Below are 57,671 nucleotides of genomic sequence, written 5' to 3' on the forward strand. Positions count from 1 at the left end.
CGGAATAAACGGGGCGTTGTTTGATCAAAATGAGTGGCAAAGGTAAGCCCTTTCATTTTCGCTTTGGGTTCAATGATTTTTTTTATATCTTCAATTAAGTTGTGCAAATCAAAAGTATACTGTTCTAGATCTACTTTTTCTGCTTCAATCTTGGAAAAGTCTAATACGTCATTCATGATCGAAAGAAGAAGGTTGGCCGAATCGCGGATAATATTTACATAGCTACGTTCTTCTTTCTCATCAATCATATCGCCTAGTAGCTCAGTCATACCAATAATACCGTGCAAGGGTGTCCGAATTTCATGACTCATCGTAGCAAGAAAAGCACTCTTGGCCTGGCTTGCTAACTCTGCTTTCTCTTTCGCTTCTCGCAGCTCTACTTCTGCATTTTTCCGCTCTGTAATGTCTCGAGAAACAGAAATGACTTCATGAATTTGCCTTGTGTCAGGATTGCAAATGGCCTGATTGGTCGTTTCGAACCAGATATATTGACCATCTTTTTTCCGGATTCGATACTGCAGTGTATACGTTTCTCTTCCAGGCGTTCCCACGGAAAAAAGCTCACGACCCTGCTCTTCTAAATCACAAGGGTGAAAAAACTCATAGACCGAGTGCCCTAGCAATTCCTTGGGCTCGTAGCCTAACAAAGGCTTGGCAGCAGGTGAAGCATAAAGAAAGGTGCCTTCTATAGAATGTCGGGAAATAAGGTCTGATGAATGCTCGGCCAATAAATGATATCGCTCTTCGCTCGTTTCTAGCTTTTTGGCCATTCTACGCTGTAAAGTGATCAATTCGTTATTCAATCTTGTTAATTCATCATAAAGCTCTTTATCTCGAAGAGCTTGCACCGTCGCTTGTAAAGAAAGATTTTTTAAGGCTTTGCGCAGCGCTGTTGTCTGCTCATTGTTGATTTTCATCATTTCGCCATAAAAGCGAATAATGCCTGATCGTGATTGACTTCCTACAATCAAAAAACGCCCTTCTGTAGAACCACCAGCTAAGTAGACAAGCGTAGGGCTGTTGTTTACATTAATATAAAACTCCCAGTCAAAAACAGCACTTTGTAAACGAAGCATGGCTAAAAAATTTTCTGCCTTATCTACACTATCTTCAGAAACAAGATAGCGAAAATGCATTCCTTCTTCTACATTCAGTCCCAACTCATCACGAATCACACGTAATATGATTCCATCATAATCACAAAGAACAGAGATGCCAGCGCTTTCTTCTTGCATCATTCAAGGAGAAACCTCCCTTCCCTCACCACGCTTACGTGGAGCAGGCAAACGGCTACAAAAGATTTTGTAACCTCTCTCCAACTATAACCGCTTCATTGGCATCTCTTGCATAACCGTCAGCTCCCACATTTTTCCATAAACCAGGCGCGATGTTAAAAGGATAACCGCCCACAATAATCTTCACATTGTTACAACTTTTCTCAGCTCGCACTGCTTCAATCACCCTGGTTATATTCGTGACGTGATAGGTCATCGTAGCTGACAACGCTAAGAGATGGGCGTTCCATTCTTTGATCGCTGAAATAATCCCAGCTGTAGGCGTACTGGCCCCTAGATAATAAGTATCCCAACCTTCCATCTCAAAAAAGTCAGCTACCATCCGAATGCCCATTTCATGAAGATCACCACCTACCGATGTAGCAACGAGTCGATATCCATTTTTGGGAACACTGAAGATATGAGGATAGAGCTGTGACATGATTAATTGCGTTGCCGCTGTACAGTAATGTTCTTGCGCCACCGATATGCGATTGATCTGCCAGAGACGTCCTATCTCATACTGCGTTCGCTGAAATACATGCATATAAATATCTTTAATCGCCGCGCCTTGATGAACTGCTTTATCTATTAACTCTTTTGCTTTTTCCCGTTCCCCCTCTAATAAAGCTTGTAAATAGGCAGTGGCGAGGTCGTTCCACACCTGACTGTCCTGGCTGTTACTTCCATCAGCAAAAGGTACCACCTGCAAGGGCATCGTAGGCAACTGCTGCTGGGCTATCTCTATATAGGGAGTCACAATGGCATCCGCTTTATCCGGTAAATAGTCTCTCAGTACCGTTAAAGTCTGGCCTAAGTGAACTCGCAAGTCCTCTTGAGAAACACCGATTCCATCTAACAAAACTTTAAGCCAAGCGATATGATCAAGAAAGAGCAGCGGTTGACCAGCACGGATCGCTTCAGATAGATAGGCCAGATGGCTTTCAAAATCCTGCATAGCCCTGTCCTTATCCAATTGACGAAACTTTTTGCTTAATTCATTAGATAAAGAAAGTTGTCGCTCATAAAGTTTACGAGCTAGAATAGCTCGTTGTGCATCGATCGCTTTGCTCACACTACCGTTAAGATCAGTCATCTATTGCGCCTCCTTCCCTGCTCACTTTTTGCGAAGTTCCTTTATCACTTGTTCCTTTAAGTACGATATTTCCATAAAAAGAACGAGAATCCTGCTTCTCCTTACATTGCTTTTTCAATATATCTGCGTTAGAATTTTTTATATTGGAAAGGTACGAATAACATGAAAGAATCAGTGCCAATCGGCTAAGAGGATGAGATATTTTCATGGAAAGAATCGGTATTATAGACCTTGGTTCTAACTCAGTCCGCTTAATGGTCGCACAGCTGTTGGAAGATGGTTCCTACAAGCTAATTGATGAAGCCAAAGAAGGTGTACGACTAAGCCAGGGAATGGGCCCTGAAAAGACACTAAAAGGACCTGCCATTCAACGAACCATCGATGTGCTTCGCCTTTTTCAACATCTTTGTCGAGCCCATGGCGTGTCAAAAATCATTGCTGTCGCTACCGCAGCAGTGCGTCAAGCAGTAAATCAAGAAGAGTTTCTACAGGCGGTCCGTACGGGGACAGGCCTTGATTTCACCGTTTTATCGGGTTACGAAGAAGCGAAAACGGTATATCACGGTGTAATCAACACAGTTGACGTCGCGGAAGGTTTAATCGTTGACATTGGTGGTGGTTCTACAGAGCTCATCCTAATCGAGAACCGCCGAATTCGTCATGCACTCAGCCTTCCTTTCGGTGCTGTCACGTTAACAGAAAGCTTTCTTGATACCAACAAGCCTTCGGAAGAAGAGCTGAAGAAAATGGAAAGCTATCTGCGACAACAATTGGACGAGGTAGAGTGGTTGCGTCAGTCTAGACCCATCCCACTGATCGGCCTCGGCGGCACCATACGTAACTTATCCAAAATGGATCGAAAGCGAAAACATTACAGTTTTGACGTAACTCATAACTATCGAATGACTTGCAAAGATATACAAGAGATTTATCGCTTCTTAAAAACAACGAACTTGGAGCGACGCAAAAAAATTGTAGGTCTTTCTAAAGACCGCGCTGATATCATCGTAGCCGGTGTAGCCATTATCGATAGCTTGGAGCACTATCTTGCTGGCCCAGACGTAATTGTTTGTGGTTCTGGTCTTCGCGATGGACTGCTTTATCAGCATTTATTACGTCATCAAGAAGAACCGCTAGTAGATAACGTACTTGCTCACAGTGTTGAAAATTTGATGAAATACTATCATATAGAAAGTCATCACAGCCGTCACGTGGCCAAGCTAACCCTGGCTATGTTCGATCAGTTGGCTACGCTGCACGATATGGGGCCCGAGGAGCGAAAAATCTTAGAAGTGGCTTCCCTTCTTCATGATGTAGGCATTGTTGTTAATTTCTATGATCATTACAAACATAGCTTCTATCTCATTGCCAACTCTAGAATCAATGGTCTTACCCATCGGGAAATTTTGTTAACCGCTTTGACTGCAGCATCCCATGCCAAAGCCATACGGGGACCCTGGCTCGATTACAAAGATATTTTATCAAAAAAAGACTGGGACATCGTTAAGAAGCTTTCCACCTTGCTACGAATTGCGGAAGCTCTAGAACGTAGCGAATCAGCAATTATTCAGGATCTTCGCTGTCACCATTATGTAGACGCCGTACACGTTATAGCAATCACTTCTTATCCTGCAGACCTTGAAATCTGTCATGCTCATAAAGTGGCTGATGATTTCAAACGTGTTTTTGGTCTTAAAATGATCGTTTCTGCTCAACCACCTCTAGGATTATAATATGGAAAGACCGGCCCAAAAAATGAGCCGGTCTTTTTCTTATCGTATAGAACAATTGTCGAAGAGCATCACTTTCTCAGATGCTCTTTTCATAAAATAGTTTTGGCTTTCGAATGGCTCTTCTCCGTAAGTTGCGATTTCATAAGTGCCGTCCGGATTCATACGGCGCGCTTTCACATTGTCTCTGAGCATAATCTCTAAAGCTTCTTTCAACCGGTGGCGCAGTTTTTCATCTCTCACAGGAAAAAGGAGTTCAATTCGTCGTTCCAAATTGCGATGCATCCAGTCAGCACTTGAAAGATAGGCCTCTTCTTCTCCACCGTTTTGAAAGTAAAAGATGCGATGATGCTCCAAGAACCTACCCACAATGCTAATCACTCGAATATTATCACTAACACCTGGAAGGCCGGGACGAAGGCAACATATCCCCCGTACAATGAGATCAATTTTTACACCAGCACAAGAAGCTTTGTAGAGACATTGAATCATTCTTTCATCATTAAGTGAATTCATCTTGGCAATAATTCGCCCAGGCTTTTCTGATGTACTTACAGAAATCTCCCGTTCAATCAACTCTTCAAAACGCTTGCGCATACCTAAAGGAGCGACGGCCAATTGGCGCCACCGCGCAGGAATGGAATAGCCCGTCACTTCATTGTAAAAATCAGTGGCATCAGCACCAAATTCTTCGGCCGACGTAAAGAGACCATAGTCTGTATAGAATCGGGCTGTCATGTCGTTATAATTTCCTGTTCCAAGGTGAACATAACGACGAATACGTCCCTCTTCTTGCCGCACTACTAAGGTGATTTTGGAGTGAGTTTTTAAGTTTACCAGTCCATAAATAACGTGACAGCCTGCTTTTTCTAGTTTCTTGGCCCAGGCAATGTTTTTTTCTTCATCAAAACGTGCTTTCAATTCCACCAGTACCGTTACTTGTTTGCCATTGCGCACGGCTTCAGCAAGGGCTCGAATAATCGGTGAGTCACCACTAACTCGATAAAGCGTCTGCTTAATCGCCAACACTTGTGGATCTCGGGCCGCTCGTGTTACAAAGTCAACGACACAATTGAACGACTCATAGGGATGATGAACAAGAATATCTTTTTTCGCAATGGCTTCAAATATATCTTTTTCTCCAAGTAAGTCTTCCGGGACTTGTGGTTTCATGGGTTTGTAGCGAAGATGATCGTAGCCCTTTAGGTCATATAAGGTCATCAATGCTGTCAGATCAAGGGGTCCTGCTATGAGATAAATATCTTTCTCATCCAGTTCGAGCTCTTCTTGTAAATATTGCTTTAATATAGGACTTACAGAAGCTTCTACTTCCAGACGAACCTCGGCGCCCCACTTTCGCTTCTGCAACTCTTTTTCAATGGCCAACAAAAGGTCTTCTGCACCTTCTTCGTCTACAGATAAGTCGGCATTTCTGGTAATGCGAAAAGAAACGGCATCAACAAAGGTGTTACCACGAAAAAGCACTGGCAAATGATTTTTAATCACTTCTTCCAAAGCCAAAAAAGCGTGTCCTTGCTCTACTGGAATGGAGATAAATCGAGGCAAAACAGAGGTACTTGCACAACACCAAAAAGAAGGCGTTTGCAAATCAGCGGTTGATGAGGCTCTAACAGAACAGCCACGTTAAGACTTTTGTTCGCAAGAAGAGGAAAAGGGCGGCTCTGATCAACAGCCATAGGCGTTAATACGGGATATACAATATGTTCAAAGTACTCTTCTATAAAAGCTTGTTGGGTAGCATCCAGTTGGTCATAAGAAAGAATGTGGATCCCCTCTTTATGCAACTGTGGCAACAACTGCTCTGTTAGCTCTTCGTATTGTTCTCCTACGAGACGATGAACTCGCTCAGAAATCAATTGTAGTTGCTCTAGCGGTGTCAAGCCAGCGGCATCTTTTTTGCGAAAACCGGCTTCCACTTGATCTTGTACGCCTGCTACACGCACCATAAAAAACTCATCGAGGTTGGAGCTCACAATAGCAAGAAACTTAAAGCGTTCCAACAAAGGATTGTTGTGATTGAGTGCTTCCTCCAATACTCGATGGTTAAACTCAAGCCAACTTAATTCCCGATTAATATAATAATCGGGAGATAAGAATGACTCCGTTTCCTCACATAATTCTATTTTCTTTTTTTCTTCTACTTCAATCGATTGAAGTCTACCACTGTACATAACCTGTTACACTCCTTATGCTACTTCCCAAGAGGTTACAAGTTCCATTCTATATTTTTTTAAGTGGAAAAACTAAAAATTCATCATTTTTTTCCACAAAGTTTACTTAATTTACAAAAATCTATTCGTAATCTTCTTTCCAAATTCCTTCTTTCCTTCGTTGCCAGAGTTATGAACAGGTGATACCATCATAACTACATGAATTGAAAAGATATCAAAGACGAGGAGTCGATATAGCGATGAACATATTGATATATGGCCTCGGTGCACTAGGAACAGTCTATGCTACCTTACTGCAAAAGAAAGGTCATCAAGTGACAGCCTTGGTACGTCCTACTGTCGCAGAATTATTACGACAAGAAGGCCTTACAGTCACAGGAATTTGGGGTGATCATAAGATATATCTTCAGTCAATCATAACAGATCTTACCGCACTTTCGGAAAAGCCAGATCTTGTCATTGTAACGGTCAAGTCTTTTGATACGGAAGAGACGGCACGACGAATTGCTCCTCTTCTCTCTAACAACAGCTACGTGCTTCTAGCCCAAAATGGTTATGGTAACTATGAAGCAGCCTTGTCTTATATTCCAGCGGAACAATTGATTCTCGGGCGTGTCATTTTTGGTGCTGAAACAATTGGTCCTGGTCAATCTAAAGTAACTGTCATTGCTGACGACGTCGTTATTGGCTCACCTGATCACGTGATTCCTTTGCAGATCCTTGAAGATATGGCTCAAACGTTTTGTGAAGCCTCTATTCCCACAAGAGCTTCTACTGAAGTGATGAAATATATCTGGAGTAAAATTATTTATAATGGCGCTTTAAATTCATTGGGAGCCATTCTAGAAGTTAACTATGGGACCTTAGCAGCATCAGAGCCTTGTCGTCAAATTATGAATAAGATGATCGCAGAAATCTTTCAACTCTTAGAAGCAATGGGGCAACCTGTACTATGGCCCAACGCCGAAGCCTATCGCAAGGTTTTCTATGAGCAGCTTGTTCCTGTTACAGCCTCTCATCATCCTTCTATGTTACAGGATATTCAACGAGGGCGAAGAACAGAAATCGATGCCCTCAACGGCGCTATAGTGGGCTTAGGGAAAAAGCATGGTATTCAAACACCGGTAAACGAAGTGATTGCCACTTTGGTAAAAGCAAAAGAAAGCTTGAGAGCATAATACCGTTGAATAAGCATAACCACGAACTAGGAGGGCGACACAGCCATGCAAATCGCTCTGACAAAAATTGAAGAGGCCCTCAACAAAAGTCAGACTGACGATCCAGTTCTGATTCAAGAAATTATCGCCAAGGGGCGCGAGAAAAAAGGCTTACATTTGGAAGAAGTAGCGTTTCTTTTAAACCTAAAGGATCCTGCTATGCTCGATGGGCTTTATCAAGCAGCAGCGGCCGTAAAAGATGAAATCTATGGAAAACGGATTGTCCTTTTTGCGCCTCTCTATACGAGCAATTATTGTATTAATAACTGCCTCTATTGCGGCTTTCGCCAGGCCAACGAGGCCTTACCACGTCGTCGCCTTTCTCTACAAGAAGTGCAGCAAGAAGCGCGCTTTCTAGCAGCGGCAGGACATCATCGCTTGTTACTCGTTACAGGAGAAGCGCCTTCAGACTCTTCCGCACCGACCATTGCTGCTACAGTGGAAGCAATCTATCAAGCTGTCGACATTCGTCGTATTAATGTTAATTGTGCCCCCTTATCGATAGAAGGATTTCGAATCTTAAAAGAAGCGCAAATTGGAACGTACCAACTTTTTCAAGAAACATACCATCCAGAACAATATAAAGCCATGCATCCTTCGGGACCAAAAAGCGATTATCAGGATCGAGTGACTGCCATCCATAGAGCTATCGAAGGAGGGCTTGACGATGTAGGGCTCGGTGTTCTTTATGGGCTCTATGATTATCGCTTCGAAACACTAGCCCTTCTTGAGCACGCCCGTCTTCTAGAAGAGCAATATAATCTAGGTCCTCATACCATCTCAGTACCTCGATTAAAAAAAGCGCCCGGCATGGCCCTCACAACCATTCCTGCAGAAGTAGACGATGAAAGCTTCAAAAAAATCATCGCTATCCTACGTCTTGCCCTTCCCTATACAGGCATTATCTTATCAACACGGGAACCCGTAACACTGCGTACAGAACTACTTCATCTCGGCGTCTCTCAGATGAGTGCAGGTTCATCAACTCATCCCGGTGGATACAGTGACCATGTAGAACAGCACAACGGCAAGGAAAAAACAGAAGAGCCAGGTGCTTCTACAGACACGCTGGGAACGATAGGAAGTCAATTCTACCTAGAAGACCACCGACCTTTACAGGAAGTCGTTCATTCCATTATGGAAGAAGGCTTTATCCCTAGCTTTTGCACCGCCTGTTATCGCAGTGAGAGAACAGGGGAAGCTTTTATGGCTTTGGCAAAATCAGGCGCCATTCATAAAATGTGTAATCCCAATGCATTGCTTACGCTAGAAGAGTTTCTAATCGATTTTGGTGATGAAGAAACGAAAAAGTTGGGTCGTCAGCGCATTACGGAAGAAATCGAAAAGCTACCGCCTTCTCAGGCCACTCGGATCAAGCAGCACTTGCAAGAGCTACGGAGTGGAAAACGGGATCTGTACGTGTAGTGTTAACAGCCCTATCGAAAGGAGGTCTTTCATGTCTTTGCTGAACCAATTTCTTACCACTGTTTCTACCGAGGAACGGTGGTTGCTCATCTTTCCTTCTATGCAACAAACTTTGCAAGCACAACATCTTATGGAGCGTTCAGGGCTTCAAGGTGACTTTATTCCTACGCCCAAGGGATTTGGACCCGTCTGTACGACAGCCATTGTATTCTCCGGTTTGTTGGCACCGGAAGTAAAAGAGCTTTTAGAGACGCATCAGCTTCAACCAACCTATCTAGAGCCTTGGCGTCGTCTCCCACCAGGTCCTGCTTGGGAAGAAGCTTTACAGGCCATAGAGACGCCTGCTTATGGTGATCTGCTTTTGCAATGTCGAGAACGAGAAGATTGGGCTGTTGATGATGTAACGACTCTTCTATCACCACCGACGGCGCAAGATAAGATTGCATTGCGTCTCGCTGCCGAGGCGGCGCGGCAAGAAACGCTTGGAGATGTTGTTGATGTTCGAGGGGCTGTAGAGTTTGGCAATGAATGTCGTAAAGATTGCTTCTACTGCGGCCTGCGTAAAAGCAATCGTCATCTTACCCGTTATCGCCTCAGTGAAGAGCAAACGATGCAAGCCATTGAAGATCTCTACAACATGGGCATTCGTACGATCATATTACAATCGGGTGAAGAAGATGAAAGGGCCACCGCTTCCATTGTCGACTTGATCAGAACTATCAAAAGTCGCTTTGGGCTGCGTATCACATTGAGTCTGGGCGAACGGTCTTTGGCCGATTATCATGCCTTTCGTCAGGCTGGCGCCAACAACTATTTGCTGCGCATTGAAACGACCGATCCTGAACTTTTTCGTCGAGTCCATCCTGATGATGATCTGGAAGAACGGATGCAACACCTTATCTGGCTTCGCGAAGCAGGTTTTTTACTTGGTACGGGTGGTCTTGTTGGACTTCCCGGCCAAAGCATTTCTTCGCTAGCCCAAGATATTCTCTACTGGCGTAAGCTTGGTGCCAATATGATTGGAATAGGACCCTTTTTGCCAGCTGCTCATACACCTTTTTCACAGCTTGAACCAGGTGATTTAGATCTAACGTTGCGTGTCTACGCAGTGACCCGATTGCTTTGTGGTCGTACCTTTATTCCTTCCACGACGGCTCTAGCTAGCCTTCATCCGGAGGGACAAAAGCTCGGGTTACAGTGGGGCGCTAACTCTATTATGCTCACCCACACACCGGAAGAAGTGCGGGCTCATTATCATCTTTATCAAAACAAAGCCAAGGTTGATCTGGACTTTGCCTGTCAGTCCATTCTTGATGCGGGTCGGCAGATTCCGCCTTACTTGCGTTGGACGCAGAAAGAGGAGAGATACTGAGCGTTAGGGAAAGGAGCTTATACTATGAGTCTTCAAGAAACACCTCGTGGGGAACGACTTCATATTGCTTTGCTAGGACGCCGCAACAGTGGTAAATCTAGCTTGATCAACGCCTTATCGAACCAAGAGGCTGCCATCGTATCGCCCCAAGCTGGAACGACAACAGACCCTGTATATCGAGCCATGGAAATTCTTCCTCTTGGTCCTGTTGTTTTGATTGATACCCCGGGCTACGATGATGAAGGAGAGCTTGGTGCTCTTCGAATAAAGAAAACTTACGAGGTATTTGCCAAAACCGACATCGCTTTGCTCGTCTTAGAAGCCACAACAGGCTGGACAGAAATCGATAAGCAGTGGTTGCAAAGGCTGCAAAAAACAGCAATCCCGCTTGTAATCATCTGGAATAAAGCAGATCTGTTATCAGAAGAAGCCAAAGAGTCTTTTCCTGCCCTACATAGCAGGGATGAAAACATAGAATCTCCAGTCCCTTCTGAAATTGTCAGCGCAATAACAGGCCAAGGCCTTTCAAAGCTCGTCGATCAACTCATCAAAGTGGCAGAAAAAAAAGAGGAAAGCCCTCTTATTATTGCTGATCTAATTCAACCTGGTGATGTTGTCATTCTTGTCGTGCCTATCGATGATTCAGCACCAAAAGGTCGCATTATTTTGCCGCAAGTACAAACCTTACGAGAACTGCTCGATCACCAGGCTGTAACAATGGTCGTCCAACCAGAAAAGCTACAAGAAACCCTCTCTACAATGACGAGACCGCCCGCATTGGTCGTCACGGATTCACAAGCTTTTAACCAGGTGAAAGAGCTTTTACCACCGCAAATAGCACTGACTAGCTTCTCCATTTTAATGGCTCGCTACAAAGGTGACCTAGAAGTCCTCAACGCAGGGCTTCAAAAAGTAAAAGAGTTACAACCGGGAGAATCGGTCTTAATAATTGAAGCCTGTACCCACCGCCGTCAGCACAAGGATATTGGCACTGTCCAGATTCCCAGACTATTAGACAAGAGAGCAGGCGGCCCCTTGCACTATACCTTTGCTTCCGGCCAGACCATTCCAGAAGACCTATCACCCTATCAATTGATTGTGCACTGCGGTGCCTGTATGATCAACCGAAAGCAAATGCTCTCTAGAATTCAAAGAGCCCAACTTGCAAAAATCCCCATTGTTAACTACGGCGTTTTACTCGCTCACTTTGCAGGCATTCATGAGAGAGCCTTAGAACCTCTGCAAAAACTATAAAAAAGAGACCATCTCTTTGTTACTAAGAGATGGTCTCTTTTGTTTCCTGTTACGTTGAAGTTACTTCGTGCAGGGGCCAGGGCATCACGCTTTCCTCCGCTCTGGACTGGTCCCACGCTGTTACCGCCAGCAAGCTGGCGACAGCTGAGGTCCCAAGTCCCGCTGCGGAAAGCGTGATGCCCAGTCCCAGAGGGTTTTTGCTGATTGTTACTCCCATTGGCATTGCTTTGCGTAACTTCTGCTATGTTTAATCAACTACCTATTGTATTTGCAATGCAATAGGCCAAAACTCAGTCACAACCAGCAAAATGTATCTGGGGCAGGCGTTATGACTTCCTGGAGAGAGGACTTCAGACCTCAGCCATCGGCAGCTTGCTGCCGCCTATGGCGTGGGATGAGTCCGTTCGGAAGGAAATCATAACGCCTGACCCCACCACAAATTATCTAACCAGTCATGCCCGGTTGGCACAACCAACGATGAAAATTGCATGGCAAACGAAACGTCCCCGCGACACGCATTTTCGAGTTAACCAACCATGCCCGGTCGAACCTACCTATACGTAAACTGATCCATCATAGCCTTCAACGTATCCCCTTGGTCAGAAAGCAAAGAAGCCATAGACGAAAGCTGCTCAATACCAGCTGTTAATTCTTCCGAAGAAGCCGATACTTCCTCTGTTGCAGCAGAAGCTTCTTCTGTAATCGCAGAGATATTTTGCATATCTTTATTCAATCGCTCCACAGAATCCATAATCTCTTTGGAGCGAATCGTCATCTGAGAAATCTCCGAAACCATGTCTACCATGGCTACTTTGATTTGATCGAAAAGCACTTGCGTCTCATCAACAGAAACAGACTGTTCTTGAACAATATGCTCTACTTCGCCAACCTGGTGTACAGCTTCCCCTATACTGGAAGTAATTGTTTCAATTAAAAGTCTAATTTCTTCTGTTGCCCGAGAAGATTCTTCGGCCAATTTTCTCACTTCTTCAGCCACAACAGCAAAGCCTCTTCCACTTTCACCGGCTCTGGCCGCTTCAATGGCTGCGTTAAAAGCCAACAAGGTAGTCTGATTGGCAATACCAGAGATGGTTTGCACGATTTTTTGAATCGACGTAGACCGATCTTCTAAGTCGCCAATGGCTTTTGCTACTTCTACGGAAATCGTACGATTTCTTTCCATCATAGATCGTTGCTTTTCCATTTTTTGCTGACCCATAACAATGGCTTGATCGACTTTTTTGGCCTCTATTGACACTCTTTCTACGACCGACTCAGTGCTTGATGCCGTCTGCTGTATCATCCCTAATGCAGTGGCTGAATTATTTACAGCTGTAGCCACTTCCTGGTTCCCTTTGGCGATTTCTCCAATCGTAGTGGCCACCTGTTCCGTTGCTTTACTGCTTTCGTCACTGGTCATAGAGAGCTCCCCGGCTTTCTCCGAAACATCGTTGGCCGTGTTAGCGACGTCAGCGACAATCCCTCGTAACTTAGCAAGTAGTTTATTAACTGCTTCTGCGAGTTGACCTACTTCATCTTTACTATTAACAGTGACTTTTTGAGTAAGATCGCCACCTTGTTCAGCCACTTCATCAATTTTATCAAGCAAAAGTTTTAATGGGACAACGACAGAGCGAATGACATAAATCGCAATGGCAATTCCTAAGACAATACTAAGCAACGATAGAGTTAGGGCGATTGTCACCTTTCTCTCTCCATCGATCATAATTTCACTGTGAAGCTCTTTGCCTCTTTCTATGTTGATATCAATCAGAACTGATAAGGCATTTTGGGCTCTTTCAAAAGGCTCTGAAGCAAGGGCGACACCAATAACTGCTTCTTCCATCTGGCCTGCTTCTATAAGCGTTAAGTTATTTAACATCCTTTCTTTGTAGGGCTTCCAGGCAAGGTGCCATTCTTGAAGTGCCCGCTCTTCCTCTTCAAGTAAATAGGTCTGCTCAAACTTTTCGATCAAAGCCTCTATATCGATAACATGCTTTCTTGTATCGGCAAGCCATCTTGTTCGTTCAGATGGATCGGCATTTTGCATCATTTCTAAAATATTTCTTCGGACTTCCAGTAGATGCTCTTCCGTTTGAGATAAATCAACAATGGGAGTAAAGCGATCATAGTAAAACTCATGGTTTTTTTCTATTATGCTTTGAGAAGTAATGTAAGAAAAAGCACCGAGAACCCAAGTAAAGAGGATCAGCACCGCAAAAGCAAGAGATAAACGCGTCTTAAAGGTCATATTTTTTCCTCTTTTCTCCAATTGTTTCTTAAATATCGTGCATTATCGACAAGATTCGTCACACAGTGCCCATCTCCTTCCCAAGCTCTTAAAAAAATCATCTTATCCAAAGCTTGAATAGAGAGTACACAAATAAAAAACATCTTTTTCTCTGCAAGATATTCATTGCAAAGAAAAAGATGTTGTTATGCTGTTAGGGAAGTTATGGGCTTTGTTTCAATGGGTTGTGAAGTTATACCTTGTAGTACTAGATAGTTTTGCCAGGCTCTAAAGAGAACTCGATCATAATGGTTTTCCTGCTCTAGCATGTGCGTCAATGCTTGAAAAGAACTTCTTACTGGATGGCCCGGTCGAATCTCTTGAAGGGCTGTATAATCATTAACAATGGCAATGATAGAGGCGAGAGGCGTCATCTTGTTAATCTTGTTGGGATAGCCAGCCCCATTCTCTCTTTCATGATGCTGTGCTACCGACTCTATAATTATTGCAGGAAAGACAGCTGCTTCTGTAAGGATATTTTGACTATGGCTAGCGTGAACTTCCATTTGAATATATTCTAAGATGGTTATACCCTGTTCTTTTGACCACAATTCTTTTTCAACACGCATTTTTCCGATATCGTGAAGAAGAGCCGCTGTCGTTCCGATGATAATATCTTGGGAGGACCAGTTTAAGTAGCGTAAGAAACTTTGCGTTACTTTTCCTACTTGCAAACTATGGTGGTAGATGGGGCTGTGGTAGTTATAAAGCGCTGAAAGCAGTTGATGGGTCTTCGATACCATCTCTTTATATTGTTGCTCAGTAAGTATGCAAGTGCTCATGTCCCCACCTCCTATTTCCTAATAATTCATATTAATAAATTGTATGATTTATCTTTATTATATGTTACTGTAGGGCAAAATAAAATAAGACCTTGGTCTTTATTTTTCTAGGACCTAGGTCTTTTGATTTTGAACAATTTGCACCGTAACGATATCTTTTTCTTGGAGGAGCTTTTCGATTTGTTCTTTTGCTTTTTGAGCCGCTTCTTCTAGCAATCCTTTTTCGTGTACTTCCCTTACTAAAGATTCGAGGGCTTCTGTTTCTAACTGTCGTATCTCTGTTTGTGTCAATGGCTTAATAAATCTACGAACGTAAGGTTCTTCCTGGTAAATGATTTCCCAAGAATCAACATCTATAAAGCGATACATTATTTCTGGTTGTGGCAATTGCAAAAGCTTTTCCCCGTTGCTTTGCTCAATCAGATCTATTTTTTCTACATCAATGCCTACCACGACTCTTCCTTGTCCAACGGCCACATACTTGATAGCCGTTCCCGGCAGAGGCTCTCGACCGAAGCTGGTCAAAGCGCCGGATAGCCCAAAGTCCTGCCAGCGCAAGGGATCGTTAATGGAAATTGTTACTACGGCAGAATGTTCTAGGCTAATGAGCTTTGCTACTTTTTTGATCTCATAGAGATGGATGGACTGTTTTGCCTCAAAGCTTTTATAGCCGGAAAACTCTTTCATTGATAAAAGTAGAAAAAGGAAAAGAAAGAGACCGATAACGGTAACACCGAGGAAGGCTTTCGTAGTAAGTCTACCCATACCTTTTACCCCCTTGTTTTGAGGGTCTCCTCTAGAGTTATGCTGTCATCGGGCTCTTTATGATGGACAAGATATTAGACTTTGGGAATATTACGACCGTAGAAAATTTCATACATCTCTTTTTTGAGACGTTGCTTAATCTTCTTCTTTTCACCTGGCATTAGATCTTTTTTGGCTGTACCAAATAGATAATTGTCCAAGTCAAATTCTTTTAAGATCATTTTGGTATGAAAGATATTTTCCTGATACACGTTAACATCAATCATTTGATAAAGATTGCGCATATCACTTTCGATATAGTTTTGGATGGAATTGATCTTGTGATCGATAAAGCATTTTTTGCCCGTTACATCTCTCGTAAAACCTCTTACTCGATAGTCAGCAATGACGATATCTGGGTTGAAAGAGTTGAGCAAATAGTTTAATGCTTTGAGCGGTGATATATGACCACAGGTGGACACGTCAATATCGGCTCGGAAAGTGCTAATTCCTTTATCAGGATGACTTTCCGGGTAGGTGTGTACGGTGATATGGCTTTTATCAAGATGGCAAACCACAGAATCGGATGTGCAATGATCTTCTTCCGGTGTCTCTCCTTCGTTACAACAATTATCAGGAATGAGACCTTCTGATATCAGCATGGTCACACTCGCTCCCTGGGGATCATAGTCTTGCTTGGCAATATTTAAGATATTAGCGCCAATAATATTGGAGACTTCCGTAAGAATACTTGTCAAACGCTCTGCATTATATTCTTCATCGATGTATTCAATGTAAGATTTGCGATGCTCTGGCGTCTTTGCGTAACAGATGTCGTACATGTTGAAGCTTAATGTCTTTGTAAGGTTATTAAAACCGTACAATTTGAGTTTTTTGAATGGTTTTACTTCCATGGTTGCTCGCCTACCTTAGCTTTCATATGATGATACTACTTTACGTCATTTGACATAAACCTGCAATATCTAATCTAAAAAGTCAAAATAATCTCATCCAAGCTTCGTTTGGGAACGTGATGAACTTTTTGGTCATCACGCCAGTATTTCACATCTTCTTGCAAAGATTCAATAACCACTTCTTCTACTGGCTTGCCCAGAGCGAGGATGAGCAATATTTCATATTGTTCTGGTATCGATAAGGCTTGGGCAATCTTATCTCGCTGCAAAGCACCGATAATACAGCCGCCATAGCCTTTTTCTACAGCGCCTAACAGAATGGATTGCGCTGCAATGCCATGATCACAATCCAGAGGTCCTTGAAAAGGCTTGGGCATGATCTCTTTGTCACGAAGCATTATAATGTAAGCAGAAGGCCGCTCCCCTTCCACAGGACCGGACCATTCTTTTATGTAGCCTGCCCAGGCTAGATGGGGAAATATCATTTCGTTTTTTTCCTTTTTTGTGGATAAAATATACTTCAGTGGTTGTAGATTCGCTGCAGAAGGCGACAAACGAGCTAAATCAATCCATTCTTGTAAGTATTTCGTGTCAATGGGATGATTTTCTTGAAAACGGCGATAACTTCGGTTGCCGAGAATTAGTTTTTTTAACATGGTTCTTTACTCCTTTTTTTGATTGGTTTCCTATATTATAACGCTTGGCAAAATGAAGCACTTCAGCTATGCTTTTACATGTACTTTTATGGAGGCAGGTGTTCCCGTAAATAAATGATGAAAAGCTATTCATTACAGTCACCACGTTCTTATGGGGCTATCCTTCTTATGCTTGCGCTTTGGGTCGTTTTACCGTTTTTACTACTTTTAGCGATTGAGTTGATTCATAGAGGCTCTTATGGAGAGTTACAGGCCTGGCTGTCGGGGAATCGAAGTATCATACTATTGAACTACCTGATTGCGCTTGCAATCTCTACGTTCATCATTGCAATTATTGGTTCTTTTTATCTTAGCTTTGCTTTGTCGACGCTTTTGCTTCTTCTATTCGCTCTTGTAAACCTTTATAAGTTGCAATTCTTAGGCGATCCTCTATTCCCCTGGGATCTCATGTTGTATCAGCAAGTAATCAATTTGGCACCTGTTCTCGCCAAAGAGACAGGATTTTGGGATCTCTTACTGATTCTTGCTATCGTCTTGGCCATCTTCTTTTCTCGTAAATTTTTACCAGCTGCAAAAGTCCATTTTTCACTTCGCTTACTTGGCCTTATCGTCTCTCTTTTTTTGCTCTATTCTATCGCTTTCTATAAGTCTTCTCCGGTCGCTGAGTCCGTGATACGAGAAGATATGAAAATTCATGAGCATGTCTGGTTGCAAAGCATGAATTATGAGATTAACGGCTCTTTGCTTGCTTTTGTCATGAATGTGGAAAGTGCTGTTATCGCAACGCCTGCAGGCTATCATAAGCAAGCCATTGAAAGTATTATGGCGGAGCTAGAAGCAAAAGTTGCTTCGAAGAAAACGTTTGATCGAAGGCTAACACCTGTGGAACTGCCTCAAAAGCCCAATATCATTATCATTATGAATGAAGCTTTTTGGGATCCTACTTTACTGGATAAAGCAACTTTTAGCGCTGATCCCATGCCTTTCTTCCGGTCCCTTCAAAAGGATTATAGTACAGGAACCTTGCTTTCGCCTACTTTTGGCGGCAATACATCCAACGTAGAGTTTGAGGTTCTTACAGGCTTTTCGATGTCCTATCTTCCCCCCGGTTCTGTACCTTATCAGCAGCATATTAAAAGGCCCACGCCTTCTATGGCTTCCCTATTAAAAGCAGAAGGTTATCGTACCATTGCCGTTCATCCTTATGCAAGATGGTTTTGGAATCGCGAAGAAGTTTATCATTATTTTGGCTTTGATCATTATCATAGTATAGAAGATTTTGAGGGTTACGCCTATCGAGGACCTTATATTGCCGATGAAGAAGTTTCTCGCTTTATTATACGAGAAACGGAGAAGCAAGAAGAACCTCTTTTCATCTATGCGGTAACCATGCAAAATCATGGACCCTACGAAGCAAATCGCTATGAAGAGAATGAAGTTACTGTTGGCGGCGAACTTTCTCCCCCTTCCATTGCTGCTGTAGAGACTTTTACACAAGGCGTTGTAGACGTCGATCGTTCCTTGCAAATCTTAGTAGACTATTATAAGGATTCACCTGAACCGACCTTAATCGTACTCTTTGGTGATCATTTGCCTTTTCTAGGTTCCAATCACTCTATCTATCGGGAAGCTGGCTTCATCGAGCGACAAGAGAAAGACTGGTCTCTTGATGAATATGCACGCATGAGAAAAGTGCCTTTTCTCATCTGGACAAATTATGATCAAGTAAATGTGAGACTTGATGGCTTGAGCACCTCATTTCTCGCACCCTATCTTTTTCGCTTGAGTGGAATGGAATTGCCTCTTTATTACCATTTTTTAGATCATTTTCAGCGTCGCTATCCTGGTCTGATCAGCAATTTGCTCATTGATAGCCAGGGCAATTTATTGCGTGAAATGCCAGAGGAAGATCGAGCTTTGCTGGATCAGTATTGGTTGCTACAGTATGACATGATGTTTGGAAGGCAGTATAGTATGGGGCCTTAACACGAAAATAGCTACTTTGTGGTGGGGTCAGGCGTTATGAATTCCTTCCGAACGGACTCATCCCACGCCATAAGCGGCAGCAAGCTGCCGATGGCTGAGGTCTGAAGTCCTCTCTCCAGGAAGTCATAACGCCTGACCCAGGTAGATCTTGCTGGTTGTGACTGGGTTTGAGCCTATTGCAAATGCACATACAATAGGTAGTTGCGTATAGAAGGAAGTTCTTCCAAGCTATTCCAACGGAAGTAACAATCAGCAAAAACCTTCTGGGACTGGGCATCACGCTTTCCGCAGCGGGACTTGGGACCTCAGCTGTCGCCAGCTTGCTGGCGGTAACAGCGTGGGACCAGTCCAGAGCGGAGGAAAGCGTGATGACCTGGCCCCTCTATGAAGTAACCCCAACGTAATCAGGAAAAGTTATTTTCATCAGTGGTTGTGCCCGACCGGGCATGGGGGCGGTTAGTAAGTAAAGAAAAAGCGCTGCAGATTTTATATTTCTGCAGCGCTTCCTCTACTTTACTGCACAAGGCCTTGCTTAGGAACTAGGAAAGGGTATCAATCTTCGTATGCTTCGAAGGGGGATGCGTATTGTAATAAAGACGCGACCCGCTCGGCTAAATACTCGTAGTACAACGCAAGCCCTCCGTACTTCTACGATCGTTCCGATGAAAGTGCGAAATCTTGTTTGTAGTACAACCACTTTTCCTTGCAAATCTTCTACTTTTTTTCGACCGATTGGAGTTCTTTTGACAGCAGCTCTTTTTCTAGCTCTTTTTCTACCCACTGCTCTTTTTGGTACCTTTGGCTCCAAGAAAAACACCTCCTTTTCTGTCCTTACTTCAATATAGTTTTTTTCCTTAATTTGGTTATTCCTTAGTGTGCCTGCATGCCCTTGTTCTTGCGCTATCCCCAATAGATATTGCTTACGATAAAAGGTTCTGGAGAAGAGCAAATAAAAAAGAGCTACCTCTTGTTCGAAAGGTAGCTCTCTTTTTATGCTTATCCAACTTGCCCTAGCACCATGGCTGCGATGGAGAAGTAGATAAGGAGACCAACAGCATCAATGATGGAGGTAATCAGAGGTCCACTGGCAACGGCTGGATCAACACGAATTCGGACGAGTAAAAATGGTAAAATAGTACCAATGATATTGGCGACAATCACAAGTGTTACCATGGTAATTCCGACGATAAGACCAATTTCAAAGCCACCACGGAAGTATCCGAGAAGTAAGCTTCCTAAAGCCATGGTTAAGCCAATGGCAATACCTACTTTCATTTCTTTGGAAATGGTCTTGTACCATTGGTTGAGTTTAATATCTCCTGTTGCAAGCGCTCGTACCATCAGTGTTGCTGATTGGGCACCGGCGTTTCCTCCACTGTCAATTAACAAGGGAATAAAAAAAGCTAGGGCAATCGCGGCTGAGAGCATGTCTTCATAGGCGGCAATGACACCAGAAGAAGCTAGGTTGACTACAACAAGGGTCATGAGCCAACCGACTCTTTTGCGATAAAGTGACCAGACCGAAGCTTCTCGATAACTTGTCTTTAAAGGCGCTACAGCAGCACCTTTATGAAAATCTTCTGTAGCTTCTTTTTGCGCTACATCGAAGACATCATCAATCGTTACCATACCAATAAGTACGCCATCGGTATCGACAACAGGCAAGGCAAAAAGATCGTATTTTTGCATGGCAAAAACAGCTTTTTCCCGATCTTCAAAAGCGCTGAGACTGACAAAGTTGTCATCCATAATCTGATCGATTGTATCGTCCGGTCGAGCCAGAATAAATTTTTGTAGTTCTAGGGCGTCGAGCAGTTTCCAAGACTGATCGGTGACATAGATTACGTTGATAGTCTCACTGCGTTTTCCTTTTAATCGAATATGCTCAAGCGCTTCATGGACGGTCCACTCAGGACGAACAGCTACATAGTCCGGTGTCATCAAGCGACCGACGCTTTCTTCTGGATAGCCTAGTAACTGCCTTGACTCTCGCAAATCTTCAGGGCTTAGAAAATTTAACAAGTGTTGTGTCACTTGCCCCGGCAATTCTTCAAACAAATTGGTTCGATCGTCTGGCGTAAGAGAAGCTAAAAGATGGCGCGTCTCTTCGTCCGTCAAATCTTTCAAAAGACCTTTCCGGTGTTCTGACTCCATATAAGAAAAAACGTCACCGGAAATTCGTCTTGGTAACATGCGAAAAACGAGCACACGGTCAGCTTTATCTAGTTCAAGCAATAAGTCAGCAATTTCTGGTAAAGGCCACTCAGAAAGCTCTTCTCGCAATGCCTGCCAATTTTTCTTATGAACAAACTCTTCAATTGTATGCTTTCGCTCTTCATCGATCATAGCATTTGCAATCCTCTCGAGTAGGTCTCTTACCTTTACCATTATACCCTGCAGAAAATGGAACATCTCATCGATTTACGAATAATTAATATCAAAAAAAGAGAACCCTGTTACGATTATGTCACCCTGATATAAATATTATCCTTTTGGCAATACTTGCGCCACAGCGCGCTGAATGGGTTGATTCAAGCCAACAAAACGTTTTTCATACTCTGTCATGACCTGGGCCGACAGATCAAACTGCTCTTTCTCTTTTTCTTGATGAAGATCAAAAGTTACTTCTCGAAGCTGAAAGCCACACTCTTGAAACTCTTCTAATGAAAATTCAAAAAGACCACGATTGTCTGTTTTGAGATGAATTTCACTGCCTTCTTGTAGAATCTGGCGATAGATTTCTAAAAACTTTCGATAGGTCAATCTTCTTTTGCTATGCCTTACTTTCGGCCAAGGATCGGAGAAATTTAGATAGATCCGATTTACCTCTCCTGGCGCAAAGAATTCACCCAGTCTTTCAATATTGGCCCAGATTAAGGTGAGATTCGGGGCTTGCCATGCTTCTGCTTTGGTAAGAGCTTGTAACAACACTTCTTCTCGCAACTCTACACCCAACCAGTATTTATCAGGACAGGTCTGAGCCATTGTGTTAATAAAGTTGCCTTTGCCAACACCGAGCTCTAGATGCAGTTCTTTCTCTTCTGTTGCTGGAAGACCTGCCTTCTCCGCAAAATATTCTCGCCATCGTCCTTTGTATTGTGCAGGCTCTAGCGTAAGCCATTGGGGGAATTGAAGTAGTTTTTCTCTTACTCCGGGGATGCGTCGTAGGCGCATTGTGAGACCGTTCCTTTCTGTTCTTACGTTCTTGTTGTAAGCAATGCTTGTATATCATTTGGTAATTCTACTTGCACTTCTACGGGCTCTTTTGTTCTAGGCTGTAACCATTGTAAGGAGGTGGCGTGGAGAGCCTGGCGATTCATTCGCATGGTTTGTCCACCGTAGAGGGCATCTCCGAGAACTGGCATGCCCAGGTAACTAAAGTGAACACGAATTTGATGAGTGCGACCCGTATCTAAAGTTACAGCCACAAGGCTTAGATCGGAATCGAGGACTTGTAAAACTTTATAATGGGTAATCGCTTTTTCTCCATCTGCTGTAACTTGACGACGAAGAGGGTGGCTAGGATGGCGGCCGATGGGTTCATCGATAGTGCCTTCTAAGGGGGAAGGGACTCCTAATACAAGGGTTTGGTACGATCGCTTTAGAAGACCTTCTTGCAACTGACGATCAAGGGCATGATGAGCATAGGCACTTTTGGTGAACAGGACAAGCCCTGATGTATCTTTGTCAAGACGATGGAGGGGTCGAACTTTTGACTGCAAACCGATCTGTTCAAAATAATAAGCTACACCATGGGCCAGCGTAGGTCGAAAAGCCGCTTTTTGCTCCGGCGGATGTACTTCAAGGCCTGGTGGTTTGTTGAGTACGATGACATCATCATCTTCATAAGCAATTTCTAAGTCCATCGCCACAGCCGCCAGATGACCTTCTTCTTCTAAGTGAAGCCGAATCTTTAAGGTATCACCAGCACGGACTCTCGTACCTAGATAGGCTTTCTTGCCATTTAAAGTAAAAGCATCATTACGAGCCGACTTTTGCCGCATCCGGCGAGAGAGGCCTAGACTGTGACGCATAATGGACTCGATTTTCCTTCCGTCTTCTTCCAGCTTAATGTGATAAGTTAGCCATTCCTTGGTCAAAGCATTTCGAGCCTCCATTTCTATGCCTATACAAAGTGTACCCAGAAAGGAGAAGACTGACAAGAAGTATTGAAGGAAAGAAAAGATCCTCCTATCTACAGGAGGATCTTTTTGCAGGGGCCAGGTCATCACGCTTTCCTCCGCTCTGGACTGGTCCCACGCTGTTACCGCCAGCAAGCTGGCGACAGCTGAGGTCCCAAGTCCCGCTGCGGAAAGCGTGATGCCCAGGCCCAGAAGGCTTTTTGCTGATTGTTACTTCCGTTGGAATAGCTTTGCGTATCTTCTTGCTATGTTTACATAACTGCCTATTGTATTTGAAAGAGGCCAAAACTCAGTCACAATCAGCAAGATGTACCTGGGGCAGGCCTTATTCATTCCTGGAGAGAGGACTTCAGACCTCAGCCATCGGCAGCTTGCTGCCGCTCATGGCGTGGGATGAGTCCGTTCGGAAGGAATGAATAAGGCCTGACCCCACCACAAAGAAACAATTGACTAATCACCAGCCCAGTCGAACAAAACCCGATTAAAACGGAGTTACTAGAACCACATGTTGATCCTTACACCGTCTCCTGAGCCAACAAATTTCTAGCATTGTTCACAGTAGGCGTATACATGAGATCAAAGTATTCACGACACATACGGTGAGCTGAGAATTGCCAACGTGACATATCGATGCTCAGAATCATCATCTCAACCCAACGTTTGCGATCATTATAGTAGGTCGGAACCACTTCTTGGAGCAGAACACGGTACAAAGATTGCATATCCCATTCATCTTGCTCATGCTCAGAAAGAGCTTCTCCTGGATGGAAGTCTAGCAACCAACCGTTGATGCCACTTTGAACACCTTCACCAACCCAACCGTCTTCCACACTTAAGTTCAGTACACCGTTCATGGCAGCTTTCATACCAGAAGTACCTGATGCTTCCTGGGGACGTCTTGGATTGTTCAGCCAGATGTCGCAACCTTGTACGAGCAGTTTGGCAATATCCATATTATAGTTTTCAATAAAAATAACGCTATTGGGATATTTTTTCTCAAACTGTACTAGACGAGCTATTAAGGCTTTCCCCATGCCATCATTGGGATGGGCTTTTGAAGAAAAAACGATCTGAATACGGCCTGTGGCCAGATAAGGCTCTATAATGGCTGTGTTGCGGAAGATAAGATCGCCTCTTTTGTACTCGGCCGCTCGGCGGGCAAAACCAATCAACAAGGCATCTTCACGTAATTTTACTTTATTATACTTTTCAATATAGTCAATCAGTTTTCGCTTATTGTCCATGTGAATGGACCAGATATCTTTTCTTTTCTCAAAGGCTTCTTTCATTCTTGGATCTTGCCAGGTCCCAGAATGAACACCGTTGGTTATAGAAAAAATCAGAGGGATTGATTCTAGGTGGCCCCACATACGCTGGGCTGTACGACCATGGAGCTTTGATACGCCATTGGCCATGAAAGAAAGACGAAGACCTGCAACAGTCATGCTAAAGGGATCGCCACCGAGATCGCGCATCTGGTCATAGGTTAGACTGTTATAAGCTTCCATGTGTTGCAAAAGAGCATGATCATGTACTTCATTCCCTGCCGCTACGGGCGTATGGGTTGTAAATACGACTTGATGACGCGTCTCGTTCCAGGCATGATCAAAAGACAAGCCTGCATTCATTTTTTCACGAATCAATTCTACGCCAGCAAAAACAGCATGGCCTTCGTTGAAATGATAGACTTCTGCGTCAATACCTAAAACTCTAAGCAATCGTACGCCGCCAATTCCTAAAATCATCTCTGCAGCGACTCTATCTTGCTTTTCACCACCATAAAGGCGTCGAGTCATCCAGGCATGAGGACTGCCTGGGTAGCCTGCATCAAGAAGGTACAGGGGCGCATTGCCCAGAGTATCGCAACGCCAAACTTTACAAACTACATCTTCTCCACGGATTCGCACCTGCACGGTTACACCAGTATCTTCTAAGTCATTAAAGTTCTGCTCGGCAAAGGTGTCATAAGGCTGACCGTCTTGGTCAATATACTGGTTCGTGTAGCCCTGACGCCATAAAATACCAATGGCGACAACAGGACGCCCCAAATCACGTGCTGCTTTGAGGTAATCACCTGCCAGGATACCCAGACCGCCTGAATAAATGGGCAGCGAAGTGGATAGCCCATACTCCATGCAAAAGTAAGCCACCTGGGGTAGTCCGGGTCCTATGCAATAGTTAAACAAGGAACCACACCTCTTTCTAACCTTTGTCTAAACATTATAATAGCGAAAGTGGTAACAAATATCTATATTTGGAGAAGAATTTTTTTCAATTTTTTGCTTTTTTAACCTTTCTAACAAATTAGTTTAGAACAATTGCGCTTTTAGCTCCTAATTTATGCGGCATGATCAGTCTAAATTCCCAAAAAGACACTTCTAGTAAAGAGCCTATCGATGTAGGAGAGATACAACTGGTACCAAATCGCAGAATAAAATACAAAAAAACCACTACTATACAAATAGGGTTTTTCATCTTTATATATAACTTTTCCTATATAGCTATGGTAGAATAATAGCTGCCTAATCAATAGAGGAGGGTAATGCATGAATGCCATCTTTTCCTTTAATGTCACCCGACTTCTGGCTGCACTCTCCATGTCTCTAGACTATACCAGAGAAGGTCTGACAAGCCACCATCGACGGGTTACTTATATTGCTTTGTCTTTAGGTCAAAAGATGAACCTATCTTCGGAAAAAATGTATACACTATTTTGTGCATCAACGTTGCATGATATCGGTGCTATTACTTTTGCTGATAAACATAAACTAGCCAATATTGAAATCGTCTCTCCGGAAGTTCATTGTGAAAAAGGCTATCAGTTTTTGAAAGGTATGTCTCAGTTTCACCATTCGGCTTTAATTATTCGTCATCATCATCATCGTTGGAATCAGCCTGCACCAGATATTGATAGTGATTTGCTTACGCTAAGTTATCTTATTCACCTGGCCGATCGTATCGAAGTACTACTGACACCTTCTTATATTCTTTCACAACGCAAATGTGTCATCGACAAAATTCGAAAGCTTTTTGGCTCCTATTTCCCACCAGAGTATGAGGACTTACTTCTTGAAACAGTGAAAAAAGAGTCTTTTTGGCTTGACTTAGAATCCATCTATCTTGACAATATTATCGAAAACATGCTTATCCCTACACCACATATAGAAATGAGATCTCAAGAGATTAAAGATATAGCTTCTATTTTTGCCAGCATTATTGATAGCAAAAGCCGATTTACCCATCGCCATTCTAGTCTCGTTTGCGCTACATCGAAGGAGTTAGCCAGACTTGCTGGCTTTTCAGGAGAGCAGACTGCCCAGATGGAAGTGGCTGGCTTACTTCACGATCTAGGGAAACTGAGTGTACCTGAAAGTATATTGGAAAAGCAGGGCTCTTTGACGCCTGAAGAATATGATTTCATTAAACAGCATACATACCATACTTATCATATCTTAAACCATATTCCTGGTTTTTCTACCATTGCTGAATGGGCTGCCTATCACCATGAGCGACTCGATGGTTGTGGCTACCCCTTTCACATAGATGGCGCTTCACTGAGCACAGGAAGTCGTATTGTTGCTGTCGCTGATATTTTTTCTGCTTTGGCAGAAGATCGCCCTTATCGTCTCGGGATGAAGCAAGAAAAGATTACAGATATCTTACAGAAAATGGTGAAAGGAAAGGGCATCGACGGAGATTTAGCGACCTTATTGCTCGATCATTACGATACTTTTGATCATCTCAAAAACTCGTTATCTTCATGATAACCAGTCATGCCCAGTCGGGCACAACCAACGATGAAAATCAATATTTCCTAATTACATTAGAGTTACTTTGTACTGGGGCCAGGTCATCACGCTTTCCTCCGCTCTGGACTGGTCCCACGCTGTTACCGCCAGCAAGCTGGCGACAGCTGAGGTCCCAAGTCCCGCTGCGGAAAGCGTGATGCCCAGGCCCAGAGAGCTTTTTACTGATTGTTACTTTCCGTTGACATTGCTTTGCGCAACTTTCTGCGATGTATACGCAACTGCCTATTGTATTTGTATTTGCAATAGGCCAAAACTCAGTCACAACAAGCAAGATGTACCTGGGTCAGGCCTTATTCCTTCCTGGAGAGAGGACTTCAGACCTCAGCCATCGGCAGCTTTGCTGCCGCTCATGGCGTGGGATGAGTCCGTTCGGAAGGAATGAATAAGGCCTGACCCCGCCACATAAGTATCTGCTGTCAGTAAACCTTCACCAACTCAATGCCCCGATAATAATGCCCCAGAATCTCCCGATACCCATACCCCTCTTTCGCCATCATAGCAGCCCCCGTCTGACACATCCCCACAGCATGGCCATTGCCAACCGTCTTAATCAAAAGCCCTTCGTCGGACCAATCAAAATCCACATTTGTCGAAGAAAGACCGAGCACACTCCGAAAGCTCGTACCAGCCATCTCACTGTCACCAACACGCACACTCTGCGCTCGTCCCGAATCGGTCGTCGCCAGCACCGCAATTGCCTCGGAACGACGATCCTCGCTCATCAAAGCCAGGGACGTCCCCAGAAACGCATCCAACTCATCAAAAGAAAAACGCTTCTCCCGAACCGTCGGCTCCTCAATACAAGCCACACTTTGCAGATAAGGAATATCCCAACCCCAGACAAACTTCGACTCTTCCGTCTGGCCCCCACAAGAACCATGATAAGTCGCCTGAATCACCTGGCCCTCATAGGTAATCAACTCACCCATCGTCGCCTCAACAGCCTCGGCAATCCGCCGCGTATAAGTCTCCGTCTGATCGCCCCACCGCTCAAAACGCTCTTCCGGCGACAACCAGACCTGACAATGAACCGTCGCACAAAGCTCCACATCCCGCTCCATTCGCTCCCAAGCAAAAGTACGAGCCGCCACAGCCATCGCCTTCAAAGCCTCCATATCATTGCGCGGCGAAATCTCACCGGCAATCACACCCACCAAATACTCCTCCATCGGAAGCGCCACCGTCTCATCGGAGGACAAATGAATTGTCACCACAGGCTCCCCAGGACCCAAAGTTCTTCTCATATAAAAAGGACCCTCCCCATCACCAACCTCTTGATCAGAAGCAACGACAGGATAAAAATGAAGAACAACCAGAGGAATTCCGAGAATCATCACCAAAACCAAAAAAAAAGCCACGCCCCCCAACAGAAAAGGCCGCAACCTGCTGCGAACTCGTGGCATCACCATACCTCCTCATCAACACAATCGTACAAATAAATCTATGCACCAGAAAAGGAATAATATGAACAAAACAAAATAAATTTACATAAAAAAACAACCCACTCAATAAAAACCATCTCCCATACCTACAAAAACAAAAAATTCCTAACCCCACAAAAACATTAACAATCATTGGTAAGCCCGAACAGGACGTTCTTTTTTCAACCCTTCCTAAATATACTCTAATGACTCAGGCGAGGGAGGGCCGGGCATGCAAGATTATATAAGAAAGCGCGTCTTAGAAGTATCTCAATTCATCATGGAATCCGCCGCCACGGTACGCCAGACCGCGACCGTCTTCGGCGTCTCCAAATCAACCATCCACAAAGACGTAACCGAGCGCCTTCCAATTATCAATCCCCAATTAGCCCAGGAGGTCAAAGCAGTCCTCGAAAAGAACAAACTAGAAAGGCATATCCGTGGCGGAGAAGCCACCCGCAAAAAATACCAAGAAGCATAACAAAAGAGTGAACGCAAAAAAACCAAAAAACAGCGAAAAAGCCACAAAAAAGCGATAAAGAAGCGCCCCTTCCAAAAAGTACAAAAAAAGTGTATAATGAAACAGAAACAAAATGGGTAAAGTCCCGAGCCGCAAGGCACCCGAAGAGACTTTGCCATTTTTGTGTTTATCACTAATTCCAATGCTCACAAAATTCCGCCTTTTACTTGGATCATTGGAAACAACAGGTTATACTAATAAGATAGAATCCAAATAAAGAATCGACTTTCCTAAAAAACAAGAGAAAAAGCGACAAAAAAACAGGAAATGCGCAAATAGAATCCAATAAAGAACAAAATAGACTATTGAGAAATGACAGCCTAAAAAACGAACCCGTAGAAGAAGAAACAACACATAACGAAACAACGAACTAGGGGGACAAAATCGTGTTTGGCTTTAGTGAAGACATTGGAATAGATTTAGGCACCGCCAGCGTGCTCGTATTTGTCAAAGGAAAAGGCATCGTACTCATGGAGCCTTCCGTCGTCGCCATTAACAAAGACACCGGCTCCATCATCGCCGTCGGCGAAGAAGCCCGCCGCATGCTCGGACGTACCCCTGGCAACATCGTCGCCATTCGCCCCTTGCGCGACGGCGTCATTGCCGACTACGACGTCACAGAAAGAATGCTACGCTACTTCATCACCAAAGCCTGTGGCAAATCCTTCTTCTTCAAACCTCGCGTCATGGTCTGCATCCCCTCCGGCGTCACCGGCGTTGAAGAAAGAGCCGTGCGTCAAGCGGCCCTCCAAGCAGGCGCTCGTCAAGCCTATCTCATCGAAGAACCCCTCGCTGCAGCCCTCGGCGCAGGCCTTGACATCGCCGAAGCCAACGGCTCCATGGTCGTAGACATCGGCGGCGGCACCACCGACATCGCCGTCCTCTCCTTAGGCGGCATCGTCTGCTCCAAATCCCTCCGCGTCGGCGGCGACAAATTCGACGAATCCATCGTCCGCTACATCCGCAAAGAACACTCCCTCATGATCGGCGAAAGAACAGCAGAAGAACTCAAGATCAAGATCGGCACGGCCTACCCAGCAGGACGGCGCGGACAAGAATACGCCGAGATCCGAGGAAGAGACCTCGTCTCAGGCTTGCCCAAAACAGTCCAAGTTTCAGCCCTAGAAGCCTACACAGCCATGCAAGAAAACATCGAAGCCGTCGTCAGCGGCGTCAAAGAAGTCCTCGAGCGGACCCCGCCAGAACTATCAGCCGATATCATGAACAAAGGCATTGTCATGACCGGTGGCGGCGCCCTCCTCGAAGGCCTCGACACCCTCATCGCCCGCGAAACCAAACTCCCCGTCCACATCGCCGAAGACGCCGTCTCCAGCGTAGCCCTCGGCACGGGCATCGCCCTCGGCATGCTCAACTACCTCCAGAAAAACACCATCTTAACCAAGAAAGTAATGTAAGAGGTGACCGTCCCTTGATGACCCCTGCCAAAACCAAAGTCCGTAAAGCCATCATCCCCGCCGCTGGACTCGGTACCCGCTTCCTACCAGCCACCAAAGCCCAGCCCAAAGAAATGATGCCCATTATCGACAAGCCAACCATCCAATTTATCATAGAAGAAGCTATTGACGCCGGTATTGAAGACATCCTCATCGTCACGGGCCGCAACAAAAGACCCATCGAAGACCACTTCGACCGCTCCATCGAACTCGAAACCTTCCTAGAACAAAGAGGCAAAAAAACCCTCCTCGACACAGTTCGCCACATCGGCGATCTCGTCGACATCCACTACGTACGACAAAAAGAACCCCTCGGCCTTGGCCACGCCATCTACTGCGCTCGCACCTTCATCGGTGACGAGCCCTTTGCCGTCCTTCTCGGTGACGACATCATCCGCAGCCAACAACCCTGCATCGGCCAGCTCATCGAAGCCTACGGAGAAGTCAAAAACACCATCGTCGGCGTCCAACCCATCCCCGCCGAACACAGCGATCGCTACGGCATCATCGCCCCCGCCCAAGAAATCAAAGAAAACCTCTGGCAACTCAACAACATCGTCGAAAAACCAAGCCCCGATCAAGCTCCCTCCAACCTTGCCGTCATGGGCCGCTACGTTATCCACCCCGAAATCTTCGACGTTCTAGAAAACCTTCCCCCTGGAAAAGGCGGCGAGATCCAACTCACCGACGCCCTCCAGGCCCTACATACAGAACGGCAGCAGAACCTCTACGCCCTCCAATTCCAAGGCTGCCGCTACGACGTAGGCGACCGCATGGGCTACCTCAAAGCCACCGTAGACTTCGCCCTCCGCCGAGACGACCTCGCCGACGAATTCCGCACGTACCTCCAAGAAGCCCTCGACGGCAAAACCTGTAAATAAGGTGGAGCGTGACACGGGGACGTTTCGTTTGCCACGCAATTTTCATCTTTGGTTGTGCCCGACCGGGCATGGGTGATTAGTACGAAAATAGATACTTTGTGGTGGGGTCAGGCGTTATGATTTCCTTCCGAACGGACTCATCCCACGCCATAGGCGGCAGCAAGCTGCCGATGGCTGAGGTCTGAAGTCCTCTCTCCAGGAAGTCATAACGCCTGACCCAGATACATCTTGCTGGCGGTAACAGCGTGGGACCAGTCCAGAGCGGAGGAAAGCGTGATGACCAGTCCCCTGCAAGAATTAACCCCAATGTAACTAGGAAAACGTGGTCGACATCTAAGGGTCATGCCTAACCAGGCCCTGGGAGGGTAAAAAACAAAACTCCCAGAAACTACATAACGAAAACCCTAAAGAGATCATAACCACAACACGATACCTATCTATAGAGACAAATGCAAAGAAGAATTACGCAAACCCCAGAATTGCGCAAAATATCACAAGTCGAACCTAAAACTCAAACCCAGGAGGGGGAGGACCAACTTTGATCCGAGGCCTATACACATCCGCCTCCGGCATGCTAGTCCAACAAAAGAACCAAGACGTTATCGCCAACAACCTAGCCAACGTTAACACCAACGCCTACAAAAAAGATCAAGCCATCTTCCGTGCCTTCCCTGAAATGCTTCTCTCCCGCGTTAACGACATCAGCCCCACCGAGCCAGGCCACCCCGGCCCCATCAACCCACCTGGAAGGCCCATGCCCCTCGGACGCCTCGGTACCGGAGCCACCCTCGATGAAATACATACCTCCAAAGCCCCCGGCATGGTCACCGTCACCGACGAACCCACAGACCTCGCCATCATCGGCGACGGCTACTTCGTCGTCAACACCCCCGAAGGCGAACGCTACACCAGAAACGGCCACTTCACCTTCCGCAACGACGGCACCTTAATCACCCAAGAAGGCTACGAAGTGCAAGGCCAAAACGGCAACATCACCATACCCACCGACAGCGAATTTACCATCGACAGAGCCGGACGTATCCTAATAGAAGGCGAAGAAATCGACAACCTACGCTTCGTCTCCTACAACGATCCCCCAGAAGACGAAGCAGCCCTAGCCGCCGCCCGCGCCGGAGAAGCACCAGCCCTACCACCTATGGGCCAACCACCAGCCCTACTCAAAGCCGGCGACAGCCTCTACCGCCCCAGTGAACTAGAAGGCGCCCCAGCCTTGCGAGACATGGAAGCCGGCGAGATAAGCCTACGCATCGGCGCCCTAGAACGATCCAACGTCAACACCATCCATGAAATGGTCACCATGATCAGCGCCTCCCGCGCCTACGAAGCCAACCAAAAAGCCATCCAAGCCCAAGACGGCACCCTCGACAAAGCCGTCAACGAACTTGGAAGAACCCAATAAAAGAGGTGAAAAATCCATGATCCGTGCCCTCTACTCCGCCTCCACAGGCATGAAAGCCCAACAACTCAACATCGACACCATCGCCAACAACTTAGCCAACGTCAACACCTTCGGCTACAAAAAAAGCCGTGTCGAATTCCAAGACCTCCTCTACCAGAACCTCCGCACCGCCAACCTACAGACACCCACAGGCATTCAAGTCGGTATGGGCGTCAAATCAAGCTCCATCACCACCATCAACACCAACGGCAACCTAGTACAGACCGAGAACCCCACCGACATGGCCATCATGGGACAAGGATTTTTCCAACTCATCAACCCACAAAACCCAGCCGTACCCTACTACACCCGTGACGGCAGCTTCAAGATCGACGTCGACGGCAACCTCGTCAATGCCGACGGCTACATCCTAGACGGCGTAGAAGCTTTACCAGAAGGCGCCTACGACATCAGCATCTCAGCCGAAGGCCTCATCACCTATCGTGACGGCAACGCCGATGGAGAACTGGCCGAAGGCGGCGAAATCCCCCTCTTCATGTTCAACAACCCCGCCGGCCTCACCAAAGCAGGCCGCAACCTCCTCCTCGCCTCAGAAGCCTCCGGTGAAGCCATCGAAGGAATCCCCGGCGAAGGCGGACGGGGCACCCTGGCCCAAAGCTACCTCGAATCCTCCAACGTCCAAATCGTCGAAGAAATGGTCGCCATGATCACGGCCCAACGAGCCTACGAAGTCAACACCAAAACCATCCAAACCTCCGACGACATGCTCTCCCAAGCCAACCAGCTAAAACGATAGAAAAGCCTAATTAAAAGCCCCAATATATAACCCCAATAAAAAACCAAAAACATCAACAACCCTTAAAACAAACCAATTATAAGAACACAAAATAAAGCAGAAAAGATCTTTTACGAGTAAGCTTCCTACCTACTCATAAATGATCTTTTCTGCTTTTTAAAAGCAAAAAATAAGAAGAAAAACAGGATTTAGCATCTCTAAGAAGAACAATTCTGATTAGAAGAATAATGCACTAAATGGATTAAAATAACGTCCATCGCTGATGAAATTTTTCAAGTGATTAGCAAAAACCAAAAGTACCTGCGTTATCAAAGCCGAAGGAGGGCTACCACTTGAATAGATTCCAAAAAACAATAACAATCCTAACACTGCTCACCTTCATCATAACCCTTTTGCCCCTAGGAACCCTCTTTGCCCAGGACCCCGTGCCAACAGTCACCCAATTTAGCTACCAAGCACCTATTATCGAAGAAGACAGACCCAGCGTCACCTTTCCCATTACCATTCGCGGAACCAATCTCAACACCGTAAACCGCTTCACCATCAGACTAACCTCACTAACACGCCAATACAACGTCAACGTCACATCACAAGGCGCCAACATCATTCAAGGAACCGTAACCATCCCAGCAACACAAGCATCAGGCACCTATTTAGGGCTGGTTATGGGTGATCAATTTATCCGTGAAAACATCTTTTACTACCATGGCAACACCGTCGAGAACAACCATCTATTTGTAGAAGGACAACAATGGGCCAAGCACGATCAGCGAACAGCCATTTATCTACATAACTACGGCTTCTGGACCCTTCAGAATACAGCGCAGCTAGAAAGTGTAGAAAGAATCCTGCGATTTGGCACCATTAACTATACGGTTTTGACCTCGGACGACGAGTCCGATACCCCCTCCGCTGAAGCAGACAACTTCATTGCCAAGCAATCAAGGCTGCCAGGCCAAGACGATACAGCACCAGAAAACTACATCAAATTCTACACACCAGAAAGTAGCATCAAGGAATATGCGATCCAGCTAGTGCGCATCTTAAAGTACGAATCAGCAACCACAACAGGTCAACCCGTAGAGACACTGATCGAAGAAGTATCCGAAGTAAGAAACAAGTTCTCATTACAAGGAGAACCATCCCATCCACCCATAATCCATAACATTACCGCAAAGCCTCTTGATACCATAGCAGAGACAGAGATATCACTCCAATACAGAGACAACAACATACAACCAGCCCGTGATTACGTCGAAGTCCTCATTGCAGCAAAGCAGCTAGAAAAAGTAGGCGACAACTACTTTCCCAGAAACCACTCCCTCCTTATCAAAGGCGAAGAGATCCCGATGTACAAAGCGACCGATCAAGTCGATACCGATGAGATCAGCCACTGGTACGCCCGCATCCCCCGTACCATCGCCACCAAAAGAGAAACAGCCTCAGCAACAATCCTGCGCAGTGACCGTGAATACTCCCTACCTTTCACCGTCACCCTCTGGGCCGATCCCTACCATCGCGACAACAACTACCTCTACGTCAACAGACCCATGACAGCAGGGCAGATCTGGCTCAAAAGAGGAGACAACGCGCCCATAGAAATATTCGGCAACCACAACGCCTTCGCCCTCGATCGAGATAACATCGAAGTGCGAGTCGGAGATTACGAAAACCAAGGCGCCATCGCCAAAATAGATCGTACAAACTCAGGTAACAACCGCATTGTCATAACGATAGGAGACCTAGACAACGTACCCCTCAACGAACCCGTCCCCCTCTGGATCATGAGCCGCTACGGCAGATCCCAAGTCGACACACCTGTCTACTTCTACTCCGACGAAAGCATTCCAGAGATCCAAAGCGTCAATGTTCTGTCAGTCAACGGCATCGAAATAGACCAACCAGGCAAAACACCAAGAGCCGTAGAGCGCAATGCCCAGGAAGTTGTCATTGAAATTATGGGAAGAAACTTCGTCCAAGGCGTAACATCTGTAGAAATCGGCGACTACAAAATCCCAGCAACGGCTGACGACATACTCCAAATCGATGGTGCCGTAGGACGTATGCTTGTAACCTTACGGAACACACCCCAACTAGCAGCCCAACCAGGCCAATGGCCTATCAAAGTCACCAACGGCACAGGCATTAGCGTCGCCACGGCAACAGAGAAAGTCCAGTACACCAGCGACCCCAAAGACGAAGACAAGACGAAAAGAACCGAACTGATCCAAGAAGACGCATTTGCCCACATCGTCGGTGGCTTCCGCTTCTTATCGGTGCCTGACTTTCCCACACTACCGCACCGCGGAGACCCAAGAAACTGGTCCACCTGGAGAATCGACCCCGCCTTGGTCAGTGACTATCGAGTCAGACTCAGAGAAGTCGTCGAAACACCGACCGACGTCCTTGACATCCGTGGCGGTCACATCATCAGGCTGAAAAACGGCCAGGACTTCTACCGCGTCTCCAAAGGCATCAACAGTGAAACGAACATGGAAGAATGGCTCGTGCCTAGAGTCTTTATCCAATACGCAGTAGGCGCCGAAGAACCTAGAAAAAGAGAAGTGCCCGCAAAAGACATATTCACACCAGAAAAGCTATCAACAGAGCTTGCCTTTCGTTTGCCCGACTTAACGACCAACATAACAGGAGATCCAGAACGCCTCATTCCTGATTCGATCTTCACTATCAGCCCTTCCGTTTACGTCGATCTACTTATTGAAAACCCAGACGGCCAACAAGTCCTCTTGCCACAAGCACTAGAGATCGTAGACCGCAAAAGCGAGCGGCCTGTCATTGACTTTTTCACACCGGAAATCGTCCAGAATAGCAACGACAAAACAATTATGATTACAGGACAAAACTTTCAAGAATCCCTAGACATGAAACCAAGAGTATACATGGGCTTTTTCCCTGTATCAGACGCCAAGCTCTCCTATATTAGTAGCGAGCGGCTGAAGTTTCAGTCAGTCAGTCAACAGTTCATAGAAGGATTCCAAGACGCAAGAGAAGTACCTATTATCGTCGTCAACCCCGACGGCACAGCCGCAAAACCAACAAAGACGATCATCATCATACGCCCGCGAGGCAACGAGCCCCAAATCACAGACATAGCCCCTCGCTTTGGCCCAGCTCGATCCGATGAGAAGCCCTTTATCTATATCAAAGGGGAAAACTTCAAGCCCACCGGAGTAGGGCGGGTACTTACGAACATCTACATCGATGAATTTGAAGTCTTTCCTCGCGAAGAAGGCACTGCTTTGCCCATAGAAGGGATCGACTACTTTCACACCAACGAACTCATTGCCTTTCCTTTGCCGAACATCCCAGAGGCCCGCAAAGACATGACCATTTTCCTTCAATTTTCTGATGACACAGCCGCTTGGTCGCCTTTTGATCTCTATATAACCCCCATAATGACAGTCAACCCTGTCGTTCCTGCCTTTGGACCTGCCGCCGGATCAGGACTGCCCATGTCTGATGTCATCATCACCGGTCAAGGCTTTGGCACAAGACCAGAAATCTACGTAGGTGGCGTCAAAGTCACTCAATTTAACGCCACGCCCAACGACAGAACCCTCATGTTCAAAATGCCGCCCCTACCAGCGGGCAAGTACCCCATTACCATCGTCAACCCTGACAGCAGAGCCATCGGCTCAACACCAGCGCCTTTTGAATACCGCAGCGGTACCATCGCCGGCACCCCTGCTATCTCCAATATCTGGATTGATGACAACGCCGCACCGCCAGCAACGCTACGCTCCGTAGGGGGTCAGAAAATCGTCATCGAAGGCTCTCTCTTTTTCGTACCTGGCACAGAATCAACAGGCACCAATCCAGCCGACTGGAACCGAGAAGAGTGGCCTCGCGTCATTATCGGAGGCAAAGAAATCGACTTTGGCTTTACGGATCCTCAAAAATCAGCCCTTCTTGAAAGCCCACCCACAAGCGACCGCATTATCTTAAAAGCACCACCCTTTGACAAAAACTTTTTTCCAACCAACGAAACATCGCGCCTCGTGAGCTTGCAAGTACTACGATCCGATGGCGCCATCGCCTCAAGCCCCATGACAATCACCCGCACCGTCCCGCGAATTGAAAGCATTAGCCCCTGCGGCGCCGACGTAGCCTTGAGCGGCGAGGAAAGACCCTACATTTACATCACCGGCATGGACCTGCATCCCGATATGATCCTTCGCTTTGGCCAAGACGTTCCCGGCCGGAGCGAACCTGGCGATGGACCTTTTGACGTTTATGCAGGCCAGGGCGAAGACAACATCATAGAACTCGCTTACCAGCCTGATACAAGACGAAGCATCTACAAAGTACGAGTGCCCCAAATGTACGGCAACGCTACGTATAACCTCTATGATCCCGACAACCCATCCACGCATTGGATACCCATCCGGATCTTCAACCCCGATGGACAAAGCGTGCAGTGGACCGAACGCTTCCGCCTCTTTAGAGACGAAGAAGGGCCTACCATAACGGCCATAGAGCCCCAAAAAGCCTCAGCCATCGGTGGTACTGTCATCCGAGTTACCGCAACGAACTTCCTCATCGACTGGACCGACAAAACCCAATGGCCATCCTTTTCCTTTGGTGGCATCGTCGTCAAGCCCAACACAACAACACCGGTCAACTACCCCGTTGACCCAGCGAGAAACCAAGAACAAGAACTAGTACGACTAATCCAACACGCCGATACCCTACAGGAAGACTGGATCTGGGAAGTCGTCGTACCAGAGTACCCCCTCCGATCAGGCGTCGAAGAACAAGAAATAGATTTTATCATCATCAACCGTAACAACTGCACCAGCCATGTCATAGAAAAAGGCTTTACCTACACGCGCCCTGTCGGCAACTTACAACTGCGCTCCATCACACCAGACCGTTCGCCCCTAGAAGGCAATATTACCGTCACCCTTCGATCACGCATCACAGCCAATACACCACAACAACTTGGCTCTCCCGGCTTTATAGAAAAAGACGGTCAGATACCACGCGTCTTCTTCGGCACCCTAGAAGCCACTGTAACGAGAGTAACGCCTCTAGAGCTTACCGTTGTTGTTCCACCGCAGCAGGCTGGAAAAGTCGACATCATTGTCATCAACCCCGATGGATCCCAGGGCATCCTTCCACAAGCCTTTACCTATGCTGACATGCCGATCATCGAAGGAATCTTACCGGCCAGCGGACCCCAAAGCGGCGGTACTCTCGTTGTCTTGCACGGTCGAGGCTTTTCCCCCAATGCACGAGTCACCTTCGGCAACGCACAAGCTGAGATTCGCTCCATTCGACCCCACGAAATTGTCCTAGTCACTCCCCGTGGGCCAGCTATTCCCAACAACGAGACAAGAATTACCGTCAACATCACCATTACCAACAGCAACAACGAATCATATACCTTGCAAAATGGCTTTACCTATTACCAAGACGGCGGCTTACCAGAAGAAGCGCCCCAGATTCTAGCCAGAGCCATCGATAGAAGCACCATACGAGTCACCTGGAACGACGCCATTGCCATGGCCACAGCCTACGAAGTCGAAATCTCCGAAGGCAACCAAGGCAACTTCCGCTTGTATGACCTTGTAAAAGCAGCAGACTTTCCCAATGATCAATTCTACATCCTCGTCAAAAACCTCAAAGCAGAAACCCGGTACTACTTCCGCGTTCGAGCCATCTCAGCAGCAGGCACAGGACCCTTCTCAGAAGCCGTCTCCGCCACCACAACCCGAGAAAGCGGCTGGGAAGGCTTCGCGCAACCAGAACAAGAAATTATCACCATGCCCGGTGGCCTACGCCTGCTCCTACGACAAAATGCCGAAAGCTACTATGACCTGCGCCGAGGAGACCTAGGAGCCGCCGCCGTCAAAGCAATCACCTTCGCCCCAGCCGCCCAAGACTTTACCTCACCCGTACTGCTTGACAACGGCCCATGGAAAGTACTCTTACCACCAGGCGCCCTACAAAGCAACGCCACATACCTGACCGACAGCCACGTCACCATTGAAGTCCAAATCGTCAGCGGCGTAGAAGCCGATCGCATCCTCCTCCAGAACCGCTACCGCCAACCCCTAGCCCCACTATACGAATTCAAAATAACCTACGACAGAGGCACCACAACCTTCACACCGGCCATCTACCAACAACCAATAACCCTCACCCTCAACTACCAGAACCTACCCTTTGGAAGACAACCGAACCTCTACTGGTACGACGGAACCAACCGCAACTGGATCAAGATAAACAGCTACGCCGACCCCATCGCCCTCTCAGCCCCCATCACAAGAGCCGGCCTCTACACAATCTTTGCCGACTAACCCACGAGAAGCAATCACAACAAAAGCCGAGCCGTACGCCCAGTCCCAGAGGGTCTTTTAAAAGTTACAACAAAAGCAAAAGTACCTGGGGCAGGCGTTTATAATTCCTGGAGAGAGGACTTCAGACCCCAGCCATCGGCAGCTTTGCTGCCGCCCATGGCGTGGGATGAGTCCGTTCGGAAGGAATTATAAACGCCTGCCCCCACCACAAGGTTACGTCACGAACCAAACCAAGTAAGCAAAATTAGGTAGGTACTAACCATGAAAGAACGGACAAAGCCCAAAAAACCACTCCAAGCAGGCATACTAGCCTGCCTTTTTACCCTTCTAGCCCTCGCCCAGCTAGGAATCACGAAAGGGGAAGCAGCCCCAGAACAACCAGCAACCCTTCTACCATCACAACTACAAGGAACACCTCTGGCCCAGAGCCTACTACGCAATGGCACTTTTAACGACAGCGCCAACCACTGGGCCGCAGAAGCACTCTTCACAGCCGGCGTCTTCGGCGCTCTCAAAGCAGACAACCAGGGCAATGTCAACCCAGACCAAAGCCTGACGCGGCGCGACGCCCTACTTGCCATCGCCCACCTTGCCCAATGGATGGCCCCCATCCAAAGCCAAGAACCCCAATCGCCGCCAAACCTTCCACGTATCACCTGGAGCGATCGTCTAATCCAACAAGCCAAAGATCAAGCCCTCTTTGACCCCCTTAGCAACGCCTACAACGCAGCAGTCGAAGACCCCTACTGGGAGGAAGCCGTTACGCGCCAAGAAATGGCCCTATGGACAGTCAAAGCCTTGGCCATACCACCGATTTACCCACCCGAACAAGCCCAGATCTATAACTTTCGAGACTGGCCAGAAGTAGCAACAGATTCAATCCCTTATATAGAAGCAGCCCTCCAAGAAGAGATCATTCGTGGCACCTTCCAAAATGGCCTTGGCTCCCTCCATCCCAATCGCCCCATGACTCGAGCAGAAGGCGCCACGATCGTTCAAAATAGCATAGCCAAAGCAGCTGCCTTACAAGGGCGTGCCCCTTTTATCGCCAGCGTCTTTGAAACAGAGCGAATTGGCGCTGGCCCAGGCGCACCAGCAGAACGACAGATTTACCTCGTAGGACCTGCCGGTGAAGCCATCACCTTAAAGGTCCAGGGATCCCAACCAGGCGCCTCTCAAGGCACCAACGTAGCCCTATGGAAAAATGGCCCCACCCTTACCGTTGCGCTAGAACGGGGTGATCAAGTCGAACTCTACCCCCTTCGCTATCCCACAGCGGAAACCCCCGCAGAGCCTATGCCGATCTTTTTTGGCCGCGTCCTTACCAACACAACGACCATGGAAGGTCTACTCATGGGCTATGAAGCACCAGAAAACAACAACCAAGGGAACGGCCAGGGACGCCTTTTCTACCAAGACCTCAGTGGTCAACTGCGCCAAGCCTATATTGCGCCAGCCTACCGTCTCGATGTCAACGGCTTACCCCAACCATTAAAAAACATTCCCAACGGAACCTTCATCACCGGTCAAGCCGTCGGTGACCGCATCATCCACTTGCAAGCAGAACTGATGATGCCCCAAGGCATAGCAGGCGCCGTACCAGAACATAGCCTCACCCAACAAGGCAGAGTGCGCCACCTGACCGAACAAGGCATCCACATCGTTGACAACCAGGGCCGAGAGCTTTACTACCCCTTTTCCCCAGCCCTGCAAGTGCGCCAAGGCCAACAGATCCTTTCACGGAGCGACATAGGCATGGGTGATCCCGTTACGCTGCGCATGTCAGAATACGGCAGTCTCGAAGTGACGCGCCTAGACATCGCCGAGACCAATCGCCTCATTGCAGGCGTATACATCGGTACCCTTGCCTTTATCAACCCTGTAACAGAAGTGGCCACCATCAGCAGCGTTACGCGCCTAGCCGGTTCTCCCACAGCACCATCTACAAACCCAGCGAACCCAGATCGGATCACAGTACAACTGCGGAACATCCAAGACTTTTCCATACAAGGTCGACCCGTAGCGAAGCAGGACTTCTTACAAGGCGCCCGAGGGCAGCAAGTGATCTTCAGTGCAGAAGAAAGATTTGGACAACTCGAAGCAAATCGCTTTGTTGTCTTACAAGGACAGGGAAGAACAGTCCATGATCGCATCACCATCGTAAGCCCTCATGATGGCACCGTCAGTTTGCACCACAATCAAATCGACCTCACCGCAGACAGCACAACCATCGTGCTGCGCAACGGTCGCCTCGTTGACTTGCATGACCTAGAAATAGGTGACGCCGTCATGGCCTACATGGATGAAAAAGCCACCAGCAGCCGCGCTGCACTATTGGTCGTAGAAAGAGACTTTGTCCAAGTCGTAGCAAGCAACGACGGCCCCGTCCAAGGAACTATCAAGAGAATCAACAACGATAGCTCCATTGAACTCGTTCTCTACAGCCGCTACCGTAACAACAGCTGGGAGCCCTATCAGCAAGGCAACAGAACCATCACCATCAAAGCCAATCGCAATAGCCTCATTCAGGACTTCCGTAGCAATCTCACCGAAAGAACCATACCGCTTAGCGAATTTATGATCCTCGGAACAGATGGCGAATACAACCACAATCATATCTACGCCTACATTCAAGATGGTCATATCGTCACGCTAAACCTTTATGCACCAGCGCCGTACACAACCCAGAACCCACCGGAAAGAACTTCCTTAGCTCGCATTGACAACATCGATAGAGCAGCAGGAACAATCCGAATCAGCAGCATCCGAGACTGGTCTGATGAAGATCGTCGCTGGACGACAAACCCTGACAGTCTGACCCTGAGGGCACAGCGAGCCATTGTTATAGAGAATAAAACGAGAAGCCACTTTGACCGTCTTAACAGTGGCATGGAGATAATGGTTATACGCCATCCCAGCCGTCAAGAAGCCTACTACATCCTGATTCCATAAAGGCAAGAATAAGGGAGACAGAGCCGATGCACGAAAGAAAGGTATCCATGAAGGAAAAAGAGCAATACGAAAAGCAACAAAAAAAGCATAAGATCCAGCCCGTCCTTGCCGTGGCCCTACTACTATCATGGCTACTCGTCGCCTTCCCGGGCATTGCCTTTGGTGAATCGAGCCATCTGCCTCTGCAAGGCGGCATCGCCAATGAATATGACTACATTGAATACGTCTACCTCAATGGCACCCCCCTACGAATGGAAGGCAAAGTCGTCGTCAACATCAGCGCCGGACGGGGTGATACAACAACAACACGATTTACCTATACCCTCACCGACCCCTCGGGACAGGACTCTCTTCGGCGCTCTGTCACCTATGTAGAAATGGCAGCGCAGCGGGAAGATCACAACCAAGTGGTTCGTACATCCCAAATTGATCGTATCACCGAAACGGTGCAGCTCGACGGTGTGACCTTCAAGCTGGAAGACGGACGCCTTTCCAAATCCGTCATCATCGACAAGCACCCTGTCGTCAACTACTACAGCGGCAACTGGGAAGGTCGTAAGATCTACAGCGTCAACGGCAACGAAGGTCGCCTGACCGTAGAAATTTCCGGTCACACCGTTGGCTACGACAACAACTGGGGCCGGTCCGAAAAACAACAAATGACCCAGATCCTACGTTACAGTCCCAACCAGGCCGTAGCCGCCGCCTCGGGAATGACCGCCTGGGATGGCATCGTCGACTACACCACCAACTTATCCACAGACCGCACCATCAGCTACCAGAGCAACGATCCCACCCACATCAGCTTTCGCGGCGGCTACCTAATCAGCGAGCAAGGCAGCTCCTCCATACGAACCCACTATGACTTACCCTTAACTACCAACAGCAACAATAACAACACTTTCCGTAACCTAGGTAGCAATCACTGGGCTTTACAGACAGCACCACGCATTCAGCGCATGTACGTGCCCAACTACCAAGATGTACGCGGCTACTGGGCTGAGTCATCCATCAACCTTCTCGCAGGCGTCAAAGCCTGGGATGAACCAGAAGGATACTTCGGTCCACTACAACCCATTACACGGCTTGACTTCGCACGAGCTTTCGTGCAATCTCTCGGTGTCATTGCACCGGAAGGCCCCTCAGGCATGATCGCCTACACAGCCGGCTATCCCAACCTGCCTCTACCAGGTGAAAAAGCAGTCCGGCAAACAACAGCCCAACGCCCTTCGAGCACCCGACCTTACGACGGCGCCACCGGTACACCCAGGCAAAGAACAAGAGCTGACGCCATGCCTTTTGTCGACATTACACCATCCATAACAGGCCATGACGAAGTTCGCCTGGCCTATGCCGCCAATATCATGGCAGGGGTCAGTGCAACGCGATTTGACCCCTACGGACTCCTAACACGAGAACAAGCAGCCACCTTAATCGTCCGAGGTCTAGGTCTTACATCGCTGGCACCATCGGCTCCTTTTGCCATGACCTTTCTCGACGATCACCACATTAGCCCCTGGGCACGAGAATCAATCTACGTAGCCCAGCGGCTCGGAATCCTCACCGGCAACAACGGATACTTTCGACCCCAAGACACAATGACACGTGCCGAAGCTGCCACTGTCTTAATGCAATCGATCAGCTTTTTGCAACATACCTTGAAGCACGATTACTATTAATGAAATAAAAGAAGAAAGAACAGAAGATAAGAAGAAAGGAGGAGGGAAGGGATGAACCAGAAGTGGGAAAAGAAAGGAAAAATCATCACCACACTATGCATAGCCCTACTTTTGACACTCGCACTGGCTTTCACCATCCCAGGTGCCCTCGTGGATGCAGAAGCCAATCCTTCCTCAACCCAAAACAATGACCTGCGCCTATACGTCGTTGTCTCGAACCTGAATTTCGCTACCATCGATCTCAGTGTTATCGATCTCGTTCTTTTTGACGGGGTAAGACCCTTTCTTGTCATCGATACAACAGAGCGAAATCGCATCAATGCCTCTCCTAGCGATCTCGTCCTAGCCTGGGATCCGGCAAAAGGCTTGCCCAACGATCCAGCCAGTTATCTGCAATACTACACACGGCTTAATGATCTGATTAGAAACTTTGCAAACATTTTTAACACAACAACCATGCCCGACATCCGCATTGTCCTCTGCAACGGTAGCGAATGCAAAACCTTCTATGTAAGTGAGAATCTAGAAGTACAACCGCCTGCCCCGGATCCGTCAACGCCCGATCCAGACCCCAATCCACCACCTACGACGCCCTCTATACCCATCGCCATTGACATCACCAATATCACCATCGTCGGCACCAACCAGGTGAAAATAGAATGGAATTACAGCGGACCCAACGAGATCAAAGGCTTCCGTATTACCAACAGTCGCAACAACAGCACGGGCGTCCCATTGCACAGCAACATACTCCCTCGCACCGCACCGCGGCACCATACCTTAACATTGCCTGACGGTACTTACGATCTAGCCGTAGAAGTCATTGACAACAATGACCAGCCCATTGGCGCAACACCTGTGAAAACTTTTCTCGTCGACCCCTTGGCGCCACCGACGAACTTACGAGGCTATGCCACCGACTACAACGAAATCCTCTGGGAATGGACCAACAATTCCTTTAGTCACAACGGTTTTAACTTATACGATGAAGCAGGCCACCTGCTCGCGAGAATTGAACCGGATCGTACTTTTTACCGGGAAACAGGCTTAGAAGAAGGCAGGCTCTATCAACGCTACCTAAGAGCCTATCGCAATCGCGACGGACTGAACCCCTACCGAGAAGGCGCCAGATCCATAACCGCTTCAGCACGCACAGACAGTCGAGTCGGCAGTGGCAGTAGCACCGAACGAGTGCGCATCGCTGACGCCATCGACGATGCCTTAGACGAATACTTTGAAAGCAGAGACGTACTCATCATTCTTCGCAGCGACATTGATCGCCGCTCTAACTTCGTTATCAATACATCGATGAATCGCATCATTGCCTTTCCCCATAACGCCCTCAGCGACTATGGAACAGGTCATGTACGAATTTACACAGACGAAGTAGAACTGCGCATCCCAGCCCGCTGGCTTCGCCGAGGCACCTCTTCCGGTGGCGTGGCTGTAGCAATACGCGAAGCACAGGGCGTTGCTGGAGCACCTGTCGGTAGAGTCCGCGTTAGCCCCGTTCTAGAATTCGATATAGTACGCTATGTCCTATCATCACGAAGCGGATCGACCATTAACTCTTTTTCTTCCAGTGAACCCGTTCTCATGACCTTCTCTTTTCGAAGCAGTCAACTCTCCAATCCCACTTCCTTGAAAATCTTTCGGCAAAACGGGAACACCTGGGAAGAAGTACCGAGTACTGTCGACCTCGCCAGCGGAACGATAACGGCAGAAGTCACGCGCTTTAGTCGCTTTGCACTTTTTGAAGTGCCTTCAGGAATGTGGAACAACTATGGAGGAATGGGTCAACCTCATGGCAGCACCCCCATTTCCCCTTATCCTATCTATCCCCAATATAACTCTCCTCTTCAACCAACCTATTTCCCTGCGGGCTATCCCCCCAACTACTTTGCGCCCTCTTCATCGCCCGTTGGCTACGCGCCTCACTTCGGGTATCAAAACCCCTATGAGGCCGCCGCTCCTTTCTTAGACATCATCGGCCACTGGGCTCGTCCACAAATCGAAGAAATGGCTCGACGTGGCATCATTCGCGGTACAGCCTATCGAACCTTCGAACCGGATCGCATCATCACCCGTGCTGAATTTATCACCTTGCTGGTCAATGCCACAGGAAGCGTCTACAGCTTACCAGGAACAGCACCTTTTAGCGATGTTCGATCCGATGACTGGTATGCTGGGTCTGTAAGAATAGCCCTGCAAAGAGGCATCATCACCGAAAGATCGGGCTCTTTCCACCCCAACAGCCCCATACTTCGACAAGATATGGCTGCCTGGACAGGAAGAACCTTGCAAGGAAGAACAACGTACAGCACCGGAATGAGCCCCGAAAGCTTGCGAGATTGGAACCAAGTGTCTCTTCACATACGCAGCGACGTCGCTAGAGTACTCCAAGCGGGCATCATGCAAGGACGACCCGGCAATGTCTTTGACCCCCATGGCAACACCACCCGAGCCGAAGCAGCGACCATTATCTTTAATTTCTTAGAGCGGACGCGATAAAAAACCTTGCCAACTCGACCACGGGTTGGCAAGCCATCCCCATACGTGTTAAAATACGGCTAGATTTGGATGTTATAACAGGAGAAGAGATGGCGTGGCGACGATAGTGCTTTCCGGTTACTACGGTTATGAAAATGCAGGCGACGAAGCCCTTTTGCGAGCAATGATCGCTTCTTTGCGGCGCCTGCGACCGAACATAGAAATCATCGTCCTTTCGGGCAAACCGGAGGCCACTGTGCGCGATCACGACGTACAAGCCATATATCGATACAACCCCTATGCCGTCCTCAAAGCCCTCCGCCAAGCCGACCTCGTCATTAGCGGCGGCGGCAGCTTGCTCCAGGACGTAACGGGCAAACTCACCATTCCCTACTACCTGCTCATCGTAGCCCTCGCCAACCGCATGCAGCGCAAAGTCATGTTCTACGCCCAAGGCATCGGCCCCGTACAAGGCAACTTCGGCAAAAGCCTGATCCGCCATATCGCCAACGACGTAGACATCATCACCCTCCGCGACATCGCCTCGGCCGAGCGGCTCCGAGAAATGGGCGTGAACAAGCCCATGATGAAAGTAACAGGCGACCCCGTCTTCGCCCTGTACCCCCTAGCGATCGAAGACTTAGAACGCAACAAGGCGCAAGAAAGCAACGGCATATCACCAGCATCCCCATCCCCGTCACAACAACAACCACCAACAACACAAAAAGCGCGAAAAGAAGCCGTCTTTAGCCTCCGCCCCTTCCAAAGCGGCGGCCAAGCCGAACAAGCCTGCCTCGAACTAGCCAGACACCTCCTAGAACAGAACTGGCGCGTCACCTTCCTCCCCATGCACGCCGGCGAAGACGTCACCATGGCCCAGGAAATGACCCGCCACCTCGATCACCCCAACGCAGAAGCCATCACCGATGACCTTCACTTCGAACAAGCCCTCCGCGTCATCGCCCGCTCCCAACTCTTAATCGGCGTACGACTTCACTCCCTCATGTTCGCCACCCTACTCGGCATCCCCATCATCGGCATCTCCTACGACCCCAAAGTAACAGGCTTCCTCCAAGAAACGAACCGCCCCGTCTTCGGAGACCAAGAAACCCCCCTCACCGGCCAAGCCTAATCCAAGAAACCGAAAGAATCACAACCCACTACGAAGCAGAAACCCAAAAAGCCCACCACTGGGCCCAACACTTCAAAACCAAAGCCGAAGAAACAGCCCAAATCGCCATATCCATGATCGAAAAAAATAAAAAATAAAAAAAACCTCTGTGCCCTCTGTGTCTCTGTGGTTATTTCTAAAGTGGTTATCTCTAAAAAGGAAGAACAACCATGCAAGCAAGAATAAAAATCCTAGGCACCCCCATCGACCCCGTCACCATGGCCCAAGCCATCGAAAAAGCAAAAGAAATGCTCCACCAAGGCGGCTACCACCAAATCGTAACCGCCAACCCCGAAATCCTATACCAAGCCCAAAAAGACCAAGAACTACAAAAAATCCTAGAAGAAGCCTCCCTCGTCACAGCCGACGGCATCGGCGTCGTCTGGGCATCTAGAAAACTTGCCACACCTGTGCCCGAACGCGTCACAGGCATCGACCTCATGGCCAGCCTGCTAGAAGAATCAGCCCAGCAAGGCTGGCCTTGCTTTTTCCTCGGCAGCGCCCCTGGCATCGCCGAAAAAGCCGCCGAAAAACTCAAACAAAAACACCCCACCCTCCAAATAGCAGGCACCCAAGACGGCTACTTCCCACCAGAAAGAACCGAAGAAATAACACAAAGAATCAAAACAAGCCAAACCAAAATCCTCTTCGTCGGCCTGGGCGCCCCACGCCAAGAACGCTGGATCCATCAATTCATAGAAAAAGCAAAAAGAACAAGCCACCAACCCCTCATCGCCATCGGCATCGGCGGCAGCATGGACGTCCTCGCCGGCAAAACAAACCGAGCCCCCCAATGGATCCAAAAACTCCACCTAGAATGGCTCTACCGCCTCAGCAAAGAACCCCACAGAATCAAACGACAACTGAACCTACCCCTATTCGCAATAGAAGTCCTAAAGCAATCAAGAAAAAAGTAAACCAAATTGCACTAAACACTTTAATAGAACTAGTACAAGTAAAACGTCCCTTTTAGCTACCCAAAGCAAAATGTATCAGGGGCAGGCTTTTTAATTCCTGGAGAGAGGACTTCAGACCTCAGCCATCGGCAGCTCCGCTGCCGCCCATGGCGTGGGATGAGTCCGTTCGGAAGGAATTAAAAAAGCCTGCCCCCACCACAAAGCTAAGGACAACAGATAACACGGAGGTCATCAGATGCCCAAAAGACCAACCCAGGTCCTTTTTCTGGTTTGCCTCTTCACCATCACCCTGCTACTAACAAACCCCCTCACCACAGCCGAACCAACCCCCCAACTCCTAGCCGATCGCAGCCGCGACGGCATCGGCGCCGCCCTCGTTCACACACCGCACCTCATCCACAGCCAAGGCATCACAGGCCGCGGCGAAACCATCGCCTTAGCCGACAGCGGCCTCGATAGAGGCGACATCAACAACCTACACCCCGACTTCCAAAGCCAACCAGGACAAAAGCCCAAGATCCTCACCATCCAATCCTGGTCCAACGGCCCCACGGCCGACACCATCGGTCATGGCACCCACATGGCCGGCATCATCGCCGGAACCGGCGCCGCCTCAGCAGGACAATACAAAGGCATGGCCCCCGATGCAAGCCTCTACATCCAAGCCATCGTCGACGAAGACGAACAAATCAAAGCACCGGATGACCTAAGCCGCCTTTACCTTCCAGCCTACCAAGCTGCCAGCTACATTCACGTCAACGGCTGGGGCACACCGGGCAACCGCTACAACAGAGGCGCCTACCAGACCGATCGCTTCATGGCCAACTACCCCGACTTCCTCGTCCTCTTTGGTGCCGGCAACGACGGGCCCGAAGAAAGAACCCTAACCGGCGAAAGCAATAGTAAAAACGCCCTCGTCGTCGGCGCTTCCCCCGGCAACCGCGGCCTTAACGACAACAACATGGCCCATGACGAGGCCCAAGCAGCCGCCCTATCCAGTCGCGGACCGACCCTCGACGGACGAATCAAGCCCGATCTTATCGCACCGGGCACCGGCATCATCTCTACAGCCTCGTCCATGATAGAACCAGAAAAACACTACACCATCGATCAAGGAACGAGCATGGCCGTTGCCACCACAGGCGGTGCCGCTGCCCTCCTACGACAATACTTTCGCGAACGAGAAAGCATCAAACCGTCATCAGCCCTGTTAAAAGCAGCCCTCATCAACGGCGCACGCTTTGAAGGAGAAGCCGATCCCCAGCTACATAACAGAGAAGAGCGAAGCCCCCTCCATCAAGGCAGCGGCTTTGGACTCTTAGACATCGGCCGAACCCTCATCGCCTTCCAAGAAAAACTCTTCACCTATGAAGACGTAACCATAGGCCTTCAAGAAGGCAAAGTCTACCCCTTCACCGTAACAGCCCATCCCGACTTGGGCCCCTTAAAAATCACCCTCAGCTGGACAGACCCCGCCGACGAGACAGGAACAGGTCGCCTCGTCAACGATCTCGATCTAGTGGTTCTCGATCCAGAAGGACAAGCCTACGTAGGCAACAACCACCTGGCCATCGAAGGGCCCGATCGACGCAACAACGTAGAGCAAGTGATCATCCCAAAACCCAGGGCCGGCGAATACACCATCGAAGTACGAGGACAGAAAGTACAACCGCAAGGCCAACCTTTTGCCCTCGTCATGGGACAAGTTCCTGCCGAAGAAATCCTACATACCGATCCTGCAACAACAGCACCCAACAATGAAGCAACGCCCCCCCTCATCGTCGCCATCAACGATCAGGTTAAAAAGCTTCAGCCAGAGGACCCAGCATATCAGGACCTCCCCGCAGGCCTGCTCACCTACCGAGGTCCCTATCAACGCTACGCCGCCTTGCGCATCGTCGAAGAACAAGCCATCGAGATGGGCACACTCTCAGGAAGAGCCTACATTACACCAGTACACCCTGAGCGGCGCCATGAAAGCTACCCCCTCGCCGCAGAAGGAAAGATCTGGATTAATAACACCATCGTTCCCACTTGGCTACCTTGGGCCAAAGGCGCCAAAGCCACCATCTGGCTTGACCAACTCCGCCAAGAAGCCCTACAAGTGAAAGCCTCCTACGACACCATTGAAGGAAGAATTCAAGACTGGTCCATCACCGACCGCACTCTGCAACTCTTTGAAGACAACAAAACCTATCTCGTCCACCCCCAAGCCTGGTTAGAATGGCGAGACGAACCCCTTGGCGAAGCCCACGTACCAGGGCCTCTCTTAGAATCACTAGAAACAGCACAAGTCTACGTCGGCAGCACCTTGCGCTTGATCCTCGACCCTGAAAGCAACGACGTCAACTACATTCAAGTCCAACGCACCATGGCCCAGGGCATGATTCAAGCAGCACAACCAGAACAAGGGAGCCTCACCGTCGAAGGCTTCGGACCATTAAAAGTCATGGACCACGCCCCCATCAGCCGCAACGGAGAAAGAGCAAATCTTCGTGATCTCCGGCCCGGTGACTACATCGAAGCCGTTCTTCTACCAGACACCCAAGAAGCCGTCACCATCACCGCCACCAGCAAAGTGCACTGGGGGAAAATCTTCTACCTCTCCGCCCAAGACAAAATCGTCTACTACAGCGACCAATACCAGCGCAGTCACCAACGCCCCATCGCCAACAATGCCAAAATCCAACGCTGGGACATGGCCGTAGACCTCTCCACCATCCCCATCGGCGGCTGGGCTTGGTTTACCTTGAACGCCGAAGGAGAAGTCCAAGCCATCCACCTCGTCGAAACGGAAGCAACAGCAGCCCAACAAGTCCGAAGCATTAACAGACAAACCCAAGAAATCATCACAGAAGAGGACAGAAGATACCGCCTCTTTTCCTTAACCGCCCTCAGCCGCGATGGCCTGCCCATACCCATTACGGCCCTCCAGCGCGGCGAAGCAATCGAAATCACACCTCTCTTTGCCCCAACCTATGAAGAAAGAACATACTACGCCGCCGCCATCACAGCACCAAGAAACCACCATAGAACCACCGAGGATCGAGAAGCAATCGAAATCAACGTCTTCGCTTCCCCCATGGGAGAAGACTTCTACATCTGGGGCCAGACAACAGCCACCGAACTTTACCTCTATCCCACAGCCAGCAACGAACGCATCAGCCTACCCATCCAAAGAGGAACAGGTCAATTTGTCTGGTGGACACGCCCGCAAAGAGAGGAACAAGGCTATCAGCTCGTCGCCCACAACGACCAAGGCGCCGTCGAAGGCCGCTACATCAGCTTGCCACAACGATCGAACAACCGCTTCTACGACCTCCAAGGACACTGGGGTGAAGAAGTCGTCCTACGCTTTGTCCAACAAGGGCTGATCAAAGGCTACGGCGACTACACCTTCCGACCGGAACAAACCATGACCTTGCAAGAACTAGCCGTCCTTTTCTCCCGCACCTTCGGCTGGCCCGAACCAGCCAAAGAAAGTCAACCAAAAGGACAAGCCCGAAGCGTCGCCCCCTGGGCCCAAAGCGCAATCGCTTTTCTCAAGAACCAATACCCCATCATAGCCCAACAAGAAATGGAAAAACCAGTTCAACAACAAGACCTGCTTCACCTGATCGACAACGAAATGAAACGAGCACAACTAGAACCCATTAACTGGCAAGAAAAGCCAGACTACATCTTCGGTACAGGCGGCTACAACCCCGAAAAATCGATCAACCGCATAACCGCCGTCATGCTCCTAGATGCCGTCTTAAAAGCCATCGAAGAAGAACAAAAAAAGAACCCCAAAGGTGCTTAACGAACAAACACCTTTGGGGTTCTCTCTATATCTATAAAATTTCCAATGCCTCCAAGAGACCGCATTGATTCAAAACCAAAAGATCCCTCTGTGCCCTCTGTGTCTCTGTGGTTTTTCTACTCTTTAGCAATCTCCAAAGTAACCACAACCGTCACAGAAGCGGACTCTTGATCCCAAGCCCGCAACTGTCTCTCTAAGCTGGCGATTTTACTTTGCAAAGCCACCAAATCGCTCGAAGTCGCCTGCCCAACTTGCGACTGTAAGTACTGCAAGTGAGCGACCGTTTCTTGATAGCGATTCGTAATATCTTGTGTATCAGAACGCCTCTCTACAGGCGTACCCAAAGCACCTAGAAGGGGTAGAAGCTCAGCCGAGCGATTGTGAGGAATGCGCAAAATCACCGTCTCCATGCGCCGATCTTGCACTTCTTGCAAAGACTGTTCCGCCACAACCCCACCCAGAGCCACCGCATTTGTCTTCACCAGACCAGCGGCGTACTCAAGATCGGAAACTTGATAGCGATAAAAAGCACGCTCCACCGTCTTTTTCTGGCTCAAAAGCATACTTGCTCTCTGATCGCCCATAGAAGCTGAAGACCCACCATCACTTGACGCCGCAGATGCGCCATCACCAGCAGCACCATAAGACCCAGCAGCCCCGGAAGTACCAGCGATAGACCCAGAGCCTGCAGAAGTACTCGGATCAGCATCAGCACCAGATCCGGATCCAACGATGCCGCCCCCGGCAGAACCTTCACCGTTCACACCAGAACCAGCCATACCAACGACGCCATCACTTCCAATAGAAGTATCAGGATCGATACCGAACCCGAGTGTGCCCACTCCATCGGTACCTACAGAGCGATCACCCATCTCCTCAGCGGCTTCACCACCAAGCGCCACAGCACGATGGCCAGCCGGGGAAGGGGAAAGCCCATCTTGAAAGGCCACATAAGCGCCTGTACCCCCAGCAAGAAGAGCAAAAGCCGCCGCAGCAGCGACCCATTGCTTCCAGAAGGGCCTAGAGCTTTTCGCAGCCATAGCCTTCGAATCCGAAACCGTCGAACCAGAAGATCGAGAAGAAACAGTAGAAGAAATTTTATCAAAAGGCAAGGCAGGCGAGGCCACAGTAAGCGGTCGTACCTGTTCAGCTTCAATCCGTGCCATCACTTGTTGTGAAAAATCCTTCGGCGCTTCCATCTCTTGCGGCATACCCTTCAACGTTTCTTCAATATAACGATCCCAAGTAAATTGATTCATTGCCTGTCACCTGCCTTTCTGTCACGAGCAAAAGGAAAATCATACTTTCCCGAAAGCTCTAGAATCTTTTTGCGAAGATTGGATTTGGCTCTATTGATACGCGACTTCACCGTACCAAGAGAAGATTCCGTCGAAGCCGCAATCTCATCGTAAGAATAGCCATAGATCTCACGCATCACCAGCACAGTGCGATGCTCTTCATTCAACTCTAACAAAGCTTTGCGCACCATACCTTGAAACTCTTGTCTCTCAAAAGCCTGATCAGGCCCAACATCATCAGAAGCCACTTCTTTCTTATAAGAAGAAGATTCCCCTTCAATCTCCTGATCGAGTGATTCCAGATAAATGCCCTTTTGCTTCCGCGTCATATTGATCCAAGTATTCACCGTAATCCGATGCATCCAAGTGCCAAAGTCAGACTGAAAGCGAAAAGATCCAATCGAGCGATAAGCTCGCACAAAAGCTTCCTGGGCCAGATCTTGCGCATCATCGGGATTGCCCGTCAAATGAACAGCAAGACCATACACCTTGTTCTGGTACAACTCCACAAGCTGAGAAAAAGCTTGCCCATCACCAGCTTGCGCTGCGCGAATGAGTTCAACATTGTCTATCAGGGCGAATCTCCTCCAATTGCATCCCTGAGTACTCTTCGTATCCAATTAGACAACGAAGAGGTCGGGAAAGTTCCGTACTCGTAACAGCATCTTGATGAATGTACAATGTGCAATGGATCACAGCTACATATAGAAGCAACTGCACAATACAATCTCCATTCTACTATTAAAAGGAACAAAGACAATGGCTAAGTAGAAAGAACAAATTACCATATGCACATAGGACACAAAAGACCCCCCCAAGGCGAAATACTCTTATGACAAGTTAAAGAGGCAAAAACAGTGACAACAACAAAGCCAAGTGGCCTCTAAAAGCTTCAATAAAAAATGAACTTGTCAAGCTCGATGATGAAATGACGGTTCAACGTAATCATTTCTTATTTCTTAAAGGGGGGATGGGGCCAACAGAAAAGAAGGTACTGCTCCAGAGAGCGGATTTTCAGTTTCAAGATTCCTGGCTTTAAGAAACACAGAGCATTCAAATTTAGAAATGAACACAAAAATGGAGGAGAAACAAAAGAATGATTAGCAAAGCTAACAAGAAAATGCTAGCCATCGTGACAGCATTTATGTTTATGTTCACAGTCTTCGCTCCAGTCGGTCTGGTTGGCGAAGCCGAAGCAGCAAGCAAGAACCGTGTTGACCGTGTCGTATATGTAGATAAAGATGAAGATTTTAACGCACTTCCTCGAGTACCTTACCTTATCATTCAAGATGAAGATGGTGACTTTAGCAACGGAGAAAGATTCCGCTTGCAATTGCCGGGTTCTGCTGAATGGAACTTAGCAACTGGTACAGATACTGCTACAACCACTGCTGCTGTAGCGTCTGATGGAATTCACGTAACATCAGGAACTGTTAATTACACAATTAGAGCAATCTCAGATCAGGTTGTTGATGTAACTTTTAACAGCGGCGATATTAGTGGAAACACATTCCACATTCCTTTGAACGTAGACCTAGACAATGCTTCCGGTGAAATCAAAGTAACCATTAACCCAATGGACAGCGCTCTTTCTAGCGGTAGCTTTACATTTGCTGTCGTAGAAGCTGGCGGTACTATTGCAACTGTAAGTGACAAAGAAGATGTTACCAGAGGACCTGCACGTGAAGGTGCTACAATTACACTAGATGAAACAAGAATTGGCGCACTTAGTGGAGAGCAAGTTTTTAGATTGAGACTTCCCAGTGGTTTTGAGTGGGTTACTACTGGGTCTGGCACTGTAACTGAAGCCAATGCCTATAACTTTGGCAATGGCAGCGTTGAACCAGATGTCACGATTCATACTACCAATAACACTAGAACGATTGAACTTCGTGTAAACGTGGCGGCACCATCTGAAGTTTCTAGAGGATACATCACAATTGATCCGGTCTTTAACGTTACTAGAGATGCTAACATGGGAGATGTAAAAGTAGACCTACTCAGCACAAGAGGCGATATCACCGCCATTTCTGGTCTAGTAATTGCAGAGTATCTTGAGCATGGCGTTACTATTTCTATTGATGAAGCGAGAGAGTTCCTTGCAGGTCGAGCTTCTGTAGAGAATCTAGGAAATCTTGATGAAGAAGAATATACAACAGCTACCATTACAATTGAGCAGACTGGTAGCAACGCTTTATTAAATGGACGAATTGTTGAATTTGAACTACCAAGCTGGGTTAAAGTAGCAGCTGAAGATGATGCAACTAACGAGCAAATTTTTAATGCTATCTTCGACAGCAATGGACAAACTGTCTTCAACAACTTCTGGATCAATAGCGATAGAAATAAGTTTGAAGTAAATGTAAATACTCCTAACACAAACGATATCGAACTAGAACTTCCTCTAATCATTGAAGCTGACAAAACTGGCGACATCCATCTAAATGTCAAAGGTGCAGGCCTCAACGAGCAGAATCTCTTAGTCGGTAAAGCTCTTGCACCTGTGCAAGTAGACATTAAAGTTGCTGATGTAAGACTAGGTGTTCAACAACAATCTGCACCAGACATTGTAATCACTGAAAACGAAGCTGGTGCTCTCATGGAAAGAGGCTACTTAGTAGTCAACTTCAGAGACCACAATGGTCTAAGATTTGATAATGCAGACTTTGTAGTTACCGCTGGTGACCTTGAAATTGATGTAGATGCTTCTAGTGTTCAAAATGAACGATTGCTTATCTACATCGACACAGAATCTACAGTACCTTCAACAATTAAAGTAACCAACATTGAGCTAACCGTTAACCGTATGGCACCAGAAGGACCTGTAAGAGTAGATGTTGGTGGAAACGCATTGATTGGTTATGTTAGCGAAGAAAACGGCGTGTTTACTAACAACGAAAGCGACTTCAACGGTCGTGTACTTCGCACAGTCTTCGCCAACGTAATCACCCCAGCTCCTGGCGAAGTTCGCGCCACTGCAAGCTTCTCCATCGGTAGCACTTCCTACACTGTAGACGGTGTAGAAAAGCAAATGGATGCAATGCCTTATATCAAAAATGACCGCACTTTCTTGCCACTTCGCTATGTAGCAGAAGCTCTTGGTGTGAACGAGAACAACATCATGTGGAACCAGTCTTCCCAAACTGCTACAATTATCAAAGGCGACCGCGTAGTTTCTGTACAAATCGGTAACTATGCAATGACTGTGAACGGTACTACGCTTTATATGGATGTAGCACCAGAAATCACTGGCGACCGCACCTACTTGCCACTGCGCTTTATCGGTCAAGCTCTTGGTGCTAACCTTGAGTGGGTAGCTGAGACACAAACGGCTATCGTAAAGCAGTAATCGAATCATCTTCTCTTTACAAACTATAAAGTATTAGAGAATAGGGGTACTCCTTCGGGAGGCCCCTTTTTTTTCTTTATACTTTTCATAAAGCTTTGCAAAAAAACTTCCCAATCCGGGAACTTTTCAAGGAACTGCGCTGTCTAATTAATCGAATGCAACTTGAATAAAGAACTTGACGTTGATTTGATTGTAATGATACACTGCCGAAGGGGGGATGCAGCCACTAGAAGCCCATGTTTTTAGTGAACATATCTCAAGGTTTTACCAAAGTGAATCAAAATTAATGGAGGAGAAACAAAAGAATGATTAGCA

The 57,671-nt window shown here is 47.6% G+C and carries 36 protein-coding genes and 1 pseudogene (2 of these 37 only partly in view); 21 read left to right on the forward strand and 16 right to left on the reverse strand.

Going from position 1 to position 57,671, the window contains the following annotated elements; translation table 11 throughout:
• Together FTV88_RS04515 and FTV88_RS04520 are read right to left on the reverse strand one after the other, a co-directional pair.
• On the reverse strand, positions 1 to 1,238 hold the 5' portion of the coding sequence (locus tag FTV88_RS04515; RefSeq protein ID WP_153724590.1) for a hybrid sensor histidine kinase/response regulator. The gene continues 1,318 nt to the left of window position 1, outside the view; the window shows 1,238 of its 2,556 coding nt (coding positions 1–1,238); it begins with the start codon at positions 1,236 to 1,238; the stop codon falls past the left edge of the window.
• Between the two features lie 52 nt (positions 1,239 to 1,290).
• Complete coding sequence (locus FTV88_RS04520) at positions 1,291 to 2,370, reverse strand: cobalamin B12-binding domain-containing protein (RefSeq protein ID WP_153724591.1); 1,080 nt, start codon at positions 2,368 to 2,370, stop codon at positions 1,291 to 1,293.
• Between the two features lie 206 nt (positions 2,371 to 2,576).
• Here FTV88_RS04520 and ppx point away from each other — a divergent pair, with 206 nt between their 5' ends.
• Positions 2,577 to 4,103: an exopolyphosphatase gene (gene ppx / locus FTV88_RS04525; RefSeq protein WP_153724592.1), complete on the forward strand. Its 1,527-nt coding sequence runs from the start codon at positions 2,577 to 2,579 to the stop codon at positions 4,101 to 4,103.
• A 39-nt stretch (positions 4,104 to 4,142) separates the two neighbouring features.
• Here ppx and FTV88_RS04530 read toward each other — a convergent pair.
• Positions 4,143 to 6,292, reverse strand: a pseudogene (locus FTV88_RS04530) (RNA degradosome polyphosphate kinase).
• Between the two features lie 239 nt (positions 6,293 to 6,531).
• On the opposite strand from FTV88_RS04530, the gene FTV88_RS04535 reads away from it, so the two are divergent.
• From FTV88_RS04535 to hydF, 4 genes are read left to right on the forward strand one after another with little or no spacing between them, the layout of a single operon-like run.
• Positions 6,532 to 7,470 carry a ketopantoate reductase family protein gene (locus FTV88_RS04535; RefSeq protein ID WP_153724593.1) on the forward strand — a complete coding sequence of 313 codons (939 nt, stop codon included), beginning with the start codon at positions 6,532 to 6,534 and terminating at the stop codon, positions 7,468 to 7,470.
• A 45-nt stretch (positions 7,471 to 7,515) separates the two neighbouring features.
• Entirely contained in the window at positions 7,516 to 8,934 is a 1,419-nt protein-coding gene (hydG, locus tag FTV88_RS04540) for a [FeFe] hydrogenase H-cluster radical SAM maturase HydG (protein WP_153724594.1), read from the forward strand.
• A 31-nt stretch (positions 8,935 to 8,965) separates the two neighbouring features.
• Complete coding sequence (gene hydE / locus FTV88_RS04545; RefSeq protein WP_153724595.1) at positions 8,966 to 10,306, forward strand: [FeFe] hydrogenase H-cluster radical SAM maturase HydE; 1,341 nt, start codon at positions 8,966 to 8,968, stop codon at positions 10,304 to 10,306.
• Between the two features lie 24 nt (positions 10,307 to 10,330).
• Positions 10,331 to 11,560, forward strand: coding sequence for a [FeFe] hydrogenase H-cluster maturation GTPase HydF (hydF, locus tag FTV88_RS04550; RefSeq protein ID WP_153724596.1), 1,230 nt, complete (start codon positions 10,331 to 10,333; stop codon positions 11,558 to 11,560).
• A gap of 550 nt (positions 11,561 to 12,110) precedes the next feature.
• Here hydF and FTV88_RS04555 read toward each other — a convergent pair.
• The 5 genes from FTV88_RS04555 to FTV88_RS04575 form a co-directional block, all read right to left on the reverse strand.
• Positions 12,111 to 13,811 (reverse strand): methyl-accepting chemotaxis protein, encoded by a 1,701-nt coding sequence (locus tag FTV88_RS04555; RefSeq protein WP_153724597.1) that lies wholly within the window; start codon positions 13,809 to 13,811, stop codon positions 12,111 to 12,113.
• Positions 13,812 to 13,996: 185 nt separating this feature from the next.
• Complete coding sequence (locus FTV88_RS04560) at positions 13,997 to 14,632, reverse strand: HD-GYP domain-containing protein (protein WP_153724598.1); 636 nt, start codon at positions 14,630 to 14,632, stop codon at positions 13,997 to 13,999.
• Positions 14,633 to 14,746: 114 nt separating this feature from the next.
• On the reverse strand, positions 14,747 to 15,397 hold the full coding sequence (locus tag FTV88_RS04565) for a DUF4230 domain-containing protein (protein ID WP_153724599.1): 651 nt from the start codon (positions 15,395 to 15,397) through the stop codon (positions 14,747 to 14,749).
• A 74-nt stretch (positions 15,398 to 15,471) separates the two neighbouring features.
• Positions 15,472 to 16,290, reverse strand: coding sequence for an adenosylmethionine decarboxylase (gene speD / locus FTV88_RS04570; protein WP_153724600.1), 819 nt, complete (start codon positions 16,288 to 16,290; stop codon positions 15,472 to 15,474).
• A 74-nt stretch (positions 16,291 to 16,364) separates the two neighbouring features.
• Positions 16,365 to 16,946, reverse strand: coding sequence for a nitroreductase family protein (locus tag FTV88_RS04575; RefSeq protein ID WP_153724601.1), 582 nt, complete (start codon positions 16,944 to 16,946; stop codon positions 16,365 to 16,367).
• 114 nt (positions 16,947 to 17,060) lie between these two features.
• On the opposite strand from FTV88_RS04575, the gene FTV88_RS04580 reads away from it, so the two are divergent.
• Complete coding sequence (locus tag FTV88_RS04580) at positions 17,061 to 18,932, forward strand: LTA synthase family protein (protein ID WP_153724602.1); 1,872 nt, start codon at positions 17,061 to 17,063, stop codon at positions 18,930 to 18,932.
• A gap of 532 nt (positions 18,933 to 19,464) precedes the next feature.
• On the opposite strand, the gene FTV88_RS04585 is transcribed toward FTV88_RS04580, so the two are convergent.
• The 5 genes from FTV88_RS04585 to glgP all read right to left on the reverse strand — a co-directional run bounded on the left by FTV88_RS04585 (position 19,465) and on the right by glgP (position 25,260).
• Entirely contained in the window at positions 19,465 to 19,740 is a 276-nt protein-coding gene (locus tag FTV88_RS04585) for a hypothetical protein (RefSeq protein ID WP_153724603.1), read from the reverse strand.
• Between the two features lie 188 nt (positions 19,741 to 19,928).
• The gene (mgtE, locus tag FTV88_RS04590) at positions 19,929 to 21,278 is read right to left on the reverse strand and encodes a magnesium transporter (RefSeq protein WP_153724604.1); all 1,350 of its coding nucleotides are present in this window, start codon (positions 21,276 to 21,278) and stop codon (positions 19,929 to 19,931) included.
• Positions 21,279 to 21,416: 138 nt separating this feature from the next.
• Positions 21,417 to 22,106: a tRNA (guanosine(46)-N7)-methyltransferase TrmB gene (gene trmB / locus FTV88_RS04595; RefSeq protein WP_153724605.1), complete on the reverse strand. Its 690-nt coding sequence runs from the start codon at positions 22,104 to 22,106 to the stop codon at positions 21,417 to 21,419.
• Between the two features lie 23 nt (positions 22,107 to 22,129).
• Complete coding sequence (locus FTV88_RS04600; RefSeq protein WP_162007899.1) at positions 22,130 to 23,032, reverse strand: RluA family pseudouridine synthase; 903 nt, start codon at positions 23,030 to 23,032, stop codon at positions 22,130 to 22,132.
• Between the two features lie 557 nt (positions 23,033 to 23,589).
• Positions 23,590 to 25,260, reverse strand: a complete 1,671-nt coding sequence (gene glgP / locus FTV88_RS04605; RefSeq protein ID WP_368277508.1) for an alpha-glucan family phosphorylase — start codon at positions 25,258 to 25,260, stop codon at positions 23,590 to 23,592.
• Between the two features lie 360 nt (positions 25,261 to 25,620).
• Between glgP and FTV88_RS04610 the strand changes: the two genes are divergently transcribed.
• Positions 25,621 to 26,838, forward strand: coding sequence for an HD domain-containing phosphohydrolase (locus tag FTV88_RS04610; RefSeq protein WP_153724608.1), 1,218 nt, complete (start codon positions 25,621 to 25,623; stop codon positions 26,836 to 26,838).
• A 461-nt stretch (positions 26,839 to 27,299) separates the two neighbouring features.
• Here FTV88_RS04610 and spoIID read toward each other — a convergent pair whose 3' ends face one another.
• Positions 27,300 to 28,286: a stage II sporulation protein D gene (gene spoIID / locus FTV88_RS04615; protein WP_162007900.1), complete on the reverse strand. Its 987-nt coding sequence runs from the start codon at positions 28,284 to 28,286 to the stop codon at positions 27,300 to 27,302.
• A gap of 250 nt (positions 28,287 to 28,536) precedes the next feature.
• On the opposite strand from spoIID, the gene spoIIID reads away from it, so the two are divergent.
• The 12 genes from spoIIID (at position 28,537) to FTV88_RS04675 (ending at position 52,709) form a co-directional block, all read left to right on the forward strand.
• Positions 28,537 to 28,785 carry a sporulation transcriptional regulator SpoIIID gene (spoIIID, locus tag FTV88_RS04620; protein WP_153724610.1) on the forward strand — a complete coding sequence of 83 codons (249 nt, stop codon included), beginning with the start codon at positions 28,537 to 28,539 and terminating at the stop codon, positions 28,783 to 28,785.
• 425 nt (positions 28,786 to 29,210) lie between these two features.
• Positions 29,211 to 30,239, forward strand: a complete 1,029-nt coding sequence (locus tag FTV88_RS04625; RefSeq protein WP_153724611.1) for a rod shape-determining protein — start codon at positions 29,211 to 29,213, stop codon at positions 30,237 to 30,239.
• A gap of 17 nt (positions 30,240 to 30,256) precedes the next feature.
• Positions 30,257 to 31,159: a UTP--glucose-1-phosphate uridylyltransferase GalU gene (galU, locus tag FTV88_RS04630; protein WP_153724612.1), complete on the forward strand. Its 903-nt coding sequence runs from the start codon at positions 30,257 to 30,259 to the stop codon at positions 31,157 to 31,159.
• Between the two features lie 571 nt (positions 31,160 to 31,730).
• Positions 31,731 to 32,579 (forward strand): flagellar hook-basal body protein, encoded by an 849-nt coding sequence (locus FTV88_RS16220; RefSeq protein WP_438266911.1) that lies wholly within the window; start codon positions 31,731 to 31,733, stop codon positions 32,577 to 32,579.
• A gap of 16 nt (positions 32,580 to 32,595) precedes the next feature.
• Positions 32,596 to 33,375, forward strand: a complete 780-nt coding sequence (flgG, locus tag FTV88_RS04640) for a flagellar basal-body rod protein FlgG (protein ID WP_153726508.1) — start codon at positions 32,596 to 32,598, stop codon at positions 33,373 to 33,375.
• Positions 33,376 to 33,707: 332 nt separating this feature from the next.
• Complete coding sequence (locus FTV88_RS04645; protein WP_153724614.1) at positions 33,708 to 39,698, forward strand: IPT/TIG domain-containing protein; 5,991 nt, start codon at positions 33,708 to 33,710, stop codon at positions 39,696 to 39,698.
• 261 nt (positions 39,699 to 39,959) lie between these two features.
• Positions 39,960 to 42,650, forward strand: coding sequence for an S-layer homology domain-containing protein (locus FTV88_RS04650; protein WP_153724615.1), 2,691 nt, complete (start codon positions 39,960 to 39,962; stop codon positions 42,648 to 42,650).
• A gap of 26 nt (positions 42,651 to 42,676) precedes the next feature.
• On the forward strand, positions 42,677 to 44,329 hold the full coding sequence (locus FTV88_RS04655) for an S-layer homology domain-containing protein (RefSeq protein WP_153724616.1): 1,653 nt from the start codon (positions 42,677 to 42,679) through the stop codon (positions 44,327 to 44,329).
• A 51-nt stretch (positions 44,330 to 44,380) separates the two neighbouring features.
• Positions 44,381 to 46,840, forward strand: coding sequence for an S-layer homology domain-containing protein (locus FTV88_RS04660; RefSeq protein WP_153724617.1), 2,460 nt, complete (start codon positions 44,381 to 44,383; stop codon positions 46,838 to 46,840).
• A 94-nt stretch (positions 46,841 to 46,934) separates the two neighbouring features.
• A complete protein-coding gene (gene csaB / locus FTV88_RS04665) occupies positions 46,935 to 47,951 on the forward strand; it encodes a polysaccharide pyruvyl transferase CsaB (RefSeq protein ID WP_153724618.1) in 1,017 nt (338 codons plus the stop codon).
• Between the two features lie 209 nt (positions 47,952 to 48,160).
• Complete coding sequence (locus tag FTV88_RS04670; protein WP_153724619.1) at positions 48,161 to 48,907, forward strand: WecB/TagA/CpsF family glycosyltransferase; 747 nt, start codon at positions 48,161 to 48,163, stop codon at positions 48,905 to 48,907.
• A 235-nt stretch (positions 48,908 to 49,142) separates the two neighbouring features.
• Positions 49,143 to 52,709 (forward strand): S8 family serine peptidase, encoded by a 3,567-nt coding sequence (locus FTV88_RS04675; RefSeq protein WP_153724620.1) that lies wholly within the window; start codon positions 49,143 to 49,145, stop codon positions 52,707 to 52,709.
• A gap of 116 nt (positions 52,710 to 52,825) precedes the next feature.
• On the opposite strand, the gene FTV88_RS04680 is transcribed toward FTV88_RS04675, so the two are convergent.
• Together FTV88_RS04680 and FTV88_RS04685 are read right to left on the reverse strand one after the other, a co-directional pair.
• Complete coding sequence (locus FTV88_RS04680; RefSeq protein ID WP_153724621.1) at positions 52,826 to 53,968, reverse strand: DUF4349 domain-containing protein; 1,143 nt, start codon at positions 53,966 to 53,968, stop codon at positions 52,826 to 52,828.
• Positions 53,965 to 54,627 carry a sigma-70 family RNA polymerase sigma factor gene (locus FTV88_RS04685; RefSeq protein WP_243137320.1) on the reverse strand — a complete coding sequence of 221 codons (663 nt, stop codon included), beginning with the start codon at positions 54,625 to 54,627 and terminating at the stop codon, positions 53,965 to 53,967. The genes FTV88_RS04680 and FTV88_RS04685 overlap by 4 nt, the downstream gene beginning before the upstream one ends.
• A gap of 476 nt (positions 54,628 to 55,103) precedes the next feature.
• On the opposite strand from FTV88_RS04685, the gene FTV88_RS04690 reads away from it, so the two are divergent.
• Both FTV88_RS04690 and FTV88_RS04695 read left to right on the forward strand, forming a co-directional pair.
• Positions 55,104 to 57,356 carry a copper amine oxidase N-terminal domain-containing protein gene (locus FTV88_RS04690; RefSeq protein WP_153724622.1) on the forward strand — a complete coding sequence of 751 codons (2,253 nt, stop codon included), beginning with the start codon at positions 55,104 to 55,106 and terminating at the stop codon, positions 57,354 to 57,356.
• A 305-nt stretch (positions 57,357 to 57,661) separates the two neighbouring features.
• Positions 57,662 to 57,671: the 5' portion of a copper amine oxidase N-terminal domain-containing protein gene (locus tag FTV88_RS04695; protein WP_153724623.1), read on the forward strand. 2,234 nt of this gene lie beyond the right edge of the window; 10 of the gene's 2,244 nt are visible here — the first part of the coding sequence; the start codon lies at positions 57,662 to 57,664; its stop codon lies off the right edge, out of view.

Origin of the sequence: Heliorestis convoluta (assembly GCF_009649955.1) — a bacterium.
In the GTDB taxonomy this organism is placed as follows: Bacteria; Bacillota; Desulfitobacteriia; order Heliobacteriales; family Heliobacteriaceae; genus Heliorestis; species Heliorestis convoluta.

Coding starts and splice junctions, on each gene's coding strand:
- galU (WP_153724612.1), top strand. CDS start 30,257: ATGACCCCTGCCAAAACCAAAGTCCGTAAAGCCATCATCCCCGCCGCT.
- FTV88_RS04580 (WP_153724602.1), top strand. CDS start 17,061: ATGATGAAAAGCTATTCATTACAGTCACCACGTTCTTATGGGGCTATC.
- FTV88_RS04655 (WP_153724616.1), top strand. CDS start 42,677: ATGCACGAAAGAAAGGTATCCATGAAGGAAAAAGAGCAATACGAAAAG.
- hydE (WP_153724595.1), top strand. CDS start 8,966: ATGTCTTTGCTGAACCAATTTCTTACCACTGTTTCTACCGAGGAACGG.
- hydF (WP_153724596.1), top strand. CDS start 10,331: ATGAGTCTTCAAGAAACACCTCGTGGGGAACGACTTCATATTGCTTTG.
- FTV88_RS04650 (WP_153724615.1), top strand. CDS start 39,960: ATGAAAGAACGGACAAAGCCCAAAAAACCACTCCAAGCAGGCATACTA.
- ppx (WP_153724592.1), top strand. CDS start 2,577: ATGGAAAGAATCGGTATTATAGACCTTGGTTCTAACTCAGTCCGCTTA.
- FTV88_RS04535 (WP_153724593.1), top strand. CDS start 6,532: ATGAACATATTGATATATGGCCTCGGTGCACTAGGAACAGTCTATGCT.
- FTV88_RS04675 (WP_153724620.1), top strand. CDS start 49,143: ATGCCCAAAAGACCAACCCAGGTCCTTTTTCTGGTTTGCCTCTTCACC.
- FTV88_RS04555 (WP_153724597.1), bottom strand. CDS start 13,811: ATGACCTTTAAGACGCGTTTATCTCTTGCTTTTGCGGTGCTGATCCTC.
- FTV88_RS04670 (WP_153724619.1), top strand. CDS start 48,161: ATGCAAGCAAGAATAAAAATCCTAGGCACCCCCATCGACCCCGTCACC.
- FTV88_RS04680 (WP_153724621.1), bottom strand. CDS start 53,968: ATGAATCAATTTACTTGGGATCGTTATATTGAAGAAACGTTGAAGGGT.
- FTV88_RS04565 (WP_153724599.1), bottom strand. CDS start 15,397: ATGGGTAGACTTACTACGAAAGCCTTCCTCGGTGTTACCGTTATCGGT.
- FTV88_RS04520 (WP_153724591.1), bottom strand. CDS start 2,370: ATGACTGATCTTAACGGTAGTGTGAGCAAAGCGATCGATGCACAACGA.
- FTV88_RS16220 (WP_438266911.1), top strand. CDS start 31,731: ATGCTAGTCCAACAAAAGAACCAAGACGTTATCGCCAACAACCTAGCC.
- flgG (WP_153726508.1), top strand. CDS start 32,596: ATGATCCGTGCCCTCTACTCCGCCTCCACAGGCATGAAAGCCCAACAA.
- FTV88_RS04690 (WP_153724622.1), top strand. CDS start 55,104: ATGATTAGCAAAGCTAACAAGAAAATGCTAGCCATCGTGACAGCATTT.
- FTV88_RS04560 (WP_153724598.1), bottom strand. CDS start 14,632: ATGAGCACTTGCATACTTACTGAGCAACAATATAAAGAGATGGTATCG.
- FTV88_RS04660 (WP_153724617.1), top strand. CDS start 44,381: ATGAACCAGAAGTGGGAAAAGAAAGGAAAAATCATCACCACACTATGC.
- hydG (WP_153724594.1), top strand. CDS start 7,516: ATGCAAATCGCTCTGACAAAAATTGAAGAGGCCCTCAACAAAAGTCAG.
- FTV88_RS04575 (WP_153724601.1), bottom strand. CDS start 16,946: ATGTTAAAAAAACTAATTCTCGGCAACCGAAGTTATCGCCGTTTTCAA.
- trmB (WP_153724605.1), bottom strand. CDS start 22,106: ATGCGCCTACGACGCATCCCCGGAGTAAGAGAAAAACTACTTCAATTC.
- spoIID (WP_162007900.1), bottom strand. CDS start 28,286: ATGCCACGAGTTCGCAGCAGGTTGCGGCCTTTTCTGTTGGGGGGCGTG.
- spoIIID (WP_153724610.1), top strand. CDS start 28,537: ATGCAAGATTATATAAGAAAGCGCGTCTTAGAAGTATCTCAATTCATC.
- speD (WP_153724600.1), bottom strand. CDS start 16,290: ATGGAAGTAAAACCATTCAAAAAACTCAAATTGTACGGTTTTAATAAC.
- mgtE (WP_153724604.1), bottom strand. CDS start 21,278: ATGATCGATGAAGAGCGAAAGCATACAATTGAAGAGTTTGTTCATAAG.
- FTV88_RS04610 (WP_153724608.1), top strand. CDS start 25,621: ATGAATGCCATCTTTTCCTTTAATGTCACCCGACTTCTGGCTGCACTC.